Origin of the sequence: Roseitalea sp. MMSF_3546 (genome assembly GCF_030732865.1) — a bacterium.
GTDB lineage: Bacteria > Pseudomonadota > Alphaproteobacteria > Rhizobiales > Rhizobiaceae > Roseitalea.
Window position 1 is genome coordinate 1 of sequence record NZ_JASHKB010000024.1, and the last position, 53,918, is coordinate 53,918.

The window sequence follows — 53,918 nt, forward strand, 5'->3', positions numbered from 1 at the left end:
ATGGAAGAACGCCTGCGCTTTGCCATCCGCGAGGGCGGCCGCACCGTCGGCGCCGGCATCGTGGCGAAGATCATCGAGTGAACCGGCCGCAACGCCAGAAGACGTCATTTTGGGGCCTGACCCCGAAATCAAGCAATCAAGGTCCTTTCCATCGCCGGATTCCGGGCGAAGCCGCGGAATGAGGGAAGGGACGCAACAAGGTTGAAGCCATGAACGGCCAGAACATTCGCATCCGCCTGAAGGCGTTCGATCATCGCGTGTTGGATGCGTCCACCCGCGAGATCGTCTCGACGGCCAAGCGCACCGGCGCGGGCGTTCGCGGCCCGGTGCCGCTGCCCACGCGCATCGAGAAATTCACCGTGAACCGCTCGCCGCATATCGACAAGAAGAGCCGCGAACAGTTCGAGATGCGCACGCACAAGCGTCTTCTGGATATCGTCGATCCGACGCCGCAGACCGTCGATGCGCTGATGAAGCTCGATCTCGCCGCGGGCGTGGATGTGGAAATCAAGTTGTAGGGGAGTGGGTCGTGGTTCGTCGGTCGTCGGTCGAAAGGATCGAGCGCCGGCCGGACGAACCAGAGTTACGAACAACGACCGACGACCGACTCATAAGGAACGAACCGATGCGTTCAGGAGTGATAGCACAGAAGCTGGGGATGACCCGCGTCTACACGGACGAGGGGGTCAATCTGCCGGTGACGGTCCTGCGGCTGGAGAACTGCCAGGTGGTGGCGCAGCGCACCGCCGACACGCACGGCTATGATGCCGTTCAGCTCGGCGTGGGTTTCGCCAAGCCCAAGAACGTCTCCAAGGCCATGCGCGGCCATTTCGCCAGGGCCAATGTCGAGCCCAAGCGCAAGCTGGCCGAGTTCCGCGTCTCCGCCGACAACATGCTCGATGTCGGCGCCGAACTGGTCGCCAGCCATTTCGTGCCCGGCCAGAAGGTCGACGTGACCGGCACAAGCCAGGGCAAGGGCTTTGCCGGCGTCATGAAGCGTCACAATTTCGGCGGCGGGCGCGCCACGCACGGCAACTCGGTCTCGCACCGCTCGCACGGTTCGACCGGCCAGTGCCAGGACCCCGGCAAGGTGTTCAAGGGCAAGAAGATGGCCGGACACATGGGCGCCACCCGCGTGACCACCCAGAACCTCGAGATCGTCTCGACCGACGAGGCGCGCGGCCTGATCCTGGTCAAGGGCGCGGTGCCCGGCTCCAAGGGCGCCTGGATCCTGGTGCGCGACGCGGTCAAGCAGCCGCTTCCGTCGGAGGCACCGACCCCCGCCGCGCTGCGCCAGGCCGAAACGGCGGCCGAAGCGCCCGCAACCGAAGGAGCGCAGTGATGGAACAGGCGGTCAAGACGCTCGCCGGCGAACAGGCCGGCACGATCGAATTGCCCGAGACCGTGTTCGGCCTCGAGCCGCGCGCCGATATCCTGCAGCGCATGGTCCGCTATCAGCTCGCCCGGCGCCAGGCCGGGACGCACAAGACCAAGGGCCGTTCGGAAATCGCCAAGACCGGCGCCAAGATGTATCGCCAGAAGGGCACCGGCCGCGCGCGCCATCACTCGGCCGCGGCACCGCAGTTCCGCGGCGGCGGCAAGGCGCACGGTCCGAAGTCGCGCGACCACGCCATCGACCTGCCCAAGAAGGTGCGCGCCCTGGCGCTGCGCCACGCCCTGTCCGCCAAGGCCAGGGCGGGCGGGCTGATCGTGGTCGACGAGCTCGCATCGGCCGACGCCAGGACCAAGACCCTGGCCGGACAGTTCGCCGGGCTCGGGCTTTCGAATGCGCTGGTGATCGGCGGGCCGGAACTCGATGACGGCTTCCGCAAGGCCGCCGCCAACATCGCCAATGTCGACGTGCTGCCGGTCGCCGGCATCAACGTCTATGACATCTTGCGCCGCAACACGCTGGTCCTGTCGCGGGACGCCGTCGAGGCCCTCAAGGAGCGTTTAAAATGACCGATCTTCGCCACTACGACGTGATCGTCGCTCCGGTGATCACCGAGAAATCGACGCTTCTGTCGGACGCCAACCAGGTCGTTTTCAACGTTGCGCGCGATGCCACCAAGCCCGAGATCAAGGCGGCGGTCGAAGCGCTGTTCAAGGTCAAGGTCGAGGCGGTCAACACGCTCAACCGCAAGGGCAAGGTGAAGCGCTTTCGCGGCGTCAGGGGCCGCCAGTCCGATGTCAAGAAGGCGATCGTCACGCTGGCCGAAGGCCAGTCCGTCGACATCGCAACGGGCCTTTAGGCCGGTCCGGGAGAGTTCGAAATGCCATTGAAGACCTTCAAGCCCACGTCCCCCGGTCAGCGCCAACTGGTCATCGTCGACCGTTCGGCGCTGCACAAGGGCGCCCCGGTCAAGGCCCTCACCGAGGGGCTGAACAAGTCGGGCGGGCGCAACAATGCCGGCCGCATGACCGCCCGCCATATCGGCGGCGGTCACAAGCGCGCCTATCGCAGGATCGACTTCAAGCGCCGCAAGCACGATGTGCCGGCGACCGTCGAGCGGCTCGAATACGACCCCAACCGGTCGGCCTTCATCGCGCTCATCCGCTATCAGGATGGCGAGCTGAGCTACATCATCGCGCCGCAGCGCCTGCAGGCGGGCGACACGGTCGTCGCCGGCGCGCGCGTTGACGTCAAGCCGGGCAATGCGATGCCCCTGGGCGCGATGCCGGTGGGCACGATCGTCCACAATGTCGAGCTCAAGCCGGGCAAGGGCGCCCAGATGGCGCGCGCCGCCGGCGCCTATGCCCAGCTTGTCGGCCGCGACCAGGGCATGGCGATCATCCGGCTCAATTCGGGCGAGCAGCGCCTTGTCCAGCAGGGCTGCTTCGCCACCGTCGGCGCGGTCTCCAATGCCGATCACGCCAACACCAATCTTGGCAAGGCCGGCCGCAAGCGCTGGCTCGGCCGTCGTCCGCATGTGCGCGGCGTCGTCATGAACCCGGTCGATCACCCCCATGGCGGCGGCGAGGGCAAGTCCTCGGGCGGCCGCCATCCGGTGACGCCGTGGGGCAAGCCGACCAAGGGCAAGCGCACCCGGTCCAACAAGCAGACCGACAAATTGATCATGCGCTCGCGCCACCAGCGCAAGAAGTAAAGGTTAGCACCATGGCCCGTTCAGTCTGGAAAGGTCCGTTCGTCGACGGCTATCTGCTCAAGAAGGCCGAGAAGGCCCGCGAGAGCGGCCGCAACGACGTCATCAAGATCTGGTCGCGTCGCTCGACGATCATGCCGCAATTCGTCGGCCTGACCTTCGGCGTCTACAACGGCCAGAAGCACATCCCCGTATCGGTGTCCGAGGACATGGTCGGTCACAAGTTCGGCGAGTTCGCGCCCACACGCACCTATTTCGGCCATGGCGCGGACAAGAAGGCGAGAAGGAAGTAGCCATGGGCAAGCCAAAGGCAGAACGCCGGCTGGCGGACAACGAGGCACGCGCCGTCACGCGCATGATCCGCGTCAGCCCGCAGAAACTCAACCTGGTCGCCCAGATGATCCGGGGCAAGAAGGTCGAGGCGGCGCTGGCCGATCTCGAATTCTCGCGCAAGCGCATCGCCGGCCCCGTCAGGAAGACCCTGGAATCGGCCATCGCCAATGCCGAGAACAATCATGACCTGGACGTCGACGCGCTGATCGTGTCGGAAGCCTATGTCGGCAAGTCGATCGTCATGAAGCGCTTTCACGCCCGTGGCCGCGGTCGCGCCAGCCGGATCCTGAAGCCGTTCGCGCATCTGACGATCGTCGTGCGCGAGGTCGAAGAACAAGAGGAGGCCGCGTAATGGGCCAGAAGATCAATCCGGTCGGCTTTCGCCTCGGCATCAACCGCACCTGGGATTCGCGCTGGTATGCCAATACGGGCGAGTACGGCCAGCTGCTGCATGAAGACCTCAAGATGCGCAAGTTCCTCGAAAAGGAACTCAAGCAGGCCGCCGTTTCCAAGATCGTCATCGAGCGTCCGCACAAGAAGTGCCGGGTGACGATCCACTCGGCGCGGCCGGGCATCATCATCGGCAAGAAGGGCGCCGACATCGAGAAGCTGCGCCGCAAGCTGACGCAGTTCACCGATGCCGAGACGGTGCTCAACATCGTCGAGGTGCGCAAGCCCGAGATCGACGCCAACCTCGTTGCCCAGTCGATCGCCCAGCAGCTCGAGCGTCGCGTTGCCTTCCGCCGCGCCATGAAGCGCGCCGTCCAGTCGGCCATGCGCCTTGGCGCCCAGGGCATCCGCATCACCTGCGGCGGCCGCCTGGGCGGTGCCGAAATCGCGCGCACCGAATGGTATCGCGAGGGCCGGGTGCCGCTGCACACGCTGCGCGCCGATATCGACTACGGCACGGCCGAGGCCGAGACCGCCTATGGCATCATCGGCATCAAGGTGTGGATCTTCAAGGGCGAGATCCTCGAGCATGATCCGATGGCGTCCGAAAAGCGCGCTACCGAGCAGGACGGTCCCGGCAGCGGCCCGCGCCGCCGCGAGAACGCCTGATCGGGCCCGATGGAGTAGACGACCATGTTGCAACCCAAACGGACCAAGTTCCGCAAGCAGTTCAAGGGCAAGATCCGCGGGATCGCCAAGGGCGGCACCGAGCTCAATTTCGGTGCCTATGGCCTCAAGGCGCTCGAGCCCAACCGCGTCAATGCCCGCGAGATCGAGGCCGCGCGCCGCGCCATCACGCGCCACATGAAGCGTGCCGGTCGCGTCTGGATCCGCGTCTTCCCGGACGTGCCGGTGACCTCCAAGCCCACCGAAGTGCGCATGGGCAAGGGCAAGGGCTCGGTCGATTACTGGGCCGCGCGCGTCAAGCCGGGCCGGGTGATGTTCGAGATCGACGGCGTGCCCGAGACCGTGGCCCGCGAGGCGCTGCGCCTGGGCGCGGCCAAGCTGTCGGTCAAGACGCGCTTCATTCAGCGCATTGCCGAATAGGAGTTGATGCGATGAAAGCCGCAGATGTAAGGGCGATGACGGCCGACGAACTGGCCGACAAGCTGGCCGAACTCAAGCGCGAGCAGTTCAACCTGCGCTTCCAGTCGGCGACGGGACAACTGGAAAATTCAGCGCGCGTGCGTCAGGTGCGCCGCGACATTGCGCGCATCAAGACGATCGCCGCCGAACGGGCGCGCAGCACGCAGGCGCAGGGACAATAGGACATGCCGAAACGAATTTTGCAGGGTGTCGTGGTCAGCGACAAGAACGACAAGACCGTGGTGGTCGACGTCGAGCGCCGCTTCTCGCACCCGCTGATGAAGAAGACGGTGCGCCGCACCAAGAAGTATCAGGCCCATGACGAGGCCAACCGGTTCAAGGTGGGCGATCGCGTGCGCATCATCGAATGCGCGCCGGTCTCGCGCAAGAAGCGATGGACGGTGGTGACCGAGGCGGCGGACGCCGAGTAAGGGCCGCCGGGGCCAGTGGACGACAAGGGCGCCTTGGCGTCGGGTGAAGAACATAAAGGGCATCGTGTCATGATTCAGATGCAGACAAATCTCGATATCGCCGACAATTCCGGCGCCCGCCGCGTGCAGTGCATCAAGGTGCTGGGCGGCTCCAAGCGCAAATACGCCTCGGTCGGCGACGTCATCGTGGTCTCGGTCAAGGAGGCCATTCCGCGCGGCCGCGTCAAGAAGGGCGACGTCATGAAGGCCGTTGTCGTGCGCACCGCCCAGGACATCCGCCGGCCCGACGGCAGCGTGATCCGTTTCGACGGCAACGCCGCCGTACTGGTCAACAACAACCGCGAGCCTGTCGGCACCCGCATCTTCGGCCCCGTGCCGCGCGAACTGCGTGGTCGGCAGCACATGAAGATCATCTCGCTGGCACCGGAAGTGCTCTGAGGATTGAACGCTATGCAGAAGATCAAGAAGGGCGACGAGGTCGTCGTGCTCGCCGGCAAGGACAAGGGCCGGACGGGTTCGGTCATCCAGGTCATGCCGACCAAGGGCAAGGCGCTCGTCTCGGGCATCAACATGGTGCGCCGCCACCAGCGCCAGACGCCCTCGCGCGAGGCCGGCATCATCGCCAAGGAAGCGCCGATCGAGCTTTCGAACCTGGCGGTCGCCGACCCCAAGGACGGCAAGCCGACCCGCGTCGGGTTTCGTCTCGAAGATGGAAAGAAAGTGCGCTTTGCCAAGCGCTCCGGAGAACTGATCGATGGCTGAGACAGCTTATGTGCCGCGGCTGAAGGCCCAGTATCGCGACGCGATCCGCGCACGGATGCGCGAACGCTTCGACTACAAGAACGTCATGGAGATCCCCACGGTCGACAAGATCGTGGTGAACATGGGCGTGGGCGATGCGACGACCGATTCCAAGCGGCCCACCAATGCCGCCCAGGATGTCACGCTGATCACCGGTCAGCGCGCCGTCATCACGCGCGCGCGCAACTCCATTGCCGGCTTCAAGGTGCGCGAGGGCATGCCGCTGGGCGCCAAGGTCACGCTGCGCGGCAATGTGATGTACGAGTTCATGGACAGGCTGATCAACATCGCGCTGCCGCGCGTGCGCGACTTCCGCGGCCTGAACCCGAAAAGCTTCGACGGCCGCGGCAATTTCGCCATGGGCCTGAAGGAGCACATCGTCTTCCCCGAGATCAACTACGACGATGTCGATCAAGTCCGGGGCATGGACATCATCGTCTGCACGAGTGCCAAGACGGACGAGGAGGCGCGCGAACTGCTCACCGCGTTCAACTTCCCGTTCCGCCAGGTTCACTAACGACAGGCGTAGAAAGGAAAGCCACATGGCAAAAGTCAGCGCAGTCGAAAAGAACAAGCACCGGCGCAAGCTGGTCGACCGGTACGCCAGCAAGCGCGCCGAGCTCAAGGCGGTGGTCATGGACCGCTCGCGCCCGATCGAGGAGCGGTTCCGCGCCACGCTCAAGCTCAGCGAATTGCCGCGCAACTCCTCGAAGGTGCGCATCCGCAATCGCTGCGAGGTGTCCGGTCGTCCGCGCGGCTATTATCGCAAGCTGCGCATGTCGCGCATCGCGCTGCGTGAACTCGGCTCGCTCGGCAAGGTGCCGGGCGTTGTCAAGTCTAGCTGGTAAGGGGAGGCGCTCATGTCGGTTTCCGATCCCGTCGGCGATATGCTGACCCGCATCCGCAACGGCTTGCACCGCCACAAGAATTCGATCTCCACGCCGGCCTCCAAGCTGCGCGCGCGCATTCTCGACGTGCTGCAGTCCGAGGGCTATATCCGCGGCTACAGCCAGGTCGAATACGGCTCGGGCAAGTCCGAGTTCGAGATCGAGTTGAAGTATTTCGAGGGCGATCCGGTGATCCGGACCATCGAGCGGGTCTCCAAGCCCGGGCGACGGGTCTATGTCGGCGCCAAGTCGATCGAGCACGTCGCCAACGGGCTGGGCATCGCCATCCTGTCGACGCCGCAGGGCGTGATGGCCGACCACGAGGCGCGCGAGAAGAATGTCGGCGGGGAGTATCTGTGCCGCGTCTTCTGACCGGGTGCGCTCCTTAACGCAGCATTGAACACGAACGGATAACACCATGTCTCGTATCGGAAAAAAGCCGGTTGCCGTACCCGACGGCGTGACCGCCTCGGTCGACGGACAGACCATCAGGGCCAAGGGTCCCAAGGGCGAGTTGAGCTATGTCGTCAATGACGAGGTGCTGGTCGCCATGGACGATGACGGCATCACCGTGACGCCGCGCGACAACTCCAAGGACGCGCGCGCCAAATGGGGCATGTCGCGCACCATGATCGCCAACATCGTCAATGGCGTCAAAGACGGCTTCGAGCGGAAGCTCGAGATCAGCGGCGTCGGCTATCGCGCGGCCATGCAGGGCAGCAAGCTGCAACTGGCGCTGGGCTACAGCCACGACGTGATCTACGAACTGCCCGAGGGCATTACGGCGGCGACGCCAAAGCCGACGGAGATCGTGCTGACCGGCATCGACAAGCAGCGCCTGGGTCAGGCCGCCGCCGAGATCCGCAAGTTCCGCCCGCCCGAACCCTACAAGGGCAAGGGCGTGAAATATGCCGAAGAGACGATCGTCCGCAAGGAAGGCAAGAAGAAGTAAGGAATCCGACGATGGCTGCTTCCAAAAAGGCCCTGACCAAGCGTGCCCAGCGCGTGCGCCGGCAGATCAGGCGCGTCGCCAATGGCCGGCCGCGCCTTTCCGTCTTCCGGTCGTCCAGGCACATCTATGCCCAGGTGATCGACGACACCGCCGGCCGCACCGTTGCCGCCGCCTCGACGCTCGACGCCGATCTGCGTGGTTCGCTGAAGACCGGCGCGGACACCGACGCGGCCGCCGCCGTCGGCAAGCTGGTGGCCGAACGCGCCACCCAGGCCGGTGTGAAGGACGTCGTCTTCGACCGCGGCGCCTATATCTTCCATGGCCGCGTCAAGGCGCTGGCCGAGGCCGCGCGCGAGGGCGGACTGAACTTCTGAGCCGGCCGGCGACGGCCGTCCGGACGAACCCCTGAACACCAACCGCCAGGAACCGGAAAAGACCAAAGGACAAGGACATGGCACAGCAACCCCAGGAGCGCGGCGGCCGCGGACGTGACCGCAGACCGCGCGAGCGCGACGAGGCCGACAGCGAATTCGTCGACAAGCTGGTCCACATCAACCGCGTCGCCAAGGTCGTCAAGGGCGGCCGGCGGTTCGGCTTTGCCGCGCTCGTCGTCGTCGGCGACCAGAAGGGCCGCGTCGGCTTCGGCCACGGCAAGGCGCGCGAGGTGCCCGAAGCGATCCGCAAGGCGACCGAGAGCGCCAAGCGCGACATGATCTTCGTGCCGCTGCGCTCGGGCCGGACGCTGCACCACGATGTCGAAGGGCGCCACGGCGCGGGCAAGGTGATCCTGCGCGCCGCGCCGGCCGGTACCGGCATCATCGCCGGCGGCCCGATGCGCGCCGTCTTCGAGACCGTGGGCATGCAGGATGTCGTCGCCAAGTCGCTGGGGACCTCCAATCCCTACAACATGGTGCGCGCCACCTTCGACGCGCTCAAGCGTCAGATGCATCCCAAGGACATCGCCGCCCAGCGCGGCCTGAAGCATTCCACGCTGCAGGCGCGGCGCCGCGAACTGATCGGCGCCGAGGAGTGATCGCCATGGCCGACAAGAAAACCGTGACCGTCGAGCAGATCGGCTCGCCGATCCGCCGCCCGGCCGACCAGCGCCAGACGCTGATCGGTCTGGGACTGAACAAGATGCACCGCCGCCGCACGCTGGAGGATACGCCCGCCGTGCGCGGCATGATCCGCAAGGTGCGCCATCTGGTGCGCGTCGTCGAAGACACCGGCACGTCGGGAGACGCCAAATGAAACTGAACGAACTGCGCGACAATGAAGGCGCGCGCAAGGACCGCGTGCGCGTCGGCCGCGGCATCGGCTCGGGCAAGGGCAAGACCGCCGGCCGTGGCGTGAAGGGGCAGAAATCGCGTTCGGGCGTCGCCATCAAGGGTTTTGAGGGCGGCCAGATGCCGATCTATCGGCGCCTGCCCAAGCGCGGCTTCACCAATCCCTTCGCCAGGGACTACAACATCGTCTCGATCGCCCGGCTCGAACAGGCCGTCGCGGCGGGCCGGCTGGACGCCTCACGGCCCGTCACCGCCGAAACGCTCGTTGAGGCCGGCGTGCTGCGCCGCGTCAAGGACGGCGTGCGCGTGCTCGCCGATGGCGAGGCGAAGACCGGCTTCACGCTTGAAGTCGCCGGCGCCTCGAAGAGCGCGATCGACAAGATCGAAAAGGCCGGCGGTTCGGTGACCGTGCTGGCACAGGAAACGCCGGCAAAGGGCGCCTGACCACACGACCAATTGAGGCTGCGCGTCACAAGGGCGGCCTCAGTTATCCCTTGCGCCGCTTCCGGCCAGGGCCTATCTCGCTGGCAATCCTCGCGCTTGGCGGCGCATGCGCCGGCGCTCAAGCGTCGCATGACGGAGACTGCCCATGGCATCGGCTGCAGAACAGCTAGCTGCGAATCTCAACTTCGGCGCTTTCGCCAAGGCCACCGAACTCAAGAAGCGCATCTGGTTCACGCTCACTGCGCTGCTCGTCTACCGGCTTGGGACCTATATCCCCATTCCCGGCCTGAACATGGATGCCTATGCCCAGGCCTTCGCCAACCAGGCCGGCGGCATACTGGGCATGTTCAACATGTTCACCGGCGGCGCCGTCGAGCGCATGGCGATCTTCGCGCTGGGCATCATGCCCTATATTTCGGCAGCCATTGCCGTCCAGCTCATGACCTCGGTGATCCCCACGCTCGAGCAGCTCAAGAAGGAGGGCGAGCAGGGCCGCAAGGTCATCAACCAGTATACGCGCTATCTGACCGTGCTTCTGGCGACGCTGCAGGCCTACGGCATCGCCGTCGGCCTTGAGAGCGGCGCCAATATCGTGGCCGATCCGGGCTGGTTCTTCCGCCTGTCGACGGTCGTCACGCTGGTCGGCGGCACCATGTTCCTGCTCTGGCTGGGCGAACAGATCACCGCGCGCGGCGTCGGCAATGGCGTTTCGCTGATCATCTTCGCCGGCATCGTGGCCGGCCTTCCGGGCGCCATTGCCGGCACGCTCGAACTGGGCCGCACAGGCGCGCTGTCGGCCACGCTGATCGTCGCGGTGATCGTGCTCGCCATCGCCGTCATCGCGCTGATCGTCTTCGTCGAACGGGCCCAGCGGCGGCTTCTGATCCAGTATCCCAAGCGCCAGGTCGGCAACCGCATGTTCCAGGGCGACACCTCGCACCTGCCGCTCAAGCTCAACACGGCCGGCGTGATTCCGCCGATCTTCGCCTCCTCGCTGCTGCTGCTGCCGGCCACGCTCGCCGGGTTTTCGGACACGACGACCCTGCCCGAATGGGCGACCGCGGTTCTGGCGGCGCTCGGCCACGGCCAGCCGCTCTACATGATCTTTTATGCCGCGATGATTGCCTTCTTCGCGTTCTTCTACACGGCGATCGTCTTCAACCCGCAGGACACCGCCGACAATCTGAAGAACCATTCGGGCTTCATTCCCGGCATCCGGCCCGGCCAGCGCACGGCCGAATACATCGACTACGTGCTCACCCGGATCACCGTTGTCGGCGCGATCTACCTGGTGCTGGTCTGCCTGTTACCCGAATTTCTCATAGCGGCCACCGGCGTGCCGTTCTATCTGGGCGGAACGTCGCTGCTGATCGTGGTCAGCGTGACGCTCGATACGGTGGCGCAGGTGCAGGGACATCTCATCGCCCACCAGTATGAAGGCTTGATCAAGAAGTCCAAGCTGCGTGGGGGGAAAAAGCGCCGATGAGATTGATCCTTCTCGGCCCGCCGGGAGCGGGCAAGGGAACACAGGCCCGACGGCTTGTCGAACGCCACAACATTCCGCAATTGTCGACCGGCGACATGCTGCGCGCCGCGGTCGCCTCGGGCAGCGAGATCGGCCAGCGGGCCAAGTCGGTGATGGACGCTGGCGAACTGGTCTCCGACGAGATCGTCAACGCCATCGTCGCCGAACGCATCGACGAGGCCGACTGCCGGGACGGTTTCATCCTCGACGGCTACCCGCGCACACTGGCGCAGGCCGATGCGATCGAAAGGACGATGGCCGAAAAGGGCATCGCGCTCGACGCGGTGATCGAACTGACCGTCGACGACAAGGCGCTGGTCGGCCGCATCGTCAAGCGCGCCGAGGACGCAAGGGCGGCCGGCGAGCCGGTGCGCAAGGACGACAATCCCGAGGTGTTCGACGAGCGCCTGCGCGAGTACTACAAGAAGACCGCGCCGCTGCTTGGCTATTACTACGCAAAGGGCAAGCTCAGGCAGGTCGACGGCATGGCCTCGATCGAGGCTGTGACCGAGCAGATCGAGGATATCCTGCGGACCCTGTGAACGGGTCCGGCAGGGCAAAAACATCGGGCAGGGGAGTTGACATTGCCGGCCGATTCCCCCAAATGCACGGCGATCATGCCAGCGTATTGACGAGGTCGGCTGCGGCGTACCGCTCCGGTCCCTTTACTTTGCGCATGGTATTGCAGGACATCCCGGAAATCCGGAAAAGCAGGTAGGCCCGCTGTGCGGGCAAGCAAGGAGAAGCCGCGTGGCTCGTATCGCTGGCGTCAACATTCCTTCGGGCAAGCGCGTTGTCATCGCGTTGCAATACATCCACGGGATCGGCTCGAATTTCGCCCACAAGATCGTCGAACAGAACAACATCGATGCCTCGCGCCGGGTCAACGAACTCAGCGATGCCGAAGTGATGGCGATCCGCGAGACGATCGACCGCGAGTACCGTGTCGAGGGCGATCTGCGGCGCGAGACCTCGATGAACGTCAAGCGCCTGATGGACCTTGGCTGCTATCGCGGCCTGCGCCATCGCCGCTCGCTGCCGGTGCGCGGGCAGCGCACCCACACCAATGCCCGCACCCGCAAGGGGCCGGCCAAGGCGATTGCAGGCAAGAAGAAGTAATTGCGTCGGTCGTTGTTCGTCGGTCGTGGGTCGCAGTGGTGTTATCGACCGACAACCGACGACCGACGACCGACTTTCCAGGTGTAGCCGCTGGCACTACGGCGGTGCTGAGATCGAAGGACAGACAATGGCAAGAGAAGCCACCCGCGTTCGCCGCCGCGAGCGCAAGAACATCACGTCGGGCATCGCGCATGTGAACTCGACGTTCAACAACACCATGATCACCATCACCGACGCGCAGGGCAATGCGATTGCCTGGTCGTCGGCCGGCATGCAGGGCTTCAAGGGCTCGCGCAAGTCGACGCCCTTCGCCGCCCAGGTCGCCGCGGAGGATTGCGCGCGCAAGGCGCAGGAGCATGGCATGAAGTCGCTCGAGGTCGAGGTCTGCGGGCCCGGTTCGGGCCGCGAATCGGCGTTGCGCGCGCTGCAGGCCGCCGGCTTCACCATCACATCGATCCGCGACGTCACGCCGATCCCGCACAACGGGTGCCGGCCGCGCAAGCGCCGCCGCGTGTGATCGTTTCCGGGCGCCACGCGCCCGTTCGGGCAGCGCCAATCCTCCGCTGCCTGACACAAAGCCGTTGCCACGAATGGATGGTGGCAGGCTAGCTGAAGGAAGATGCCGTGATACAGAAGAACTGGCAGGAGCTGATCAAGCCCAACAAGGTCGAATTCAAGGGGTCCGGCAGCAAGATCGCGCTCGTCGTCGAACCGCTCGAGCGCGGCTTTGGCCTGACCCTTGGCAATGCGCTGCGCCGCGTATTGCTGTCCTCGCTGCGCGGTGCGGCCGTCACCGCCGTGCAGATCGACGGCGTGCTGCACGAATTCTCCTCCATCCCCGGCGTGCGCGAGGATGTCACCGACATCGTGCTCAACATCAAGGAGATCGCCATCCGCATGGAGGGCGATGGTCCCAAGCGCATGGTCGTGCGCAAGCAGGGCCCGGGCGCGGTGACGGCCGGCGACATCCAGACCGTCGGCGATGTCGAGGTGCTCAACCCCGACCACGTCCTGTGCACGCTCGACGACGGCGCCGAGATCCGCATGGAGTTCACCGTCGACGCCGGCAAGGGCTATGTCGCCGCCGACCGCAATCGCGCCGAGGATGCGCCGATCGGTCTCATTCCGGTCGACAGCCTTTATTCGCCCGTGCGCAAGGTCTCCTACAAGGTCGAGAATACCCGCGAGGGCCAGGTGCTCGACTATGACAAGCTGACCATGAATGTCGAGACCGACGGCACGCTGTCCGGTGAGGATGCGGTCGCCTATGCCGCGCGCATCCTGCAGGACCAGCTCGGCGTCTTCGTCAATTTCGAGGAACCCGAGCGCGAGGCGGCCGAGGAGCAGGTGCAGGAACTGGCCTTCAACCCGGCGCTGCTGAAAAAGGTCGACGAACTCGAGCTCTCCGTGCGTTCGGCCAACTGCCTGAAGAACGACAACATCGTCTATATCGGCGATCTGATCCAGAAGACCGAGGGCGAGATGCTGCGCACGCCGAATTTCGGCCGCAAGTCGCTCAACGAGATCAAGGAAGTCCTCGCTTCCATGGGCCTGCACCTGGGCATGGAAGTGCCCGCCTGGCCGCCGGAGAACATCGAGGATCTCGCCAAGCGCTACGAAGACCATTATTGAGGCCCGCAAGGGTCACCACGCAAGGAGAAGGCTCATGCGCCACCGCAAGCAAGGCCGCAAGCTGAACCGTACATCGAGCCACCGCAAGGCGATGTTCGCCAACATGGCCGCTTCGCTCATAGAGCATGAGCAGATCGTCACCACGCTCCCCAAGGCCAAGGAGTTGCGCCCGATCGTCGAAAAGCTGGTCACGCTGGGCAAGCGCGGCGACCTGCACGCCCGCCGCCAGGTCATCGCGCAGATCCAGGACGAAGCGCAGACACGCAAGCTGTTCGACACGCTCGCCACGCGCTATGCGGACCGCAATGGCGGCTATACGCGCATCATGAGGGCCGGCTTCCGCCATGGCGATTCCGCGCCCATGGCCGTCATCGAATTCGTCGAGCGCGATGTCGATGCGCGCGGTGCCGCCGACCGGGCGCGCGTGGAGGCCGAGGAGGTCGCCGAGGAAGAACAGGCGGCGTAGACGTCAAGCCATAAACCGATGGCAGCGCCCGCACCAAAAAGGGCGTGCCACATCAGTCGACTGGGCTGGGCCTCGCCGGACGCGGCGTGGCCCTTCTTTTTTGCGACGCGGCCATCGTCGGTCCCGTCCGGTGCGACCGCGCCCTGCGCCGCGAAGATGCCGCCGCCTTCGCGGCCCGCCGCGATCGGCCATATCGCCATGCCAGGACCGTGCGCTTGCCGAGCCGGGCGCCGATCCCCATTTCAGCCGCGATTGTGGTACCACCATCGCACCGCGACTCAACCATGGACACGAAGATGACACAGGCGGCTCCATGACACGGCTTCTCCGATCGCTTTCGGCAATCTTCATCGTGCTTTCGATCGCGCTGGTCGCGGCGGCCGCGCAGGAAGCGGGCGGATTGCGCAGTCTGCTGGAGGACTTGCGCGGGGGCATCGGTGGCGGCGAGCCCGCGCCGGCGCTCAGGGCGCCATCGCCCGACACCTCGGCCCCGCCGCGGGCCACGGCGCGTCGCGTGCCGTTCAGCGACAGCGAGATACAGCTTTCCTACGCCCCGCTGGTCGAGCGGACCGGGCCGTCGGTCGTCAACGTCTATGCGGCGCGGCTGGTCGAACGGCGCTCGCCCTTTGCCGGCGATCCGTTCTTCGAGCAGTTCTTCGGCGACCAGTTCCGCGGCCCGCCGCGCGTGCAGTCTTCGCTGGGCTCCGGTGTCATCGTCGATGAAGGCGGGCTCATTGTCACCAACAACCATGTCATCGCAGGCGCCGACGAGATCCGCGTCGTGCTCGCCGACGGTCGCGAATTCGAAAGCCGGGTGATCCTGCGCGACGAGCGGTCCGACCTGGCCGTCCTGCGGATCGATGGAGGCGAGGATTTCACGGCTCTGCCATTCGGGGATTCCGACGATTTGAAGACCGGTGACCTGGTGCTGGCCATCGGCAATCCCTTCGGCGTCGGCCAGACGATAACCTCGGGCATCGTCTCGGCCCAGGCGCGCACCCGCGTCGGCGTTTCCGATTTCGGCTTCTTCATCCAGACCGATGCAGCCATCAATCCGGGCAATTCAGGCGGCGCCCTGATCGACATGCACGGCCGGCTGGTCGGCATCAACACCGCGATCTTCTCGCGCTCGGGCGGCTCCAACGGGATCGGCTTCGCCATCCCCTCCAACATGGTCCAGGCGGTCGTCGCCCAGGCCCGTGGCGGTTCGGACGCCTTCGAGCGACCCTATATCGGCGCGCGCTTCCAGCCCGTCACCCCGCAGATAGCCGACAGCCTCGGGCTTGACCGGCCGGTCGGCGCGCTGATCGCCGACATCGACCCCGAAGGTCCGGCCGCAAGGGCCGGGCTGCGCGCCGGCGATGTCGTGCTGGCGATCAATGGCGCCTTGATCGAGCATCCCGACGCGCTCGGCTACCGGCTGGCGACCATCGGGCCGGGCAACACGGTCACCCTGCGCCTGTTGTCGCGCGGGCGCGAACGCGAGGTCGAGGTCGCGCTGATCCGCCCGCCCGAGGGCAGGGCACCCGAGCGCACCTTGATCTCCGGACGCTCGCCCTTTGCCGGCGCCACCGTCGCCAATCTGTCGCCGCGACTGGCCCAGCGTCTCGATCTGCGCATCGAGCGCACCGGCGAGGGCGTGGTGATCACCGATATCGAGCGCGGCGCGCCGGCCATGCGGGCCGGGCTGCGCCCCGGCGATGTGATCGTCGCCATCAATGGCACGCGGATCGCCGATGTCGGCGACATGATTTCGGTGACCGATAGCGACCGCCGCTCCTGGCGCTACACGATCAACCGTTACGGTCGGGTGATCAACCAGTTCCTGCGGTTCTGATGGCCGGCCTGTTCGACGCCATCGCGGCACGGACCGACAACCGCCCGCTCGCCGACCGGTTGCGGCCCACGCGGCTGGCCGACATCGTCGGACAGGACCATCTGACCGGCCCCGACGGCGCCGTCACCCGCATGCTGGCATCGGGTTCGATCGGCAGCCTGATCCTGTGGGGTCCGCCGGGTACCGGCAAGACCACGCTGGCCCGGCTCGTGGCCGCCGAGGCGGGCCAGCATTTCGAGCAGCTCTCGGCGATCTTTTCGGGCGTCGCCGACCTCAAGAAGGTGTTCGGGGCCGCCCGCACGCGCCGGCGCGACGGCGTCAACACCATATTGTTCGTCGACGAGATCCACCGCTTCAACCGTGCCCAGCAGGACAGCTTCCTGCCGGTGATGGAAGATGGCACGATCACGCTGATCGGTGCGACCACAGAAAACCCGTCCTTCGAGCTCAATGCGGCGCTCTTGTCGCGCGCCCGCGTGCTGGTCCTGCACCGGCTCGACGATGCCGCGCTTGCCGGCCTGCTCGCGCGCGCCGAGGACATGATGGGCGCGCCGCTGCCGGTCGATGGCGATGCCCGTGCCCTGCTGGTCGGCATGGCCGATGGCGACGGCCGCGCCGTTCTCAGCCTGGCCGAGGAGGTCTGGCGGGTCGCCCGGCCGGACGATGTGTTCGACGAACAGACCCTGCGCGCGGTGCTGCAGCGGCGCGCGCCGGTCTATGACAAGAGCCAGGACGGCCACTACAATCTGATCTCGGCGCTGCACAAGGCGGTGCGCGGCTCCGATCCCGATGCGGCGCTCTATTATCTGGCCCGCATGCTCGATGCCGGCGAGGACCCGCTCTATCTCGGCCGGCGGCTGGTGCGCATGGCATCCGAGGACATCGGCCTGGCCGACCCGCAGGCGCTGACGGTCGCGCTCGCGGCCAAGGACGCCTTCGATTATCTGGGCTCGCCCGAGGGCGAACTGGCACTCGCCCAGGCCTGCGTCTATCTGGCCAGCGCGCCCAAATCGAACGCGGTCTATTCGGCCATGAAGGGCGCGATGCGCGCGGCCAGGGAGCACGGCTCGCTGCTGCCGCCCAAGCATATCCTCAACGCGCCGACGAAGCTGATGGGCGCCGAAGGCTACGGCAAGGGCTACCAGTACGATCACGACCAGCCCGACGCCTTTTCCGGCCAGGACTACTTTCCGCCCGAACTCGGCCGCCAGCACTTTTACGAGCCGGTCGAGCGCGGCTTCGAGCGCGAGATCGCAAGGCGGCTTGACTACTGGGCGCGGCTGCGCGCCGAGCGCGCGGGCAAGAAGGATTGATGGTGCAAGGCGCCCCCTTGACGAGGGTCAAGGCGAAGCCGGCGCGCCGCGCTACTGTCCTGCGCAGACACGATCAAGCGGGAGCCGAGCATGCACATCGCCATCATCTATGCGACGGTGGAAGGCCAGACACGGACCATCGCCACGCACATCGAGGCCTATCTGGCCGACAGCGGCCACAGCACCCAGGTGATCGACGCCACCCATCCCCCCGACGCCTTCGCCATCGACGCCATCGACGGCGTGATTTGCCTTGGCCCGGTGCATATCGGCACGTTTCCCGCGCCGCTGCGCCGCTTCGTGCGCACGCACATGCGCGAACTGATGGCCCGGCCGGGCGCCTTCATATCGGTGTCGCTCACCGCTGCCGGAGGCGATGCCGAGGAGATGGCCGAACTGGCCGAGATCGCCACCGCCTTCAGCGAGGAGACCGGTTGGTGGCCGGTCGCCGTTCATCACGCGGCCGGCGCGCTCAAATACACCGAGTACGACTATTTTCGCCGCTGGATGATGAGGCGCATCGCCGACAAGCACCATGCCTCCACCGACACCAAGCACGATCACGAGTTCACCGACTGGGGAGAGCTGGATCTGTTCATCGACGGTTTCCTGCGCGACCTGCCGGCCGTGGCCGGCAAGATCTGACGGCGGCGCTTGCGCGCTGGCGGCGAAGCGACAGCGACATCGGCGCTTTTCGGCGGCGCGGCGATCGCGTAGACGACCGCGATGATGATCAATCTTGTCTGGGTCGCGCTTGGCGGCGCGGCGGGCGCGAGCCTGCGATATCTGGTCTATCTTGGCATGGGGCGCATTGCCGGCGGCGGCTATCCCTGGGCGACGATGACCGTCAACGTCGTCGGCTCGCTGCTGATGGGCGTGCTTGTGGGCTGGCTGATGCGGCGGGGCGGCAGCGGCGAGCATCTGCGGCTGCTTCTGGGCGTCGGCCTTCTGGGCGGGTTCACCACTTTTTCGTCCTTTTCGCTCGATTTCGCGCTGTTGTGGCAGCGCGGCGACACCGGAACGGCGCTCGGCTATGCGCTGGTTTCCGTGGCCGCCTGCATCGCCGCGCTGTTCGCCGGCATGGTACTGGTGCGGGGGGCGTGATCATGGCCGGCGTCGAGCAGAAGACAGTCGATCGAGACGAGGCGGGCATGCGGGTCGACCGCTGGTTCAAGGCCCGCTATCCGGGCCTTGGCTTCGGCGCGCTGCAGAAGCTGCTGCGCACCGGCCAGGTGCGGGTCGACGGCAAGCGCGTCAAGGCCGACAGCCGGCTCGCGCCCGGCCAGGTGGTGCGCGTGCCGCCGCAGGCGACCGGTGCCGATGCGGGGCCGGTGACGCCGGCGACGATCCGCAATGCGTCCGACGCCGAGGCGCTGCGCCGCATGATCCTGCTTGAGGACGACAAGCTGTTCGTCTTCAACAAGCCCGCCGGCCTTGCCGTGCAGGGCGGATCGGGCGTTGCCCGCCATGTCGACGGCATGCTGGAAGCGCTGCGCAACAAGAAGGGCGAAAAGCCCCGGCTCGTCCACCGGCTCGACCGCGACACCTCCGGCGTGCTGGTCGTCGCGCGCACGCGCGGTGCCGCGCAGAAGCTGACGGCCGCCTTCCGCGCCCGCGACACTGAGAAGATCTACTGGGCGCTTGTCAAGGGTACGCCCAAAATGCCCGAAGGGCGCATCTCGACCTGGCTGGTGCGCGAGGCGACGCCCGATGGCGACCGCATGCGCGTGGTCGCGCACGGCACGGCGGGCGCCGACCACGCCATCACGCGCTACCGGCTGATCGAGACGGCCGGACAGCGCCTGTCCTGGCTCGAATTCGAGCCCGAAACCGGCCGCACGCACCAGTTGCGGGTCCATGCGCTGCATATGGGCTGCCCGATCATCGGCGATCCGAAATATTTCGAGGACGATCCCAACTGGGATTTCCCCGGCGGCATGCAGAACAGGCTGCATCTGCATGCGCGGCGTCTGCGCATTCCGCACCCCGATCGCGGTGTCATCAACGTCACCGCGCCGCTGCCGCCGCACATGGTGCAAAGCTGGAACCTGCTCGGCCTCGACGAGGCCGAGGGCGCACAAGGATAGGGCCACAGCGCTCCAGCTCCACCTCTCACGCCTTCCCCCCGCAAAGGCACGGCAGGGGAAGAGGGAGCGTCGCATCGGGCCACCCCGACCAGGCCCTCATCCTCAGGTGCGAGCGCAGCGAGCCCCAAAGGACGAACGCTTTGTCGACACCGTGTCGCGCCGAGGGCCGAGCGCTCTACAGCGCGCCCTGCAGCCGCTTGATGATCTGCCGGCGTTCGCCATCGCTGTCGGCCGTGTTCAGCCGCTTGGTCAGCGCGACGATGAAGGCGGCATAGTCGTTGTTCCAGTCGGTCAGGAGTTCGTCGCGCGGAATGCGTTCGGCGACGCGCCCCTTGGAGCGCGCATCGCCGGCGACTAGGTCGAAGCTCTCGTCAAATTGCGGCAGATGGATGATGTCCGCGTTGATGCCGCGCGCGGCCAGCTTCTCGGCCAGTTCCGTGCGCGCCTCGTCGTCGCCATGGTTCAGGAACACCCCGCCCGCGACGGGCCCGCGCTCGACCAGCCAATCGACCAGTTCGCTCTGGTCGGCATGGGCCGAATAATTGCCCAGCCGCCGGACCTCCGCATTGACCACATACTCCTTGCCGTGAATGCGCACCATGTCGGCGCCCGATGTGATGACATGGCCCAGCGTGCCCGGCGCCTGGTAGCCCACGAACAAGATGGTGGAATTGCGGCGCCAGATATTGTTCTTGATGTGATGCTGGATGCGCCCGGCATCGGCCATGCCCGAGGCCGAGATGATCACCGCGCCGCCCTTTATGCGATTGATGGATTTGGATTCCTCGACGCTCTCGACCAGCCGGAACTGCGGGTCACGGAACAATCTGCCATTGTCGATGTCGACATCGGAGAGGGTGTCGGCGTGCTTGATGAAGACCTCGGTGACGTTCTTGGCGAGCGGCGAATCGAGAAACACCGTTGCGTTCGGCATGGCGCCCTCGGCCAGCAGCACGCCGATGTCGTGCAGCAGCTCCTGGCTGCGCTCGACGGCAAAGGCGGGAATGACCACATTGCCGCCCGCCGACAGCCCGCGCACCAGTTCCCTGCGCAGCGCCTCGCGCCGCTCTTCGACCGTGTAGTCGTCGCGCTCGCGGTCGCCATAGGTCGATTCGCAGATGATGTAGTCAAATCCCTGCTCGGCGTCCGGCTCGGGATGGAACACCTTCTCCTCCGGGCCGATATCGCCCGAGAACAGCAGCCGCATGGTGTGGCCGGTCTGCCGGTCGGCGAATTTGATCTCCGCGGAGGCCGAGCCCAGAATGTGCCCCGCATTCCAGAATTTCACGTGCACGCCGGGTCCGGGCTCGAACCATTGCTCATAGCCACCCACCGGCTCGAGCAGCTTGAGCGCTTGTTCGGCGTGCGTGTCGGTATAGAGCGGTTCGACCGGTTCGAGGCCCTGGCGCTTCCGCTTGCGGTTCCAGCGCTCGTTGCTGGACATCTGGATCTTGGCCGAATCGCGCAGCATGAAGGTCAGCAGGTCGCAGGTCGGCGCGGTGGCGAAGATCGGCCCGGAAAAGCCGTGCTTGACCAGCTTGGGCAGAAGGCCCGAATGGTCGATATGCGCATGGGTCAGCACCAGAAAGGCGGCCGAGCCCGGATCGAACGGAAACGCGCCGTCATTGAGCGCGCGCACCGTCTTGTTGCCCTGAAACAGCCCGCAGTCGACCAGAAAGCGCGTCGAGCCGGTATCGACCATGGTGCACGAGCCGGTCACCGTGCCGGCCGCGCCGTAAAAGGTCAGCGTCCCCATCATGTCCCTCCGTGAACGGACCGGTTGTGTGGCAGATTTGCGCGCAAGGCGAAAGGGTGACGCTGCGTCAGCCGGTTGCCCTGGCACGGCCCTCACAATGCGGTGGTGGTGACCTCGGCGAGAAAGCGCGCGGTCTGGTCGGCATCGCACAGCGCCGTGCCAGGCGTCATGACGGCCGAGGCCGCCGCCGCCGTGCCTTGCGCGAGCGCTGCCTCGAGATCGGCGCCCCTCGCCATCGCGAGCGTCATCGCCGCCACGAAGCTGTCGCCGGCGCCCACCGCGCTGATCGGATCGAGCACCGGCCGGGCCGTCATGAAGCGCGCGCCGGCCGACACGCCCACCGACCCCCTCGGTCCCATGCCCATGACGACGTTCTCGGCGACCCCGGCGGCGATCAGCGTCTGGCCGAAATCGGCGAAGTCCGCCCCGGTGTCGAGCGCCCGGCCGCTCGTCGCGATCGCCTCCTCGCGATCCATGCGCAAGGTGTGCAGGCCGGTCGGTTCTCCGGCAAGTGCGTGCAGCACCGGCCCGGACGTGTCGACGACGACATGCCCGCCCCTGGCACCGACCGTCTCGACGATCTGCGGCACCAGCTTGTGATCGGCGCCCGGCGGGAAGCTGCCCGAGATCACCACGAAGGCGTCCTGATCGAGCGTTTCGGCCAGCATCCGGTTCAGTGTCGTGGTGTCCTCGTCCCGCCAAGGCGGGCCGGGCGTGACGAAGCGGTAGAGCCGGCCGGTGGAGGTCTCGCGCGCGGTGAAGGATTGGCGCGTCTGGCCATCGACCGGTATGCGGCGCATGTCCACGCCATCGGTCTCGAGCATGGAGGCGAGCATGTCGCCCGTGGCCCCGGCCAGCGCGATCAGTGCGCATGCGGTGCCGCCGAGCTTGCCCACCGCACGCGCCACATTGACGCCGCCACCGCCCGGGTCGAACTGCGGCGGCCCGCAGCGCAGCTTGCTGTCGGCGATCACCTCGTCAACCTCCGTGGCGATGTCGACTGCGGGATTGAGCGTGATGGTGAGAATGGTGCGTTGCGACATGCGGTCCCGGCGCTATGTGATGACTATCGTTTCGGCGGCAGGCGGTCCGTGTTAGCGGGTCGATCCGTTCTAACAGCTCGGCATGGCGGCGCAATTGCCGGCGTCGGGCAAAGCCGGCCGCAATCGTGAACCCGAAAGGAGCCCTCATGCCCTGGATCTATCTTGCCATCGCCATCGTCGGCGAGGTGACGGCAACATCCTTTCTGAAGGCATCGGAGGGCTTCACCCGGCCTGGCCCGTCGATCGCGGTCGTCATCGGCTATTCGATCGCGTTCTATTTTCTGGCGCTGACGCTCAAGGTGATCCCGGTGGGCATCGCCTATGCCATATGGGCGGGCGCGGGCATCGTGCTGATCGCGGTGATCGGGGTGGTCCTGTTCGGCCAGAGCCTCGACCTGCCGGCCATCATCGGCATTGCCATGATCCTGGCCGGCGTGATCATCGTCAACACGCTGTCAAAATCGGTCGGCCACTGACCTCACCGGGCGAGTGCTTGGCGCAGTGCGTGCCAGCTCGCCTTGGGCGTGCGCTCGAGCGTGTCGAAGTCCACATGCACGATGCCGAAGCGCTTCTCGTAGCCCAGCGCCCATTCGTAATTGTCGAGCAGCGACCACACCGTGTAGCCCTTGACCGGCGCGCCGGCGGCCATGGCGTTCTTCAAGGCGTCGACATGGGCGTTCAGATAGGCGATGCGGGCGCTGTCGTCGACCGCGCCGCCCGCCACGACATCGGCATTGGCCATCCCGTTCTCGGTGATGTAGAGCGGCAGGTCGCCGGTGTGGCTGGCCGCGATCCATTTGATCAGCCACTGAAAGCTCGCCGGCGAAATCTCCCAGTCCATGGCGGTCTTGGGCAGCGGTCCGGGGACTTCGGCAAGTGACGGCCACAGGCTTTCGGGGTCGTGGGCGATCAGCTTGCGCGTGTAGTTGTTGATGCCCAGCCAGTCGAGGCGCTGGCCGATCAGCGCCATGTCGTCCTGCCAGCGCTCGGGCAGATGCGGGGCGAGGCCGTCAAGCGCGCGCTCCGGATAGGCCTTCTTGAACAGGCCGCCCAGGAACCACTCATTGTAGATGGCATGATAGGTGCGCGTCGCTTCGGCGCTCTGCGCACTGTCGTCGGCGGGCTCGGCCGGCTCGAAATTCAGATAGATGCCCACGCTTTGCTGGCCGTGCGCGCGCAGCACCTCGACGGCCTTTCCATGGGCGACGAGCACGTGGTGCATCGCCCGCGCCGCCGCACGGATGTCGCGCAGGCCCGGCGCATGATCGCCCAGGAAATGGCTCAGCCAGGCGATGCACCAGGGTTCGTTCATCGTGCCGGCCGCCCAGACGCGATCACCGATGCGTCCGATGACCGCCGCGGTGAAATCGGCGAAACGGTCGGTGATTTCCCGGTTGCGCCAGCCGCCGATGTCGGCGAGCGCGGCGGGCAGGTCCCAATGGTGCAGCGTCAGCATCGGCCTGATGCCGCGCGCGACCATGGCATCGACCAGCCGGTCGTAGAAATCGAGCCCCTGCGCGTTGACGTTTCGACCGTCGGGCGCAACCCGCGCCCAGGACACCGAGAAACGGTAATGGTCGAGATTGGCGCCCGCGATCAGGTCGAGATCCTCCTTGAAACGGTGATAGTGATCGCAGGCGACCGCGCCATCCTCGCCATTGCGCGTATTGCCGGGCGTGGCCGCGAAGGTGTCCCAGTGGCTCGGCCCCGCTCCGCCAAAGGACGCGCCCTCGATCTGATAGGCCGAGGTGGCGACGCCGAAGACGAAATCGTCGGCGAAATCGCCGCGGGAGAATGTCAGGGGCATTGCGGGGCTTCCTGGGGCTGGCGCGCGGGTGTCCTTAGCGCGCAGGGAACACCAGCGTATGCGCAATCGCAAGGCTTGCCGGGCACCGCAGGCAAAAAAACCCGGCGCCTCTGGCGCCGGGTCTTTCGGTCATCGCGCCCCTGGCGGGCGCGGATCGTCAGATCGAGTAGTACATGTCGAACTCGACCGGATGCGGGCTCTGCTCGAAGCGGATGTTCTCTTCGTCCTTGAGCTCCAGATAGGCCTCGATCTGGTCGTCGTCGAACACGCCGCCCGCCTTCAGGAACTCGTTGTCGGCCTCCAGCGCCGCAATCGCCTCGCGCAGCGAGCCGCACACGGTCGGAATGCCCGCCAGTTCCTCGGCCGGCAGGTCGTACAGATCCTTGTCCATGGCATCGCCCGGATGGATCTTGTTCTTGATGCCGTCGAGCCCGGCCATCAGCATGGCAGCGAAGGCCAGATAGGGGTTGGCCGTGGGATCGGGGAAGCGAACCTCCACCCGCTTGCCCTTGGGCGAGCCCGAGAACGGGATGCGGCAGGAGGCCGAGCGGTTGCGCGCCGAATAGGCGAGCAGGACCGGCGCCTCGAAGCCCGGCACCAGCCGCTTGTAGGAGTTGGTCGACGCATTGGTGAAGGCGTTGAGAGCCTTGGCGTGCTTGATGATGCCGCCGATATAGAACAGCGCCGTCTCCGACAGGCCGGCATACTCGTCCCCGGCCATCAACGGCTTGCCGTCGCCCCAGATCGACTGGTGCACATGCATGCCCGTGCCGTTGTCGCCATAGACGGGCTTGGGCATGAAGGTGGCCGACTTGCCATAGGCATGGGCGACGTTGTGCACGACGTATTTGTAAAGCTGCACCTCGTCGGCCTTGCGGGTCAGCGTGTTGAACAGCATCGACAATTCGTGCTGCGCCGCGCCCACCTCATGGTGGTGTTTTTCGGTCGCAACGCCCATCTCGCTGAGCACGGTCAGCATCTCCGAGCGGATGTCCTGGGCGCTGTCGACCGGGTTGACGGGGAAGTAGCCGCCCTTGGTGCGCGGCCGGTGACCCAGATTGCCGGTCTCGTATTCGGCGCCCGTGTTGGAGGGCAGTTCGACGCTGTCGAGAGCAAACGAGGTGTCGTACGGATCGGACGTGAAGCGCACGTCGTCGAAGATGAAGAATTCCGGTTCGGGCCCGAAATAGGCCGTGTCGCCGAAGCCGCCGGACTTGACATAGGCCTCGGCGCGCTTGGCGGTCATGCGCGGGTCGCGATTGTAGCCCTCGCCGGAGATCGGATCGAGAATGTCGCAGAAGATCGCCATGGTCGACTGGGCGTAGAAGGGATCCATATGCGCCGTGTCGACATCGGGCATCAGGTTCATGTCCGATTCGTTGATCGCCTTCCATCCGGCGATGGACGATCCGTCGAACATCACGCCGTCGGCAAAGAAGTCGTCGTCGACGACGCCGCAGTCGACTGTCACGTGCTGCATCTTGCCGCGCGGGTCCGAAAAGCGCAGATCGATGAACTTGACGTCGTTGTCCTTGATCTGCTTGAGAATGTCACTTGCACTCATTGTGGTCCCTTGTTCCTTTCAAGTGGCATGTTGGGGTTTTGGTTCGGGGCGCTCAGACGGCGTCCGCGCCCGTTTCGCCGGTGCGGATCCGCACGACTTCCTCGATCGGCGATACGAAGATCTTGCCGTCGCCGATCCGGCCGGTCTGCGCTGCACTGCGGATGGCTTCCATGGCCTGCTCGACCGCATCGTCGGACACGACGATCTCGATCTTCACCTTGGGAAGGAAGTCGACGACATATTCGGCACCGCGATAAAGCTCGGTGTGCCCCTTCTGACGGCCGAAACCCTTGGCCTCGGTGACGGTGATGCCCTGCAGGCCCACCTCTTGCAGCGCTTCTTTGACCTCATCAAGCTTGAACGGCTTGATGATCGCCTCAATCTTTTTCATCCTTGCGAAGCCTCCGACGAATGGTGTTGCCATTGCCCATGCAGATGCCATGCCAGATCAGCGTTGCCCGATTGGCCCATTGCAAGCGCCGAAAAAGCGCGCAATGGGCCTGTGATCGGCACGCGTCCGGTCAATGGCGCCTCGGAGATCGGGCATGAATGCCTGTTTTTGAGGCAAAGTGCCCGAAATGCGGGCATATCTCGACGAGCTTCCGATGGATGACCTGCCCGCACATGCGATCCTGACCAACGCCCAGATGGCCGCCGCCGATGCGGCGACGATCCGCGGCGGCCGCTGGTCCGGCTCCGCGCTCATGGACCATGCCGGAGCGGCCGTGGCCGACTGCGCCCTTGCGCGCTTTGGCGCGGCCCGACGCATGCATGTGCTGTGCGGGCCGGGCAACAATGGCGGCGACGGATATGTCGCCGCGCGCATTCTTGCCGAACGCGGCGCGTGCGTGCGCGTCCACCGGCTGGCGCCTCCCAGGCCGGACACCGACGCCGCCGGCGCGGCGCAAGGCTGGAAAGGCGAGGTGGCCGCGCTCGACGCGTTCGATCCCGCGCCGGCCGATCTCGTCATCGATGCCCTGTTCGGCGCCGGGTTTTCGGGCTCGCTGCCGCAGCCGGCGGCGGCCGCGCTGGCGCGGGCGGCCGACCGATCCTGCCCGATCCTGGCCGTGGACCTGCCTTCGGGGGTCAATGGCGATACCGGTCTTGCCGCGCAGGCCGTCAAATGCGCGGCGACGGTGACCTTCTACCGGCGCAAGCCGGCCCATCTGCTCTATCCGGGCAGGGCGCTTTGCGGCGCAATGGTGGTTGCCGATATCGGCGTGCGCGCCGGCGAGGGCACGTCCGTTTTCGCCAATGCGCCCGCGCTGTGGTCGGATCTCTTGCCGCGCCCCGCACCGACCATCCACAAATACGCCCGCGGTGCCGTGGCGGTGTGTTCTGGCCCGCGCCACGCGACCGGCGCCGCGCGGCTGTCGGCCATGGCCGCGCAGCGTTCGGGCGCCGGGGCCGTCACCATCGTCGGCGCGCCCGACGCGCTCGACATCCATGCGTGCCATGTCAGCTCGATCATGCTGCGGTCATCGACGCCGGACACGGCCACCGCCCTTGCCGCGCTGAAGGGGCTGGGCGGCATCGTGCTCGGGCCCGGCTTCGGTGATCTGGCGGCGGCGCGGGTGCTGGCAGTGTCAATCCTGCGCGATCTCGGGGCCACGGTGGTCCTGGACGCCGACGCCATCACCGCATGCGCGCAGGACCCGCGCACCCTGTTCGAGGCGGCCCACCGCGCGCCCTCGCCACCGGTGCTGACGCCGCATGCCGGCGAGTTCGCGCGCCTTTTTCCCGATCTTGCCGCCGATGACGGCCTGGGAAAGCTGCAAAGGGCCATGGCCGCCGCCCGACGCTCGGGCGCGACGGTCCTGCTCAAGGGACCCGACACGGTGATCGCGGCACCGGACGGTCGCGCCGCGATCAACGAGAACGCCACCGCCGCGCTGGCCACCGCCGGTTCGGGCGATGCCCTGGCCGGCATCATCGCCGCGCTCGTCGCCCAGGGCATGCCCACTTTCGAGGCAAGCTGCGGGGCCGCCTTCATCCATGCCGAGGCCGGGCGCAGGGCCGGCCCGCTGGCCATCGCCGAAGACATCGTGCAGGCCCTGCCGGGCGCGCTGGCCGCTGTGTAGCGCGGCATCCCTTGCCGAGCCCGCGACGCGCAACTGCCCGCTACCGGCAACGCCCGCCGGCGCCAACCGCGCCTCCGCCGGCGCGAACCCGACCGCCCGGGCGCCGTCTGCGGCGCCGGCTCCGTCAGCACGTCCGCCCGGCGCGAAGCGACCTGTCAGCCCCCGACCTTGATCTTGCGCTGGGCGGTCTTGGCCTCTTCCTTCTTGGGCATGGTCACGACGAGGATGCCCTTGTCGAATTCGGCCGAAATGGCATCGGCATCGACCCGGTCGGGAAGCGGGAAGCTGCGCTGGAAGCTGCCATAGCTGCGCTCGAAGACGTGCACATCGTCCTTTTCGCTGTCATGCTCGACCTTTTTTTCGCCCTTCAGGAACAGTGCGTTGTCGCGCACGCTCAGATCCACCTGGTCCTCGCTCATGCCGGGCAGTTCGGCCGTCAGCGTGATGGCGGCGTCGTTCTCGGCGATGTCGATCGCCGGGCGAACCACGCCCGACATGGACAGCGACGGCATGCCGCTGCGTGCGGCCGCCGTGCCGCGATCGCCGAAAAAGCCCTCGAACAGCTGGTCCATCTCCTTGCGGAACTCGTCGAACATGTTGGACGACCACAGCGTGGGAACACCCGATTTCTGCTTGTCAGCCATTGCTTACACTCCTCTGGCTTCCATCCTGCGGGAAACGATGAAAAGCGTGCCACGACCGTCCGGGCATTCATTGACGCCGGTCAAACGGGCCGGATTATGCGCGCGAAAGCCGCAGCGGGTTATTCGGCCGCCTCGATGCGCCGCACCGGCCGCCGCGCCAGCAACGCCTTGAGGAACTGGCCGGTATGGGATCGTTCGATCTCGACAATGTCCTCGGGTGTGCCCTGGCCGACGATCTCGCCGCCGCCATCGCCGCCCTCCGGACCCAGATCGATGATCCAGTCGGCGGTCTTGATGACCTCGAGATTGTGCTCGATCACCGCCACCGTGTTGCCCGCATCGACCAGTTCGTGCAGCACCTCGAGCAGCTTGGCCACGTCGTCGAAATGCAGTCCCGTGGTCGGCTCGTCGAGGATATACAGCGTGCGCCCGGTCGACCGTCGCGACAACTCCTTGGCCAGCTTGACCCGCTGCGCCTCGCCGCCCGACAGCGTGGTGGCCTGCTGGCCGACCTTGACATAGCCAAGACCGACGCGGGCGAGCGTCTGCAGCCGATCGCGCACCGCCGGCACCGCGCCGAAGAAGTCCACGCCCTCCTCGACGGTCATCTCCAGCACATCGGAAATCGACTTGCCCTTGAACTGCACTTCCAGCGTCTCGCGATTGTAGCGCTTGCCCTGGCACACCTCGCAGGTGACGTAGACATCGGGCAGGAAGTGCATCTCGATCTTGGTCACCCCGTCGCCCTGGCAGGCCTCGCAGCGCCCGCCCTTGACGTTGAACGAAAAGCGCCCGGGCGCGTAGCCGCGCGCCTTGGCCTCGGGCAACTGGGCGAACCATTCGCGGATCGGCGTGAAGGCCCCGGTATAGGTCGCCGGATTGGAGCGCGGCGTGCGCCCGATCGGCGACTGGTCGATATCGATCACCTTGTCGACATGTTCCAGACCATCGACACGTTCGTGCTCGGCCGCCAGTTCGCGCGCCCCGTTGATGCGCCGCGCGGCCGCCTTGTAGAGCGTTTCGATCAGGAAGGTCGACTTGCCGCCGCCCGAAACGCCCGTCACGCAGGCAAAGGTGCCCAGCGGCAGCGTCGCCGTCACATCCTTCAGATTGTTGCCCGATGCGCCGACCACGGTAATGCCCCGGCGTTCGAGATCGACCGGCCGCCGCGCCGGCGGCACCGGGATGGCCCGGCCGCCCGACAGATACTGCCCGGTCAGCGAGGCGGGATTGGCCATGATCTCCGCCGGTGTGCCCGATGCGACGATGCGCCCGCCGTGAATGCCCGCCGCCGGGCCGATATCGACGACATGGTCGGCGGCCAGGATTGCGTCCTCGTCATGCTCGACGACGATGACCGTGTTGCCCAGATCGCGCAGATGGCGCAGCGTGTCGAGCAGGCGCGCATTGTCGCGCTGATGCAGGCCGATCGAGGGCTCGTCGAGCACGTAGAGCACCCCGGTCAGGCCCGAGCCGATCTGCGAGGCCAGCCGGATGCGCTGGCTCTCTCCGCCCGACAGCGAGCCCGAGCCCCGCGACAGCGTCAGATAGTCGAGCCCGACATCGTTGAGAAAGCGCAGCCGGTCGCGGATCTCCTTGAGAACGCGCGCGGCGATGGCGTTGTGCTTGTCGCTGAGCCGCTCGGGCAGGGCGGCGAACCAGTCATTAGCCGCCCTGATCGACATCGCCGACACCTGCGCGATGTGCAGCCCGTCGATCTTGACCGCCAGCGCCTCGGGCCGCAAGCGCGCGCCCCGGCAAACCGAACACGGGCTCTGCGACATGTAGCGCTCGATCTCCTCGCGCATCCAGGCCGACTCGGTCTCGCGCCAGCGCCGTTCGAGATTGCCGATGACGCCCTCGAACGTCTTCCTGGCAGTGTAGCTGCGCAGTCCGTCGTCATAGGTGAAGGCGATCTCGCGCCCGCCGGTGCCGTAAAGGACGGCGTTGCGCGCCTCCGCGCTCAGATCCGCCCAGGCATCGGTCAGCTTGAAGCCATAGGCCTTGCCGAGCGCGGTCAGCGTCTGGGTGTAGTAGGGCGAGGGATTGGCCGACTTCGACCACGGCGCGATCGCACCCTTCGCCAGCGTCAGCGACGGCTCGGGCACGACCAGCGCCGGGTCGACGCCCTGCTCGGTGCCCAGCCCGTCGCAATGCGGGCACGCGCCGGAAGGGTTGTTGAAGGAAAACAGCCGCGGCTCGATCTCCGAAATGGTGAATCCCGATACCGGACAGGCGAACTTCTCCGAGAACAGGAGCCGCTCGTGCGTGTCGTTCTTCGACTTGTTGGCCGACCCGCGCGCCGTTTCGGCCTCCGGCAGCGGCCGGTCGGCGAATTCTGCCACCGCGAGCCCGTCCGAAAGCGCCAGGCACTGTTCGAGCGAATCGGCCAGGCGCGCCGCCATGTCCGCGCGCACCACGATCCGGTCGACGACGACGTCGATATCGTGCTTGAATTTCTTGTCGAGCGCCGGCACCTCGGCGATCTCGTGAAACGCACCGTCCACCTTGACCCGCTGAAAGCCCTTCTTGAGCAGCTCGGCCAGTTCCTTGCGGTATTCGCCCTTGCGTCCGCGCACGATCGGCGCGAGCAGATAAAGCCGCGTTTCTTCCTCGAGCGCCATGATCCGGTCGACCATCTGGCTGACGGTCTGGCTCTGGATCGGCAGTCCGGTCGCCGGCGAATAGGGCACGCCGATGCGCGCGAACAACAGCCGCATGTAGTCGTAAATCTCGGTGACCGTCGCCACGGTCGAGCGCGGATTGCGGCTCGTCGTCTTCTGCTCGATCGAGATGGCCGGGCTCAGCCCGTCGATCTGGTCGACATCGGGCTTCTGCATCATCTCCAGGAACTGGCGGGCATAGGCCGAAAGGCTCTCCACATAGCGCCGCTGGCCCTCCGCATAGATGGTGTCGAAGGCGAGCGAGGACTTGCCCGACCCCGAAAGCCCGGTCATCACCGTGAGCCGGTCGCGCGGCACGTCGAGGTCGACATTCTTCAGATTGTGCTCGCGCGCGCCACGCACGCTGATCGTCTTGAGTTCGGTCATCGAAAAGGAGGATCCCGGAAATCGCCGAAACGCATCGCACTATGTAGTGACGGGCGGCGGCGAGTCGAGCCGACATCATCAAAACAGTTCCGCCCATTGCGCCGGCCTTCGTCGATTGCGATCGCCTGTTGACAGCGAGGTCACGCATCTATAGAACAAATAAGGAACGAAGACAAGACCGAAAAGTCCCTGTGGACATCGCGCCCCGGCCTTCATGACCACTGCCCGGGGGCCTATGGTGTCCGAAACCGGCTTTGGAGCGATGAAATGGCAGGCAGTGTCAACAAGGTGATTTTGGTCGGCAATCTGGGCGCCGATCCCGATGTGCGGCGGCTGAATTCGGGCGATCCGGTGGTCAATCTGTCGCTGGCGACCTCCGAGCAGTGGCGCGACAAGCAAAGCGGCGAGCGGCGCGAGCGGACCGAGTGGCACCGGGTGGTCATTTTCAACGAGAACCTGGCCCGGGTGGCCGAGAACTATCTCAGGAAGGGTTCGAAAGTGTATGTCGAAGGCCAGTTGCAAACCCGCAAATGGACCGATCAGAACGGCCAGGACCGCTATATGACCGAGATCGTGCTGCAGCGCTTCCGCGGCGATCTGCAGATGCTCGACAGCCGCGGCGATGCCGAAGCCGGTCAGGGCAGCGGCCGCGGGCAGGGCGGCTATGGCAATGACAGGGTGGGGCAGGGCGCCGGCGGCATGAACACCGGTCCCGGCCAGGGCCAGTCCGGCCAGGGCGGCAGCAACGACTATGTGCGCGATCTCGACGATGAGATCCCGTTCTGACGGCCGCGCGGGACGGGACCATGACGGGACCTTGACCCCGGCCGACCCTGGCGGCGCCGAAGGCCGGTTCGATCTCAGCCTCGGCCTTGAGCGTTCCGTGACGAGATTGAACCGCTCTGCCGGAGCGGGCTTGGGTCAAGGCCAAGGGCTCTGGCGACGGGCGTATCGGGATACGGCCGAGCCGAAGGCCGCCGGGTTTGGCCCGAACCGGCCCGGCCGTTCGGGTTGGCTGCGGCACAGACCGCGCGGTGATATTCAACAGAGCCTGGTCTTCGCGGTCACGGTGCTGGGGCTGGCGCTGGCCTGGATGGCCGGCTTTTCGGGCTGACACGCCGCGTGCGCGGCAGCGCGCGCCGGCGCGCAAGAGGCGCTGACGATGGTCCGGCGACGGCACGGGGCCGCCGCCGGCACGATCGATGACCGGTCAGTTCTTCTCGACCAGCCGGTAGAAGACGAAGTCGGAGGTCGCGCCGTTGACGTAGCCGGTGACGTCCTCGTCCATCGCCACCTGATAGGAGGCCTGGAACATGATCACGAAGGGCGCTCTCTCCTGCACGCGCTGCTGCAGTTCCAGATACATCGCCTCGCGGGCCTCCGGATCGCTCTCGGTGAGCGCGGCGCGGGTCATCTCGTTGAGCGCCTCGGGCACGGCCCAGGCATTGCGCCAGGTGGTCGTCGCCGCATAGGCGTCGTCGGAATTGTCCGAATTGTACGAGAACGCCTTGGCGTTGGAGTGCGGATCCATGAAGTCCGGGCCCCAGTACAGCAGCATCGCCTCGTGGCTGCGCTCGCGGTACTTGGTGATCACCTGGCTGCCGGTGCCGGGCAGGATCTCGAAATTGATGCCCGCCTCGGCGAAGGTCGCCTGCAATGACTGCGCCATGTCGGTGAAGGGAGCCGAGTTGATCACATCCAGCGTCACCTCGATCGGCAGGTCGACACCGGCATCGGCGAGAATCTGCTCGGCCTTTTCGGGATCGTAGCTGTAGGGCGTTTCGGTGTAGGCGCCCGGGAACCCGTCCGGCCAGAACGCCTGGTGGATCTCCATCTGGCCCTTAAGGAAGCTCTCGGTCATGCCCTCATAGTCGACCAGATAGCGCGCCGCCTCCCAGACCGCTTCGGGGGTCAGCGAGTCCGTCTTCTGGTTGAACGACAGGAAGTGGACGGCGGCCTGCGGATAGGTTTCCACCTTGATGCCCTCGGCGTCGATCGAGGCGATCTGGTCGGGCGTGAGGTTGCGCGCCATGTCGACATCGCCCTGCTCGAGCAGCAATTGCTGGGTGGCGGACTCGGCGACATGGCGGATGATCACCTGCTCGACCTTCGGCCCTTCCTTGAAGTAGTCCTCATTGGCCTGCATGCGGATCAGTTCGGCCGGCCGGTAGGCGGTCAGCGCGAACGGGCCGGAGCCGGCGGTGTTGGCGTTCAGCCAGCCATTGCCCATGTCGCCGTCGACCGCATTGGCCATCACCGTTTCCTTGTCGACGATGGAGGCGGGCCTTGAGGCCAGCACGTTCATCACGAAGGCCGGCGAGAAGTCGCCGTCATAGCGGATGGTGACGGTGTTGCCCTCGCTTGTGACCATCTCCTCGACATTGTCCGGCGTCCAGCCGAGCTGGGCCAGGATGAAGGCCGGCGTCAGGTTCAGCTTGATGACGCGGGCGAGCGAGAACACGACATCCTCACCGCGCACCGGGTTGCCCGAATGGAACACGGCGTCATCGCGCAGGGTGAAGCTGATGGTCTTGTTTTCGGCGTCGATCTGCCAGTCGGTGGCCAGACCCGGCGCGAGCACGGTCGTGTCCTCGGCATCGTATTGCACCAGCCGGTCATAGGTGTTGGTGACGAGTTCGCCCGAGGTGAACTCGTAGGCCTGGGCCGGATCGATGGCGACGATGTCGTCGATGTTCTGGGCAACCACCAGCACGTTGGGCGGCGTGTCGGCGACCGCCGCCCCGGCAAAGGCCAGCGGCAGCGTGAGCGCCGTTGCCAACAGGGTCGATTTGAGCAGCTTCATGTTATCCTCCTGTGGATTGTTGGGCTGTGGTCATGACCGAAGCGGCGTCCGCCGCCGGCGCGTGATCGAGGTCGGCGCGGCCGGCCATGTGGAACACGGTCAGCGTGCCGACCCACAACAGCCGCGCGGGCCGGTCGCCGGGGTTGGACCAGGCATGGGGCCGGTTGCCGCGATAGTGCAGGCTGTCGCCGGCACGCAGCGTCATCTCCTCGCCGTCGAGCACCTGGCGGATCTCGCCATCGAGGATGTAGATGACCTCCTCGCCCTCGTGGCTGACCGTCTCCGAGCGGTGGCCCGGCGGCACGTGGACGATGAACGACGACAGCTCGTGGCCGGGCAGGTCGGCGCCGGTCTGCTCGTAGTGGATCGAGGAACCATCGAGCGAAAACAGGACGCGCTCGCCGGCGCGGCTCAGCGAGTCCGAAGCCTGCGGCATCGCCACGAAATAGTCGAGCTTGACATTGAGCGCGCTTGCGATCTGGGCGAGCGTGCCAAGGCTCGGCGTGGCATTGTCGCGCTCGATCTGGCTGAGATAGCCGACCGAGACGCCTGCCGCCTGACCCAGTGCCTGCAGCGTCATCGACAACTGGCGTCGGCGGCTGCGGACCAGCGGGCCGATCTTCAACTCATGCTTTTGCGCGCTTTGCGTGGACATCGTGCGAACCGCTACCAAAATTTTTTTGATAAAAGCAAAAAAATTTGTAAGTTCCAAGTCTATTGTCCCGGTCTGCCCGACCTTGCGGTGTCGGGCGGCCGCCTCTTCGCTGATCGGGTCGTCCGCCATGTCCTTTGAACCCGCCGCATCGCCCGATGCCGTCCGTGCCGCCTCCGGCCGCGGGGCCTTTGCGCGGCTGCGCGGGCCGGCGGGCTCGGCACTGGCGATGGTGCTCACGGTCGCGCTGACCTTTCTGGGGCTTCTGGCGATCACCTTCTTCATCGGGCGCGTCGTGCCGATCGACCCGGTTCTGGCGGTGGTCGGCGACCGGGCCAGCACCGAGGTCTACGAGCAGGTGCGCATCGAGATGGGCCTCGACCGACCGCTCGTGGTGCAGTTCTTCTCCTATGTGGGCGAGGTCTTGCGCGGCGATCTGGGCATGTCGATCTCGACAAACCGACCGGTCGCCGAGGATCTGGCGCGGGTGTTTCCCGCCACGCTCGAGATGGCCACCATCGGCATTGTCATCGGCGTCGGTCTTGGCGTGCCGCTGGGCGTGTGGGCGGCCTACCGCCAGGGAAGCTGGATCGACCAGGCGATCCGCGTCTTCGGGCTGGCCGGCTATTCGGTGCCGGCCTTCTGGCTCGGCCTTGTCGGACTGGCCGTCTTTTATGCCGGTCTGGGCTGGGCGGCGGCGCCGGGGCGGCTTTCGATCTTCTATGAGGGGCTGGTGCCGCAGGTAACGGGCCTGCTGCTGGTCGACAGCCTGATCGCCGGCGACATGGCCGTATTTCGCGATGCCGCCCATCATCTGGCCTTGCCGGCGCTGATCCTGGGTTTCTTCAGCCTTGCCTATATTGCCCGCATGACGCGGTCCTTGATGCTCGACCAGTTCGGCCAGGAATACGTCACGACCGCGCGCGTCAAGGGCGTTCCCGAATGGCGGGTCATCTGGGTCCACGCGTTCCGTCCGGTCCGCGTGCCGCTGATCACCGTCATTGGCCTGTCCTATGCGGCACTGCTGGAAGGCTCGGTGATGATCGAGACGGTCTTCTCCTGGCCCGGCATCGGCAACTATCTGACGACCGCGCTTCTGAACGCCGACATGAACGCCGTGCTGGGCGCGACGCTGGTGATCGGCGCGGTGTTCATCGTCATCAACAAGGTGTCGGACGTGCTCTACCGCATTCTCGACGCAAGGAGCCGCTGATGGCCGGCGCGATCGACTGGCTCACCGCCGATTCGCCCGCCTCGCGCCTTCAGGCCCGCGCCGTGCGCATCTGGGCGATCGGCGGCGCGCTGATGCGCAACCCGCTCGCCGCGCTCGGCATCGCCATCGTGCTTGTGCTGATCGTCACCGCCGCCTTCGCGCCCTGGATCGCGCCCTATCCGCCAATCGGCCAGGATCTGGGCAATCGGCTGCTGCCGCCCAGCGCCATGCACTGGATGGGCACGGACGAGTTGGGCCGCGACATCTTCTCGCGCGTGGTCTACGGCGCGCGCATCACGCTGCTGATCGTCATCCTGGTGGCGGTCATCGCCGCGCCGGTCGGCCTGATCGTCGGCGCGGTTTCGGGCTATTTCGGCGGCTGGATCGACCGCGTGCTGATGGGGCTGACGGACATGTTCCTGTCCATGCCAAAGCTCATTCTGGCGCTCGCCTTCGTCGCCGCGCTCGGTCCGGGCATCGAGAACGCGATCATCGCCATTGCGATCACCGCCTGGCCGCCCTATGCGCGCATCGCGCGCGCCGAAACGCTGACCTTCCGCAATTCGGAGTTCATCGACGCGGTCCGTTTGCAGGGTGCCTCGTCGGGGCGCATCATCGTTCGCCACGTGCTGCCGCTATGCGTGTCGTCGACGATCGTGCGGGTGACACTGGACATGGCGGGCATCATCCTGATCGCCGCCGGGCTTGGCTTTCTGGGCCTTGGCGCGCAGCCGCCGCTGCCCGAATGGGGCGCGATGATCTCGCGCGGGCGCAGCTTCATCCTCGACCAGTGGTGGGTGGCGACCATGCCCGGCTTCGCCATCATCGTGGTCAGCCTGGGCTTTTGTTTCCTCGGCGACGGGCTGCGCGACGTGCTCGATCCCAAGCAGGGCGGCAAGTCGTGACCGAACACCTGCTCGAACTGGAAAACCTGCGGGTGAGCTTCCCCACGCGCGACGGCCCGGCCGAGGTCGTCTCGGGCGTGTCGCTGACGCTCGGGCGCGAACGGCTCGGCATTGTCGGCGAATCGGGTTCGGGCAAGTCGCTGACCGGCCGCGCGATCCTGCGGCTCGTGCGCCCGCCCGGCAAGATGAGCGTCGAGCGGCTGGTGTTTGCCGGCCAGGACCTGATGGCGCTCGGCGAGCGCGGCATGCGGGCCATTCGCGGCGCGCGCATCTCCATGGTCATGCAGGACCCCAAATTCTCGCTCAACCCTGTGATGACCGTCGGCGAGCAGATCGCCGAGGCGCTGCGCGTGCATGGCGCGCGGCTGTCGCGCCAGGCCATGCGCCGGCGCGTGGTTTCGATGCTCGAGCAGGTGCGCATCAACGATCCCGAGCGCGTCGCCGGGTTCTATCCGCACGAGGTCTCCGGCGGCATGGGCCAGCGCATCATGATCGCCATGATGCTGATCCCCGAGCCGGACCTGCTGATCGCCGACGAGCCGACCTCGGCGCTTGACGTTTCGGTGCAGGCGCAGGTGCTCGACCTGATCGACGATCTGATCGCCAGGAACGGCATGGGCCTGATCCTGATCAGCCACGATCTCGAACTGGTGGCGCGCTATTGCGACCGGATCATCGTCATGAATGCCGGACGCATCGTTGAGGAGTGCCCCGCCGACCGGCTGGGCGAAGCCACGCACCCCTATACGCGCGGCCTGATCGACGCGGTGCCGCGCATGAACGAGACCCGCGAGGAACTGCCGGTGCTCGACCGCAGCGCATGGAGCGGCACGTGACCGCCATCGGCCTGCGCGATCTGACGATCGGCTATGGCGGCGATCCGGTCGTCCATGGCGTCACGCTCGACATCGCCGAGGGCGAGAGCTTCGCGCTGGTCGGCGAGAGCGGTTCGGGCAAGTCGACCGTGCTCAAGGCGATCGCCGGGCTCGCGCCGGACTGGTCGGGCGCCATCACCGTGCTCGGGCAGGCGCGCGGGCATCGGCCCGACCGCAACTTCGCGCGCGTCTGCCAGATGGTGTTCCAGGACCCGTATGGCTCGCTGCATCCGCGCAAGACCGTCGACGACACGCTGGCCGAGCCGCTCGCCATCCATGGCATCGGCGAACATGCCGATCGCGTGGTGGACATGCTGGCCGCCGTCGGGCTGGACCGGCGCTTCCGCTTCCGCTTTCCCCACCAGCTGTCGGGCGGCCAGCGCCAGCGCGTGGCGATCGCCCGGGCGCTGATGCTCGAGCCGAAGGTGCTGCTGCTCGACGAGCCGACCTCGGCGCTCGACGTCTCCGTGCAGGCCGAAATCCTCAACCTTCTCAAGCGGCTCAGGCGCGAGCGCAACCTGACCTATCTGATGGTCACCCACAATCTGCACGTCGTCGCCTTCATGTGCGAGCGTCTTGCCGTCATGCGCCATGGCCGGATCGTCGAGACCGCCGATGTCGACCGGCTCAGGCAGGGCACGTTCGACAACGCCTATTCGCGCGAGCTCTATGCCGCCAGCGGCGGTGCCGGCGCGCCGATCGCGGCCGCCGGCTGACCCGAAACCGGCAATCCTCGCCCATCCTTCGTCCGATTGCGGGAACGCCCGGCCATCGACCGCGTTCAGCCCGTGACGGACGACAGCGCCGTCCGGTTGAAGCCCCGACGCGAGGCCCCCATGGACGCCAATACGCGCATTCCGCTGCATTCGGGCCGGCAGATCCCGGTCCTGGGACTTGGAACCTGGATGCTCACCGAGCAGACCGCCGCGACGGTGGAAGCGGCGATCCGACCCGAGAACGCCGGCCATGGAACGATTGCGCCCGCGCCACGGTTCCCCGCTTGAGGGCCGGGCGCCGGGCTCGGTCGGGCGCCTTGCGATGTCCGATCGCCGCTTGCAACGCGGTCTTGCCCGGTTAAGGTCCGGCCCCGGCGCGGCGCTCGGGCAGCGCGGCGCATTCGCATGACGACCGCCCACCATGCCGGCACGCCGGCCGCCAAGGGAGACCCGCATGAAGGCCGAATCCGCACCGTCGCAGGACGCAACGCGCTGGTGGCAGGCCGCGACCGGCTATCAGATCTATCCGCGCAGCTTCTGCGACTCAAATGGCGACGGCGTTGGCGACATTGCAGGGATCATCTCCAAGCTCGACCATCTGCGCGATCTCGGCATCGGCTTCATCTGGCTGTCGCCGGTCTATGAAAGCCCGATGGCCGACAATGGCTATGACATCTCCGATTATCGGGCCATTGCCCCCGAATTCGGCACGCTGGCCGATTTCGACCGGCTTGTGGCCGAGGCACGCGAGCGCGGCATACGCATCGTCATGGATCTGGTGGTCAACCACAGTTCCTCGGCGCATCCCTGGTTCCGGGCCGCCAGCGCCTCGCGCCAGGCGCCCGAGCATGACTACTACATCTGGCGCGACCCGGCCGCCGATGGCGGCCCGCCCGGCCGGCACCGGGCCAGCTTCGGCGGGCCGGCCTGGCACTGGGTGCCGCAGGTCGGCCGATACTATTTCGGCCAGTTCTCGCCCGAGCAGCCCGACCTGAACTGGGACAACCCCGCCCTGCGCCGGCAGATCTACCAGATGATGAACTGGTGGCTCGACCGCGGTATCGGCGGCTTCCGCCTCGATGTGATCAGCATGATCGGCAAGGATGTCGACGCGGAGATCTACGAGGAGGGCCCCCGCCTTCACACCTACCTGCAGGAGATGCACCGCGAGGCCTTTGCCGGGCGCGACATCGTCACCGTTGGCGAGAGCTGGGCGGTCAGCCCGGAGACGGCGCTGCTTTACTGCGGCCGCGATCGCGGCGAACTCGACATGATGTTCCAGTTCGCCCATGTCGTGGCGGGCTGGCATCCCGAATTGGGCAAATGGGGCACGCCGCCGCCGTTCGACCTGCGGCGGTTCAAGCGCGTCTTCAATCAGTGGCAGGCGGTCATGGCCGAGGACGGCTGGAACTCGCTGTTCCTGTCCAACCACGATTTGCCGCGCCAGGTTTCGGTCTATGGCGATGACGGCGAGTTCCGCGTCGCCTCCGCCAAGATGCTGGCCACGGTCATGCACCTGATGAAGGGCACGCCCTTTGTCTATCAGGGCGAGGAGATCGGCATGACCAATGCGCACTTTGAGCGCATCGACCAGCTTCGCGACGTCGAGGCGCTCGGGCACTACGCCGACCAGATCGCCAATGGCGTGACCCCCGAGGAGTTCATGGCCGGCGTCAACGCCAATGGCCGCGACAACGCCAGGACGCCGATGCAGTGGACCGACGGGCCGCAGGCCGGCTTCACCACCGGCACGCCCTGGCTCGAGGTGAACCGCAACCATGGCACCGTCAATGTCGCCGCCGACCGCGCCGACCCCGACGGCATCTTCGAGCACTATCGCAGGCTGATCGCGCTCCGGCGGGACATGCCGATCGTGGTCCACGGCGCCTATCGCCCGTTCGCCGAGGACCATCGCGCCGTCTTCGCCTATGCGCGCGAACTCGACGGCCGGCGCATCGGCGTGGTGGCCAACTTCACCCGCGATCCGGTCGAATTCGACGTGCCCGAAGGCCTGGCGATGACCGGGCGGTGCCTGATCAGCAACGCAAGGGCGCGCCAGGCGCTGTCGGGCCGGCTGTCGCTTGCGCCCTTCGAGGCCTTCGCGATCCTCTCCGGCGACGGCTGAGGCAGGCCGCGGCGGCTGCCGCGCCCCGCGTCCGCCTTGCCGCTATGACGGCCGGATGGCGCCGCACCGCACGATCCGTCGGGCAGGCCCGGCCCGCGACGCTCCGCCGCCTTATTCGGTGCCCGGTGCCTTGCCGCCCTGCCAGCCGCCGTCGATGCCGATGTTCTGGCCGGTGATCATGTCGGCGGCGGGCGAAGCGAGGAAGTGGACCAGTTCGGCGACATCCTCGGGCTGGATGCGCGTTTTAAGGCACTGCTGCTCGAGCACCCAGTCTGAATATTCCCGCGCCTTGTCGCCGAAGACCCGCGCCTCGGCTTCAGACACGATGGCGCCGGGCGCCACAGCGTTCACCGTGATGCCGTGCCGGCCCAGTTCGCGCGCCAGCGAGACCGTCAGGCCGAGCATGGCGCCCTTGGAGGTGACATAGGGCACATAGCCGTCGATGATGCCCTTGAGCGTGACCGAGGTGAAATTGATCACCCGGCCCCAGCCCCTGGCCTTCATCGGCTCGGCGCAGACCGCGACCAGCGCATAGGCCGCCGAGGAGTTGACCCGGATCTGGTCTTCGTATTCGGCGAGCGTGAACCGGTCATAGGGCCGGTTGATGATCAGAGCGGCGTTGTTGATCAGGATGTCGAAACCGCCGGCCCGGTCGGCCGCCGCCGCCACGGTCGTCTGTGCGGCACCAAGATCGTTGAGGTCGCAGGGCAGGAACGCCGCGCCCAGCGCCTCGGCCCGTGCCGGCCCGTCCTCGATTTCGGGGCGCTCCAGGATCGTCACCGCCGCGCCGGCCTCGGCGAGCCGCCTGGCCTGTGCCCGGCCCAGCGAGCCCAGCCCGCCGGTCAGCAGCGCGGTCTTGCCGTCAAGCGTGGTCATTTTGCCCTCCCTTCAAAGAACATCCAGAACGTCGTCCATCGTGACCTCGTCCGCGCGCCGGTCGAGCACGATCTCGCCGCGCGCCATGGCGACGATGCGGTCGCAGCACTCGAAGACATGATGGATATTGTGGCTGATGAAGATGGCGGTGATGCCCATGTCCTTGAGCGACTGCACGAAGCCGATCACCTTCTGGGTTTCCTTGACCGCCAGATGGTTGGTCGGCTCGTCCAGGATCATCACCTTGGACTTGAAATGCATGGCCCGCGCGATCGCCACCCCCTGGCGCTGGCCCCCCGACAACTCGCCCACCAGCGCGTCCGGCGAGCGCAGATGCAGGTCGACATCGGCGAGCGCCTGCATGCTCTCCTGCGCCATCTTCCTGCCGTCCATCACGCCCACGCCGAACAGCGATGCCTTGAGCGGCTCGCGCCCGATGAACATGTTGCGCGCGATCGACATGGTCGGGACCATGGAATTGTACTGATAGATGGTCTCGATGCCCGCATCCATCGCATCGCGCGGATTGCGGAAGGTCACCGGCCGGCCTTCGTAGCGGATCGTGCCGCCATCGGCCATCTGCGTGCCCGACAGGATGTTGATCAGCGTCGACTTGCCGGCGCCATTGTCGCCGACCAGGCCGAGCGCCTCGTTGGGCTGCACGTCGAGCGACACGCCCTTGAGAGCGTGCACGCCCGAGTACCATTTGTGCAGTTCGCGAATCTCGATGATCGGCGCCATCAATCGGTCTCCACCTTCATGGCACGCGCCTTCTTGCGCAGCCAGGCATTGACGATGACGGCGAAGATGGTCAGCGAGCCGAGCGCCAGCTTGAACCAGTTGGCATCGACGCGGCTGAGCACGAGTCCGTTGTCGATCACCCGGATCAACACCGCGCCGATGATGCCGCCCAGGATCGTGCCGATGCCGCCGGTGAGCGCGGTGCCGCCGATCACCGCGGCGGCCACGGCCTGCAGTTCCAGCCCCTCGCCGATCGAGGGCAGTGGCGCCCCAAGGCGCATCACCTGGATCGTACCGGCAAAGCCGGCCAGCAGCGAGCACAGCATGAAGCAGGCGATCTTCACCCGCGATGTCGGAATGCCCATGGACTGCGCGGCAGGCAGGAAGCCGCCGGTGGCCCGGACCCAGTTGCCGAAATTGGTGTGCGACAGCAAGAGCCCGATCGCTACCGCCACGCCGACGAACCAGATGAACGACATGCGGAACATGTCGCCGGGCCCGACAAAGGCGATGAACACCTCGCGCGGCATCGCGTCCGGCGGGATGATCGGCGGAAAGCCGCCGGATATGACGACGGTCAGCGATCGCGCCACGAACAGCATGCCGAGCGTGGTGATGAAGCTCGGTATCGCAAAGCGCACCGTGATCAGCCCGTTGATCAGGCCGACCGTGAGCGCGGTCGCAAGGCCCGCCGGGAAGGCGAGGGCGAAGGGCACGCCGTCGGCGAGCAGCACGCCCATCACCATGGGCGTGAGTGCGAAGACCGAGCCGACCGAAAGGTCGAACTCGCCGCAGATCATGAGCAGCGTCACGCCGATGGCCACGAGCGCCATTTCCGGCATCAGGCCCAGAATGCCCTGAAGGTTCTGCGCGCTCAGGAACACGCCGTCCGACTGGACCTGGAAGACGACCGCGAGCACGATCAGAAAGGCGATGCCCGCCAGTTCGGGCTTTTCCATGTAGATCTTCAAGAGGCGTCGCATGGCGGGCGTCCTGTGGGAGTCGTCGGCGGGTCGCGACGCCAGCCGCGGCCCGCCGGTGGGAGGAAACGTTCAGCGCACGCCTTGTGCGGCGAGTTCCTTGAGGGCGGGCACGTCCTCCTGCAGCACCAGCCCCTGGCCGGTGTCGACATCGGCCGGCGACAGGTCGACCGTATGGGCGAGATAGGCCTGCATGACGGGGATGAAGCCCTGCATGTAGGGCTGCTGGTCGACCTGCACCTGAATGTAGCCGGCCTCCATCTGGGTGAGCACTTCGGAGACGATGTCGAAACCGCCCATCAGCACCTCGCCGGGCTCGACGCCGCGGTCGGCGAGAACCTGGGCCACATAGGCGTGCCAAAGGCCGGTGTCGAAATAGACCGTCGTGTCGGGATTGGCGTTCAGATAGGCGCCGACGCGCTCGGCGACCACGGCGCCGTCCGTGCCGGTGTCGAGCCGGACGATCTCGACCTCGCGGTCGGGATTGTCGGCCTTGAACGCCTCCAGATAGTCCATCACGCCCTGGCCGCGCTGCTCGGACCAGTTCTGTCCCGGCGCGGAGATGCCGACCACCGCCTTGATCGGACCTTCCTCGGGGAAGAACTCGGCCATCTTCCTGGCGAGCGAATAGCCGGCCGGAATGAAGCCCTGGCCGACAAAGGCGGCGCGCGCATTGCCTTCGGCGCCCTCGGTGTCGTCGACATTGGCGGCGATCACGATCACGCCGGCGTCGACCGCCTGCTGGATGATCGGGTCGAAGGCGGTGTTGTCGACGATCGAGGTGATCAGCGCTTCGGGATTGGCCGCCAGCGCCGTGATCATGTTGGCCGCCTGCTGGTCGATGGCGCCCTCGGTCTGGGTGAAGATCATCTGGCAATTGGCCTCGATCTTCGAGCAGGCATCGTCAAAGCCCTTCTTGACCGCCTGCCAGAACGGGTTGGAGGCGCTCGAATGGTGGGTGAAGACGATGTCCATCGGCTCGTCCTGGGCCATGGCCGTCGTCGACATCAGCGCGGCGCAGACCGCCGTGATTGCTGCGAGTTTCTTCATGGGTGTCTCCTCACCTTGGATGGTTGTCACAGATCCGCTTGTTGTGTGACCCGACGCGTTGCGGAAAACTGGCGGTCGAGTTCGGGGGATAGCGCCATGCCGAGCCCGGGGCCGGGCGGCACGGTGATCATGCCGTCCTTGACCTCGGGCAGGGCGGTGACCAGGTCGCGGTACCAGGTGCGGTAGAAGGCGCGCACGCTCTCCTGGACCAGCGCGTTCGGCAGGTTCAGCGACAGATGCGTCGAGGCGCCCAGCACCACCGGGCCGGTGCAGTCATGCGGGGCGACCGGCAGATGCCAGGCCTCGGCCATGGCGCCGATCTTGCGCGCCTCGGACAGCCCGCCGCACCAGGACAGATCGAGCATCACCACGCCGGCGACATCGGTCTCAAGCAGGTCGCGGAAGGCCCAGCGGCTGGCCAGCGTCTCCGATGCGCAGATCGGCGCCGGGCTCGCCTGCGCATAGCGCTTCAGGCTGGCAAGGCTGTCCATGCGGATCGGATCCTCGTGCCAGAACGTGCCATAGGGCCCAAGCGCGCGCGCGATCTGCATGGCCGGCAGGAGCTGCCACATGGAATGGAACTCGACCATGATGTCCATCGTGTCGCCGACCGCCGCGCGGATCTTCTCGAACGGTTCGAGCGCGCGCTTGAGATCGTCGGGGGCGATGTACTGGCCGCGCGTCTTTTCGGCGGCCATGTCGAATGGCCAGATCTTCATGGCCGTGATGCCCTCTTCGAGCAGCGAGTGGGCAAGCTCGTCGGCGCGGGTCAGAAAGCCGTTCAGATCGTCATAGGTCTCGCTGGCGCCGATGCCGTAATTGGCCGAGGTCTGGCCCGATGCGTTCTTGATGTATTCGGTCCCCGCGCAGGTGTTGTAGGTGCGGATCTCGCTGCGGCTGAACCCGCCGAGCAGCTGCGCGACGGGCTGGCCGGTCGCCTTGCCGAACAGATCCCAAAGGGCGATGTCGAAGGCCGAATTGCCGCGCGTTTCCGCCCCGGTCGACCGGAAGCCGAGATAGCCGACGAGCTCGCCGGCGAGCCGGTCGATTTCCAGCGGATCGCGCCCGATCACGCGCGGGGCCAGGTATTCGTGCACATAGGCTTCCACCGTGCCGGCGATGAAGAACGTCTCGCCCAGCCCGACCAGCCCTTCGTCGGTGTGCACCTGGACCCACACGATGTTGGGCCGTTCGGCGATCCGGATCGTCTCGATGGCGGTGATCTTCACGGCGCCCCTCACGCAATGCCGGCGGCGACCAGCGCGCGCACGCTGACGTCGAAATGCTCGCCCATCAGTTCGGCGGCGGCGGCCGGATCGCCGACCATGATGGCCTCGCCGAGCGCGATGTGCAGATCGATCATGGCGAGCTGTTCCTGCGCGGTGGTGCGCGAGCGCCAGCCGATCGGCCAGGTCTGCCGCGTCACGCCCTCGAAGGCCCCTACGATCATGGCAAAGACCGGATTTTTGGCCGCCTTGGCGATCTCGATGTGAAAACCCAGGTCATGCTCCATGACCTGTTCGGGCGTCTCGAAGGCGGGGCGCATCGCGCGGGCGAGTTCGACGATCCGTGCGCCTTGTGCCTCGGTGCGGTGCAGCGCGGCGAGCACGGCCGTGCGCGTCTCGATGGTCCGGCGCACATCGTAGATCTGATGGACCGAAATCTGGTCGGTGTGCACGCCATGTTCGATCAGCGCCGACATGGAGCCATGGTCGAGCCGGGCGACCGTGGCGCGTTTGCCCGCGCTCAGGTCGATCAGCCGCATCGCCGCAAGCGAGCGCAGCGCCTCGCGCACCACGGTGCGCGACACCCCCAGATTGTCCGAAAAGAACGCTTCGCTGGGCAGCCGGTCGCCGGGGCCGAGCGCGTTGGCGCGGATATGGGCGGTGATCGCGCCCACGGTGTCGCTGACGCGGCTCCGGCCTTCGCTCGCGCCGCTGCGCTGTATGTCTTGCATGGCTTCCAGACGAATTCACCAAACCTGTACGACAGGTTATGCATGGACTGTTGCCGATTGCAAGCATCTTCTCGGACAGCAGGCGCAACGCGGGATCGGGGCTTCGGCCGGCGCCGGGCGCCGTTTGGTTCTCATTGCGGTGAAGTGTCAGCCGTATGGGACGCACGGGTCGATGGTTCCGGGGCGCCATCGGCGCAGCGGGTCGCGCCACTTGGGTGCGCTGGGTCGACGACACGCGGGGCGGGGCTTTGGCGAGGACACCTTGCGCCTTGCGCCTTGCCACAGTCGCCAAGCGGCATCGGCAAAGATCGTTGCGTGCGAGACCGCTGCAGCAGACGGTCGCTGAACGGCGAATGGCGTTCGCACTTTTGTTCCGGGATGGCGGAGGGGGAGGGATTCGAACCCCCGGAGGCCGCAAAGCCTCAACGGTTTTCAAGACCGCCGCATTCGACCACTCTGCCACCCCTCCGCGGGCCTTCACGAACCGCGCCGGACCCGTCCAGGGGCTTGTGCCACAAGGCGCCCGGTGCCGCAATCGTCCACGGACCGTGATCCGCACCGGCTGCGCGCGCGTAGCGCGGCCAGACATTTTAAACAGGACGGTGCGGGCAGGACAGTGCAGGCAGGCAAGCGAAAACGGGACGGTGCCGCCCGGATGCCCATGGCAGGACCGGCGATCGAGCCCGTAAGGCGGAAACCGATCCTCGTTGCGCTGGCGATGGGCGTTGCTGCAATGGTCGCGCCGGCGACCGCCGCGCCGATGACGGGCGCCGAGATACGCCAGGCCGTGACCGGCAACCGGATCTATCTGGCAACGCCCTTCGGCGGCGAGTTTCCGCTGCACTTCAAGCCCAATGGCGAGGTCACCGGAGACGGCACCGCGCTTGGCCTGGGCCGGTTTGCGGCGCCTCGGGAAACCGGCCGCTGGTTCATCGAGGCCGACCGGCTGTGCCACCAGTTTCCGACCTGGAACGGGGGACGGGTGAGCTGCTTCACGCTCGAACGCACCGGCGAAAGCACGCTGATCTGGCGCCGGACCGATGGCCGGTCGGGCCGGGCACGGATCGACGGCTGACGCCCGGCTGCGCGAACTTCACGAAGTTTAACAGTGTGATAAGCGACCTGATCTAGGCTGACACGAATCGGGTCGGTGTCGGCTTGGCACATCGGTTCGGTTTGTTGTAAGCGATTTTGACAATGACCCGCCGCGTGATTCCACCGATTTTCGCAAGGTCGACCGCTTTCGCCGGCATCTGTGCGGTGTTGTCGGGCTGTGGAACCATTGCCGGAACGACGCCATCGGTCGCCCTGACCGAGGGCTCGCAGACCGTGGTGGCCGCGCGTACCGATCGGCTTTCGCTGTCCAATCTTCCGTTTTTCACGCGCAACGCGCCGACATCGGGCGAAGAGAGCTTTTCGTCGGCATCGCTTGGCGTGGCGGCGAGCCCGCGCGTCGCTTCCGGCCTTGCCATCCCGCGCGGCGGCGGCTTCGAGAGCGTCGGCAAGCCCTATACGGTGAAGGGCCGGACCTACCGGCCGACCGCCAATCCCGAAAAGGTCCAGTATGGCCGCGCCTCCTGGTATGGCGAGGCCTTCCACGGCCGCAAGACGGCCAATGGCGAGATCTACGACATGAACCACCTCACGGCGGCGCACAAGACGATGCCGCTGCCGAGCTATGCGCGGGTGACCAATGTCAGGAACGGCAAGTCGGTCGTCGTGCGTGTCAACGATCGCGGCCCGTTCTCCAACAACCGCGTCATCGACCTGTCCAAGCGCGCCGCCTTTCTGCTCGACTACATCAACCAGGGCACGGCCGAGGTGAAGGTCGAATATCTCGGCCGGGCACCGCTGCACGGCCAGGACGACGAGTTCCTGCTGGCCTCCTATCGCGGCGCGCCGATCGCGCCGGGATCGACCATCGCCGCGCCCCGGGTTCTGATGGCCGCCAATGCCCAGCCGTCGCCGGAACGCTTCGGCGACACCCAGCGCGCCGACACCGGAAAGCTGCCGCGGCCCGTGCCGCGCCCGGATCTGGGCACGGGCCCCCTCGCGCTGGCCGCCTATGCCGACTGGCGCATCGCCGCCGCCTTCGAGCCCGCGGAGGTGTTCTCGGCCTTCGATTCCGATGACGGCTGGAAGCAGGCCTCCCGCTGACCGTCACGATATCGCCACGCCTCGAACGCGGCGTGCGCGACGAAGGACTGGCCGCGCCGACACCGTCATTGCGCCCGCGCGGGATCGTTCGTAAGCTTGCGCCCGACCAGTTCCGGGATTGACGATCATGAGCGATTCACTCGCATTGCGTCCCGCGCCGGCGGCCTTCCGGCCACTGGCGCACGCGTTCGGCCCGATGGCCACCGCCGCGCTGGCGGTGCTCGTGGCCATTTTCGCGGTGTCGCCCGCCGCCCGCGCACAGGGTTTCGAGACCAGCGCCGAGCAGGCCATCCTGCTGGACGCGAACACCAATTCGGTGCTTTTTTCCAAGAATGCGGATGCGCCGGTCCCGCCCGCGTCGCTTGCCAAGCTGATGACAATGGAAGTGGTCTTCAACGCGCTCAGCGAGGGCCGGCTGTCGCTCGACGACACCTTCCTGGTGAGCGAGAACGCCTGGCGCACCGGCGGGGCGGCGTCGGGCGGCTCGACCATGTTCGCCGAGGTCGGTTCGGAGATCCGGCTCGAGGATCTCATCCAGGGCGTCATCGTCCAGTCGGCCAATGACGGTTGCATCATCATCGCCGAAGGCATTGCCGGGTCGGAGGCGGGGTTTGCCCGCATCATGAACGCGCGCGCCGAGGAGATCGGGCTGCGCGATTCGGTGTTTTACAATTCCACGGGCCTGCCGCATACGGACCAGCAGGTGACCATGCGCGACCTGGTCCGGCTTGCCCTTCACATTCAGCGCACCTATCCGGACTATTACGGGTACTACTCCCAGCAGGCGTTCACCTGGAACGGCATCACCCAGCGCAATCGCAATCCGCTGCTCGACATGGACATCGGCGCCGACGGCATGAAGACCGGCTTCACCGAGGAATCCGGCTATGCCATCGTCGGCTCGGTGGCCGATGACGGCCGCCGGCTTGTGGTGGCGATGAGCGGGCTCGCCTCGGAGCGCCAGCGCGCCGAGGAAGCCCGCAAGATCCTCAACTGGGGCACGCGCGGCTTCGAGGCGCTGTCGCTGTTCTCGGCCGGCGATCCGATCGGCGCGGTACGCCTTTACGGCGGCGAACGGGCGAGCGTGCCGGTCTCGGTGCGCGAGGACGTCGTGCTGCTCGTCCCGCTCGCCAGCCAGCAGGCGCTGCGCGCCGAGATCGCCTTTGACGGCCCGGTGCCCGCGCCGGTCGGCCGCGACGAGCGCATCGCCACGCTGCGCATCTATGTCGGCAACCAGCTCTCGCAGGAAACCCCGCTCTATACCGACGAGGCCGTCGAAGTGGGCCCGCTGCACAGGCAGGCGATCGATGCGCTCGGCGAACTGGTCCTGGGATGGATCTGAGACCGGACGGCCTTGCCATGGTCTCGCCGCCCCGGTCCGCCGCCGAGCGGCAGGCCGAGGGCGGCGGTCTGTTCATCACGTTCGAGGGCGGGGAGGGCGTCGGCAAGTCGACACAGATCGGCCGGCTGGCCAGGCGGCTGCGCGAGCAGGGCCTTGCGGTGACGGTCTCGCGCGAGCCCGGCGGCACGCCCGGCGCCGAGGCGATCCGCCACATCCTGCTCGATGAGGCGGCGCTTGAGAGCTTCGGCCCGGCGCTCGAGGCGATCCTGTTCGCCGCCGCTCGCAGCGATCATGTCGAGCAGGTCATCGAGCCGGCACTGGCGCGCGGCGAGATCGTCATCGTCGACCGGTTCATGGATTCCACGCGCGTGTATCAGGGCATGAGCGGCGAACTCGATTCGGGCTTCATGGCCGCGCTCGAGCGCGTTGCCGTCGGCGGCACCGTGCCGGACCTGACGATCGTGCTCGATCTCGACCCGGAAATCGGTCTTGCCCGCGCCGCCGCACGCCGCGCCGGCGACACGCCCGAGGATCGCTTCGAACGCGAAGATGTCGACGTTCATCGCGCGCGGCGCGCCGCGTTCCGCGCCATCGTCGATGCCGAGCCCGAGCGATGCCGCCTGATCAATGCCAATGGCACGCCCGCCACGGTGGCCCGCCGCGTCTGGGCCGAGGTCGAACCGCTCGTCGCCGGTGACGAGGACGAGGACGATCTCGCCGGAGCCGAAGGCGACCGGGCCGCGGCGCCGGGCCGGGCGCTGCGACCGAACGACCGGCAATGAGCGTCACGCCGGAGGACGGGCAGGGGCCCGCCGCCCACGACGCGCTCGAAGGGGTGCCGCCGCCGCGCGCCTCCACGCGCCTTGTCGGCCATGACGGTGCAATCGCCGAACTGATGGCGATCGCGCGCAAGGGGCATCATGCGCTGATCCTCGAGGGCGAGCACGGCATCGGCAAGGCGACCGCCGCCTTTCACCTGGCCGGCGCGCTCCTGTCGGGCGAGCCGCTCGACGGCGACGTTCTGCCCGAACCGCGCCCCGAAACGCCCGCCTGGCGGCAGATCGTCCAGGGCGCCCACCCCAATCTGATGCACCTCACGCGCCCGGCCAACGACCGTGGCGGCGGCTTCCGGACGGTGATCACCGTCGATGAGGTGCGCCGCGTCGGCCGCTTCCTGGCGATGACCGCCAGCGTCGACGCACCGCGCATCGTCATCGTCGATCCGGTCGGCGACATGCAGCGCTCGGCGGCCAATGCGCTCTTGAAGATGCTCGAAGAACCACCTGAAAATACGCGATTTTTGCTCATCGCACATGGCGCGAGCGGCGTCCTGCCGACGATCCGTTCACGCTGCCAGCGCGTGCGCTTCGCCCCGCTGGGCGGTGACGATGTCCTTGCGGTGATCGCGCATGTGGCGCCCGGCACCGTTGCGGCCGGGGAACGCCCGGCGCTGGCCGAACTCTCCGGCGGCAGCCCGCGCAGGGCAATCGTGATGGCCCTTTACGGCGGCAACGAGCTCCATGCCAACCTCAAGCAACTGCTCGATGCGCCCGCTTTCGATACGCCATTGGCGCACCGGCTGGCCGATGTCGCCGGCACGCGCGGCCAGGACATGCACAACGCGCTGCTGCGCGAATTCATCGAACTGCAACTGCAGCAGCGGGCGCGCCAGGCGGCCCGAAGCGGCCAGGACGACAGGGCACGGCGCATCGCCGGCTTCCAGGCCGAACTGGCCGAACGCCATCGCATGGCCGAGGGCTTCGGCCTCGACCGCAGGCAGGAATTCCTGATTTCGGCGGCGCGCACGCACGCCCTTCTTCATGGCCCCGGCGCAAGCTGAGTTTTCCGCCGCCTTTCGGTTTGAAATGCAACGCAAATGGGATAGAGCAGCCGCGATCCTCACACCGCGGACAAAAGGGCCCATGGGCGACACGTTCTACATCACCACGCCGATCTTCTATCCCAATGGCGTGCCGCATATCGGCCATGCCTACACGGCGATCGCCACCGACGTGCTGGCCCGGTTCCAGCGGGTCGACGGCAAGGATGTGTTCTTCCTGACCGGCACGGACGAGCACGGCCAGAAGATGCAGCGCGCCGCCGAGGAGCGCGGCATAACGCCGATGGCGCTGGCCGACGAGAATTCGGCGGTGTTCCGGTCGATGGTCGAGACCCTGGGCTGCTCCAACGACGATTTCATCCGCACGACCGAGCCGCGCCATGCCGCTGCCTGCCAGGAACTGTGGCGCCGCATGCAGGCCAATGGCGACATCTATCTCGATACCTATGGCGGCTGGTACTCGGTGCGCCAGGAAGCCTATTTCGACGAGAGCGAGACCGAGGTCGGCGATGATGGCGTGCGCCGCGAGCCGCTCGGCTCGGAAGTCGAGTGGGTCGAGGAAGAGAGCTACTATTTCCGCCTGTCGGCTTACGGCGACAAGCTTCTGAAGCACTACGAGGACAATCCCGGCTTCATCGCGCCCAATGAGCGGCGCAACGAGGTGATCTCCTTCGTCAGGTCCGGCCTCAAGGATCTGTCGATCTCGCGCACCACCTTCGACTGGGGCATTCCGGTGCCCGGCGACGACGCCCACGTGATGTATGTGTGGGTCGACGCCCTGACCAATTACATCACCGCTGCCGGCTTTCCGGACACCGGCGCCGACACATGGCGCTTTTGGCCGGCGACGCACATCATCGGCAAGGACATCATCCGCTTTCACGCGGTCTACTGGCCCGCCTTCCTGATGTCGGCGGGCGTTGCGCTGCCCGAACGGGTGTTCGCGCACGGCTTCTTGAACAATCGCGGCGAGAAGATGTCGAAGTCGGTCGGCAATGTGATCGACCCGTTCGAACTGGTCGACCGCTACGGGCTCGATCAGGTGCGCTATTTCTTCATGCGCGAGGTGCCGTTCGGCAATGACGGCAGCTACAGCCACGACGCCATCGTTGCGCGCACCAATGCCGATCTCGCCAACGGGCTTGGCAATCTCGCCCAGCGCTCGCTGTCGATGATCGCAAAGAACTGCGACGGCAAGGTGCCCGACCATGGCGAGCTGACCGACGACGATGAAGCGCTGATCGGCGCGGCGCTGCCGGCGCTGGATGCGGCGCGTGCGGCGATGGCCGAGCAGGCGATCCACAGGGCGCTCGAGGCGATCTTCGCCGTGGTCGCCCAGGCCGACCGCTATATCGACGCCCAGGCGCCCTGGGTGCTGCGCAAGACCGATCCCGACCGCATGGCAACGGTCCTCTACACGATGGCCGAGACGGTGCGGCGCATCGCCATCCTGACCCAGCCCTTCATGCCGGATGCCTCGGCGAGATTGCTCGATCTGGTCGCCGTGCCCGAAGACCGGCGCGGCTTCGCCGACATCGCAACGCGGCTTGTGCCCGCAACGCCGCTGCCGGCGCCGCAAGGCGTGTTTCCGCGTTATGTGGAGGCGGAAAGTGGCGGGCAGGGGGCCTGATGCCCATCCTCGTCGACAGCCACTGCCATCTCGATTTCCCCGATTTCGAGCCCGAGCTCGACGCCGTGATCGCGCGCGCGCGGGCGGCCGGCCTCGTGCGCATGGTGACGATCTCGACCCGCGTGCACCAGTTTTCCCGCCGGGTGCTGCCCATCGCCGAGGCCCATGACGACGTGTTCTGTTCGGTCGGCACGCATCCGCACCATGCCCACACCGAGCTGGACGTTTCGGCCGACGATCTCGTCCGGCTGTCGGAGCACCCCTGCGTCGTTGCGATCGGCGAGGCCGGGCTCGACTACCACTATGACAATTCGCCGCGCGCGGCGCAGGCCGAGGGCTTCCGCCGCCATATCGCCGC

General features: G+C 66.6%; 64 protein-coding genes, 1 tRNA gene and 1 pseudogene (1 of these 66 running past the window's edge). 50 read left to right on the forward strand and 16 right to left on the reverse strand.

Going from position 1 to position 53,918, the window contains the following annotated elements; genetic code table 11:
* The 33 genes from RBB34_RS15925 to RBB34_RS16085 form a co-directional block, all read left to right on the forward strand.
* The coding region (locus tag RBB34_RS15925) for a hypothetical protein (protein WP_306120292.1) at window positions 1–81 on the forward strand (81 nt) is incomplete at its 5' end.
* A 128-nt stretch (window positions 82–209) separates the two neighbouring features.
* On the forward strand, window positions 210–518 hold the full coding sequence (rpsJ, locus tag RBB34_RS15930) for a 30S ribosomal protein S10 (RefSeq protein ID WP_026481640.1): 309 nt from the start codon (window positions 210–212) through the stop codon (window positions 516–518).
* 107 nt (window positions 519–625) lie between these two features.
* Window positions 626–1,342, forward strand: a complete 717-nt coding sequence (gene rplC, locus RBB34_RS15935) for a 50S ribosomal protein L3 (protein ID WP_306120232.1) — start codon at window positions 626–628, stop codon at window positions 1,340–1,342.
* Window positions 1,342–1,962 (forward strand): 50S ribosomal protein L4, encoded by a 621-nt coding sequence (rplD, locus tag RBB34_RS15940; RefSeq protein WP_306120233.1) that lies wholly within the window; start codon window positions 1,342–1,344, stop codon window positions 1,960–1,962. Before rplC ends, rplD begins: the two co-directional genes overlap by 1 nt.
* Window positions 1,959–2,252: a 50S ribosomal protein L23 gene (locus RBB34_RS15945; RefSeq protein WP_306120234.1), complete on the forward strand. Its 294-nt coding sequence runs from the start codon at window positions 1,959–1,961 to the stop codon at window positions 2,250–2,252. The genes rplD and RBB34_RS15945 overlap by 4 nt, the downstream gene beginning before the upstream one ends.
* Window positions 2,253–2,273: 21 nt before the next feature.
* Window positions 2,274–3,107: a 50S ribosomal protein L2 gene (rplB, locus tag RBB34_RS15950; RefSeq protein WP_306120235.1), complete on the forward strand. Its 834-nt coding sequence runs from the start codon at window positions 2,274–2,276 to the stop codon at window positions 3,105–3,107.
* 11 nt (window positions 3,108–3,118) lie between these two features.
* Window positions 3,119–3,397 (forward strand): 30S ribosomal protein S19, encoded by a 279-nt coding sequence (gene rpsS, locus RBB34_RS15955; protein WP_131616285.1) that lies wholly within the window; start codon window positions 3,119–3,121, stop codon window positions 3,395–3,397.
* A gap of 2 nt (window positions 3,398–3,399) precedes the next feature.
* Entirely contained in the window at window positions 3,400–3,789 is a 390-nt protein-coding gene (rplV, locus tag RBB34_RS15960) for a 50S ribosomal protein L22 (protein WP_306120236.1), read from the forward strand.
* Window positions 3,789–4,496, forward strand: a complete 708-nt coding sequence (gene rpsC, locus RBB34_RS15965; protein WP_306120237.1) for a 30S ribosomal protein S3 — start codon at window positions 3,789–3,791, stop codon at window positions 4,494–4,496. Before rplV ends, rpsC begins: the two co-directional genes overlap by 1 nt.
* A gap of 24 nt (window positions 4,497–4,520) precedes the next feature.
* Complete coding sequence (gene rplP, locus RBB34_RS15970) at window positions 4,521–4,934, forward strand: 50S ribosomal protein L16 (RefSeq protein WP_306120238.1); 414 nt, start codon at window positions 4,521–4,523, stop codon at window positions 4,932–4,934.
* Window positions 4,935–4,945: 11 nt separating this feature from the next.
* Window positions 4,946–5,155 (forward strand): 50S ribosomal protein L29, encoded by a 210-nt coding sequence (gene rpmC, locus RBB34_RS15975; protein ID WP_306120239.1) that lies wholly within the window; start codon window positions 4,946–4,948, stop codon window positions 5,153–5,155.
* Window positions 5,156–5,158: 3 nt separating this feature from the next.
* Window positions 5,159–5,404 (forward strand): 30S ribosomal protein S17, encoded by a 246-nt coding sequence (rpsQ, locus tag RBB34_RS15980; protein ID WP_306120240.1) that lies wholly within the window; start codon window positions 5,159–5,161, stop codon window positions 5,402–5,404.
* A 69-nt stretch (window positions 5,405–5,473) separates the two neighbouring features.
* The gene (rplN, locus tag RBB34_RS15985; RefSeq protein ID WP_306120293.1) at window positions 5,474–5,842 is read left to right on the forward strand and encodes a 50S ribosomal protein L14; all 369 of its coding nucleotides are present in this window, start codon (window positions 5,474–5,476) and stop codon (window positions 5,840–5,842) included.
* Window positions 5,843–5,854: 12 nt separating this feature from the next.
* Window positions 5,855–6,166, forward strand: coding sequence for a 50S ribosomal protein L24 (gene rplX / locus RBB34_RS15990; RefSeq protein WP_306120241.1), 312 nt, complete (start codon window positions 5,855–5,857; stop codon window positions 6,164–6,166).
* Window positions 6,159–6,722 carry a 50S ribosomal protein L5 gene (rplE, locus tag RBB34_RS15995; RefSeq protein ID WP_306120242.1) on the forward strand — a complete coding sequence of 188 codons (564 nt, stop codon included), beginning with the start codon at window positions 6,159–6,161 and terminating at the stop codon, window positions 6,720–6,722. The genes rplX and rplE overlap by 8 nt, the downstream gene beginning before the upstream one ends.
* Window positions 6,723–6,747: 25 nt before the next feature.
* Window positions 6,748–7,053, forward strand: coding sequence for a 30S ribosomal protein S14 (rpsN, locus tag RBB34_RS16000; RefSeq protein WP_306120243.1), 306 nt, complete (start codon window positions 6,748–6,750; stop codon window positions 7,051–7,053).
* A gap of 12 nt (window positions 7,054–7,065) precedes the next feature.
* A complete protein-coding gene (rpsH, locus tag RBB34_RS16005; protein ID WP_306120244.1) occupies window positions 7,066–7,464 on the forward strand; it encodes a 30S ribosomal protein S8 in 399 nt (132 codons plus the stop codon).
* A 46-nt stretch (window positions 7,465–7,510) separates the two neighbouring features.
* Complete coding sequence (gene rplF / locus RBB34_RS16010) at window positions 7,511–8,044, forward strand: 50S ribosomal protein L6 (RefSeq protein ID WP_306120245.1); 534 nt, start codon at window positions 7,511–7,513, stop codon at window positions 8,042–8,044.
* Between the two features lie 11 nt (window positions 8,045–8,055).
* Window positions 8,056–8,418 (forward strand): 50S ribosomal protein L18, encoded by a 363-nt coding sequence (rplR, locus tag RBB34_RS16015; protein ID WP_306120246.1) that lies wholly within the window; start codon window positions 8,056–8,058, stop codon window positions 8,416–8,418.
* Window positions 8,419–8,495: 77 nt separating this feature from the next.
* The gene (gene rpsE, locus RBB34_RS16020; RefSeq protein ID WP_306120247.1) at window positions 8,496–9,077 is read left to right on the forward strand and encodes a 30S ribosomal protein S5; all 582 of its coding nucleotides are present in this window, start codon (window positions 8,496–8,498) and stop codon (window positions 9,075–9,077) included.
* A gap of 5 nt (window positions 9,078–9,082) precedes the next feature.
* Window positions 9,083–9,295, forward strand: a complete 213-nt coding sequence (rpmD, locus tag RBB34_RS16025; protein ID WP_306120248.1) for a 50S ribosomal protein L30 — start codon at window positions 9,083–9,085, stop codon at window positions 9,293–9,295.
* A complete protein-coding gene (rplO, locus tag RBB34_RS16030; RefSeq protein ID WP_306120249.1) occupies window positions 9,292–9,774 on the forward strand; it encodes a 50S ribosomal protein L15 in 483 nt (160 codons plus the stop codon). Before rpmD ends, rplO begins: the two co-directional genes overlap by 4 nt.
* A gap of 145 nt (window positions 9,775–9,919) precedes the next feature.
* On the forward strand, window positions 9,920–11,260 hold the full coding sequence (secY, locus tag RBB34_RS16035) for a preprotein translocase subunit SecY (protein ID WP_306120250.1): 1,341 nt from the start codon (window positions 9,920–9,922) through the stop codon (window positions 11,258–11,260).
* Window positions 11,257–11,841 carry an adenylate kinase gene (locus RBB34_RS16040; protein ID WP_306120251.1) on the forward strand — a complete coding sequence of 195 codons (585 nt, stop codon included), beginning with the start codon at window positions 11,257–11,259 and terminating at the stop codon, window positions 11,839–11,841. Before secY ends, RBB34_RS16040 begins: the two co-directional genes overlap by 4 nt.
* Before the next feature lie 208 nt (window positions 11,842–12,049).
* Window positions 12,050–12,418: a 30S ribosomal protein S13 gene (rpsM, locus tag RBB34_RS16045; protein WP_306120252.1), complete on the forward strand. Its 369-nt coding sequence runs from the start codon at window positions 12,050–12,052 to the stop codon at window positions 12,416–12,418.
* A gap of 127 nt (window positions 12,419–12,545) precedes the next feature.
* Window positions 12,546–12,935, forward strand: coding sequence for a 30S ribosomal protein S11 (gene rpsK / locus RBB34_RS16050; RefSeq protein WP_306120253.1), 390 nt, complete (start codon window positions 12,546–12,548; stop codon window positions 12,933–12,935).
* 107 nt (window positions 12,936–13,042) lie between these two features.
* A complete protein-coding gene (locus RBB34_RS16055) occupies window positions 13,043–14,050 on the forward strand; it encodes a DNA-directed RNA polymerase subunit alpha (protein ID WP_306120254.1) in 1,008 nt (335 codons plus the stop codon).
* A 34-nt stretch (window positions 14,051–14,084) separates the two neighbouring features.
* Window positions 14,085–14,516 (forward strand): 50S ribosomal protein L17, encoded by a 432-nt coding sequence (gene rplQ / locus RBB34_RS16060; protein ID WP_306120255.1) that lies wholly within the window; start codon window positions 14,085–14,087, stop codon window positions 14,514–14,516.
* A gap of 313 nt (window positions 14,517–14,829) precedes the next feature.
* The gene (locus tag RBB34_RS16065) at window positions 14,830–16,353 is read left to right on the forward strand and encodes a DegQ family serine endoprotease (RefSeq protein ID WP_306120256.1); all 1,524 of its coding nucleotides are present in this window, start codon (window positions 14,830–14,832) and stop codon (window positions 16,351–16,353) included.
* Window positions 16,353–17,666: a replication-associated recombination protein A gene (locus RBB34_RS16070; protein WP_306120257.1), complete on the forward strand. Its 1,314-nt coding sequence runs from the start codon at window positions 16,353–16,355 to the stop codon at window positions 17,664–17,666. The genes RBB34_RS16065 and RBB34_RS16070 overlap by 1 nt, the downstream gene beginning before the upstream one ends.
* A 90-nt stretch (window positions 17,667–17,756) precedes the next feature.
* Window positions 17,757–18,311 (forward strand): flavodoxin domain-containing protein, encoded by a 555-nt coding sequence (locus tag RBB34_RS16075; protein WP_306120258.1) that lies wholly within the window; start codon window positions 17,757–17,759, stop codon window positions 18,309–18,311.
* Window positions 18,312–18,395: 84 nt separating this feature from the next.
* Window positions 18,396–18,770, forward strand: a complete 375-nt coding sequence (crcB, locus tag RBB34_RS16080; RefSeq protein WP_306120259.1) for a fluoride efflux transporter CrcB — start codon at window positions 18,396–18,398, stop codon at window positions 18,768–18,770.
* A 2-nt stretch (window positions 18,771–18,772) separates the two neighbouring features.
* Entirely contained in the window at window positions 18,773–19,753 is a 981-nt protein-coding gene (locus RBB34_RS16085; RefSeq protein WP_306120260.1) for an RluA family pseudouridine synthase, read from the forward strand.
* A 175-nt stretch (window positions 19,754–19,928) separates the two neighbouring features.
* Here RBB34_RS16085 and RBB34_RS16090 read toward each other — a convergent pair whose 3' ends face one another.
* Both RBB34_RS16090 and RBB34_RS16095 read right to left on the reverse strand, forming a co-directional pair.
* A complete protein-coding gene (locus tag RBB34_RS16090; RefSeq protein ID WP_306120261.1) occupies window positions 19,929–21,512 on the reverse strand; it encodes an MBL fold metallo-hydrolase in 1,584 nt (527 codons plus the stop codon).
* Window positions 21,513–21,601: 89 nt separating this feature from the next.
* On the reverse strand, window positions 21,602–22,552 hold the full coding sequence (locus RBB34_RS16095; RefSeq protein WP_306120262.1) for a hexose kinase: 951 nt from the start codon (window positions 22,550–22,552) through the stop codon (window positions 21,602–21,604).
* Window positions 22,553–22,698: 146 nt separating this feature from the next.
* Between RBB34_RS16095 and RBB34_RS16100 the strand changes: the two genes are divergently transcribed.
* Window positions 22,699–23,028, forward strand: a complete 330-nt coding sequence (locus RBB34_RS16100; protein WP_306120263.1) for an SMR family transporter — start codon at window positions 22,699–22,701, stop codon at window positions 23,026–23,028.
* Between the two features lie 2 nt (window positions 23,029–23,030).
* On the opposite strand, the gene RBB34_RS16105 is transcribed toward RBB34_RS16100, so the two are convergent.
* The 3 genes from RBB34_RS16105 to RBB34_RS16115 all read right to left on the reverse strand — a co-directional run bounded on the left by RBB34_RS16105 (window position 23,031) and on the right by RBB34_RS16115 (window position 26,314).
* Window positions 23,031–24,359 carry a GH1 family beta-glucosidase gene (locus RBB34_RS16105; RefSeq protein ID WP_306120264.1) on the reverse strand — a complete coding sequence of 443 codons (1,329 nt, stop codon included), beginning with the start codon at window positions 24,357–24,359 and terminating at the stop codon, window positions 23,031–23,033.
* A 157-nt stretch (window positions 24,360–24,516) separates the two neighbouring features.
* Complete coding sequence (glnA, locus tag RBB34_RS16110) at window positions 24,517–25,923, reverse strand: type I glutamate--ammonia ligase (RefSeq protein ID WP_306120265.1); 1,407 nt, start codon at window positions 25,921–25,923, stop codon at window positions 24,517–24,519.
* Between the two features lie 52 nt (window positions 25,924–25,975).
* Entirely contained in the window at window positions 25,976–26,314 is a 339-nt protein-coding gene (locus RBB34_RS16115; protein ID WP_306120266.1) for a P-II family nitrogen regulator, read from the reverse strand.
* Between the two features lie 214 nt (window positions 26,315–26,528).
* Here RBB34_RS16115 and RBB34_RS16120 point away from each other — a divergent pair, with 214 nt between their 5' ends.
* Window positions 26,529–28,004, forward strand: a complete 1,476-nt coding sequence (locus RBB34_RS16120; RefSeq protein ID WP_306120267.1) for an NAD(P)H-hydrate dehydratase — start codon at window positions 26,529–26,531, stop codon at window positions 28,002–28,004.
* A gap of 155 nt (window positions 28,005–28,159) precedes the next feature.
* Here the strand turns inward: RBB34_RS16120 and RBB34_RS16125 are convergent, their stop codons facing one another.
* A complete protein-coding gene (locus tag RBB34_RS16125) occupies window positions 28,160–28,648 on the reverse strand; it encodes an Hsp20/alpha crystallin family protein (RefSeq protein ID WP_306120268.1) in 489 nt (162 codons plus the stop codon).
* A gap of 119 nt (window positions 28,649–28,767) precedes the next feature.
* Window positions 28,768–31,698 (reverse strand): excinuclease ABC subunit UvrA, encoded by a 2,931-nt coding sequence (gene uvrA / locus RBB34_RS16130; RefSeq protein ID WP_306120269.1) that lies wholly within the window; start codon window positions 31,696–31,698, stop codon window positions 28,768–28,770.
* Window positions 31,699–31,965: 267 nt separating this feature from the next.
* On the opposite strand from uvrA, the gene ssb reads away from it, so the two are divergent.
* Both ssb and RBB34_RS16140 read left to right on the forward strand, forming a co-directional pair.
* Window positions 31,966–32,484 carry a single-stranded DNA-binding protein gene (ssb, locus tag RBB34_RS16135; protein ID WP_306120270.1) on the forward strand — a complete coding sequence of 173 codons (519 nt, stop codon included), beginning with the start codon at window positions 31,966–31,968 and terminating at the stop codon, window positions 32,482–32,484.
* 31 nt (window positions 32,485–32,515) lie between these two features.
* The gene (locus tag RBB34_RS16140) at window positions 32,516–32,812 is read left to right on the forward strand and encodes a hypothetical protein (protein ID WP_306120271.1); all 297 of its coding nucleotides are present in this window, start codon (window positions 32,516–32,518) and stop codon (window positions 32,810–32,812) included.
* 96 nt (window positions 32,813–32,908) lie between these two features.
* On the opposite strand, the gene RBB34_RS16145 is transcribed toward RBB34_RS16140, so the two are convergent.
* Window positions 32,909–34,501, reverse strand: a complete 1,593-nt coding sequence (locus RBB34_RS16145) for an ABC transporter substrate-binding protein (RefSeq protein WP_306120272.1) — start codon at window positions 34,499–34,501, stop codon at window positions 32,909–32,911.
* Between the two features lies 1 nt (window position 34,502).
* Complete coding sequence (locus tag RBB34_RS16150) at window positions 34,503–35,156, reverse strand: cupin domain-containing protein (RefSeq protein WP_306120273.1); 654 nt, start codon at window positions 35,154–35,156, stop codon at window positions 34,503–34,505.
* Between the two features lie 226 nt (window positions 35,157–35,382).
* Between RBB34_RS16150 and RBB34_RS16155 the strand changes: the two genes are divergently transcribed.
* From RBB34_RS16155 to RBB34_RS16180, 6 genes are all read left to right on the forward strand, one after another.
* Window positions 35,383–36,366: an ABC transporter permease gene (locus tag RBB34_RS16155; protein ID WP_306120294.1), complete on the forward strand. Its 984-nt coding sequence runs from the start codon at window positions 35,383–35,385 to the stop codon at window positions 36,364–36,366.
* A complete protein-coding gene (locus tag RBB34_RS16160; protein ID WP_306120274.1) occupies window positions 36,366–37,271 on the forward strand; it encodes an ABC transporter permease in 906 nt (301 codons plus the stop codon). The genes RBB34_RS16155 and RBB34_RS16160 overlap by 1 nt, the downstream gene beginning before the upstream one ends.
* Window positions 37,268–38,107 (forward strand): ABC transporter ATP-binding protein, encoded by an 840-nt coding sequence (locus RBB34_RS16165; protein ID WP_306120275.1) that lies wholly within the window; start codon window positions 37,268–37,270, stop codon window positions 38,105–38,107. The genes RBB34_RS16160 and RBB34_RS16165 overlap by 4 nt, the downstream gene beginning before the upstream one ends.
* Window positions 38,104–38,862 (forward strand): ABC transporter ATP-binding protein, encoded by a 759-nt coding sequence (locus tag RBB34_RS16170; protein ID WP_306120276.1) that lies wholly within the window; start codon window positions 38,104–38,106, stop codon window positions 38,860–38,862. Before RBB34_RS16165 ends, RBB34_RS16170 begins: the two co-directional genes overlap by 4 nt.
* 120 nt (window positions 38,863–38,982) lie before the next feature.
* The gene (locus RBB34_RS16175) at window positions 38,983–39,150 is read left to right on the forward strand and encodes a hypothetical protein (protein ID WP_306120277.1); all 168 of its coding nucleotides are present in this window, start codon (window positions 38,983–38,985) and stop codon (window positions 39,148–39,150) included.
* Between the two features lie 166 nt (window positions 39,151–39,316).
* The gene (locus tag RBB34_RS16180) at window positions 39,317–40,987 is read left to right on the forward strand and encodes an alpha-glucosidase (protein ID WP_306120278.1); all 1,671 of its coding nucleotides are present in this window, start codon (window positions 39,317–39,319) and stop codon (window positions 40,985–40,987) included.
* 111 nt (window positions 40,988–41,098) lie between these two features.
* Here the strand turns inward: RBB34_RS16180 and RBB34_RS16185 are convergent, their stop codons facing one another.
* The 7 genes from RBB34_RS16185 to RBB34_RS16215 form a co-directional block, all read right to left on the reverse strand.
* Complete coding sequence (locus RBB34_RS16185) at window positions 41,099–41,863, reverse strand: SDR family oxidoreductase (RefSeq protein ID WP_306120279.1); 765 nt, start codon at window positions 41,861–41,863, stop codon at window positions 41,099–41,101.
* A 12-nt stretch (window positions 41,864–41,875) separates the two neighbouring features.
* Window positions 41,876–42,607 carry an ATP-binding cassette domain-containing protein gene (locus RBB34_RS16190; protein ID WP_346432547.1) on the reverse strand — a complete coding sequence of 244 codons (732 nt, stop codon included), beginning with the start codon at window positions 42,605–42,607 and terminating at the stop codon, window positions 41,876–41,878.
* Window positions 42,604–43,587 (reverse strand): ABC transporter permease, encoded by a 984-nt coding sequence (locus RBB34_RS16195; RefSeq protein ID WP_306120281.1) that lies wholly within the window; start codon window positions 43,585–43,587, stop codon window positions 42,604–42,606. Before RBB34_RS16195 ends, RBB34_RS16190 begins: the two co-directional genes overlap by 4 nt.
* Window positions 43,588–43,656: 69 nt before the next feature.
* On the reverse strand, window positions 43,657–44,634 hold the full coding sequence (locus RBB34_RS16200; protein ID WP_306120282.1) for a sugar ABC transporter substrate-binding protein: 978 nt from the start codon (window positions 44,632–44,634) through the stop codon (window positions 43,657–43,659).
* Between the two features lie 26 nt (window positions 44,635–44,660).
* Window positions 44,661–45,863, reverse strand: a complete 1,203-nt coding sequence (locus RBB34_RS16205) for a mandelate racemase/muconate lactonizing enzyme family protein (protein ID WP_306120283.1) — start codon at window positions 45,861–45,863, stop codon at window positions 44,661–44,663.
* 8 nt (window positions 45,864–45,871) lie between these two features.
* A complete protein-coding gene (locus tag RBB34_RS16210) occupies window positions 45,872–46,591 on the reverse strand; it encodes a FadR/GntR family transcriptional regulator (RefSeq protein ID WP_306120284.1) in 720 nt (239 codons plus the stop codon).
* Window positions 46,592–46,970: 379 nt separating this feature from the next.
* A tRNA-Ser gene (locus RBB34_RS16215) sits at window positions 46,971–47,060 on the reverse strand.
* A gap of 192 nt (window positions 47,061–47,252) precedes the next feature.
* Here RBB34_RS16215 and RBB34_RS16220 point away from each other — a divergent pair.
* The 7 genes and pseudogenes from RBB34_RS16220 to RBB34_RS16250 form a co-directional block, all read left to right on the forward strand.
* Complete coding sequence (locus tag RBB34_RS16220; protein WP_306120285.1) at window positions 47,253–47,666, forward strand: hypothetical protein; 414 nt, start codon at window positions 47,253–47,255, stop codon at window positions 47,664–47,666.
* Between the two features lie 329 nt (window positions 47,667–47,995).
* Window positions 47,996–48,484, forward strand: a pseudogene (locus tag RBB34_RS16225) (septal ring lytic transglycosylase RlpA family protein); the annotation flags it as partial.
* A 460-nt stretch (window positions 48,485–48,944) separates the two neighbouring features.
* Window positions 48,945–50,090, forward strand: a complete 1,146-nt coding sequence (locus RBB34_RS16230; protein ID WP_306120295.1) for a D-alanyl-D-alanine carboxypeptidase family protein — start codon at window positions 48,945–48,947, stop codon at window positions 50,088–50,090.
* 17 nt (window positions 50,091–50,107) lie between these two features.
* Window positions 50,108–50,872 carry a dTMP kinase gene (gene tmk / locus RBB34_RS16235; RefSeq protein ID WP_306120296.1) on the forward strand — a complete coding sequence of 255 codons (765 nt, stop codon included), beginning with the start codon at window positions 50,108–50,110 and terminating at the stop codon, window positions 50,870–50,872.
* The gene (locus tag RBB34_RS16240; protein WP_306120286.1) at window positions 50,869–51,930 is read left to right on the forward strand and encodes a DNA polymerase III subunit delta'; all 1,062 of its coding nucleotides are present in this window, start codon (window positions 50,869–50,871) and stop codon (window positions 51,928–51,930) included. The genes tmk and RBB34_RS16240 overlap by 4 nt, the downstream gene beginning before the upstream one ends.
* A gap of 25 nt (window positions 51,931–51,955) precedes the next feature.
* On the forward strand, window positions 51,956–53,560 hold the full coding sequence (metG, locus tag RBB34_RS16245) for a methionine--tRNA ligase (protein ID WP_306120287.1): 1,605 nt from the start codon (window positions 51,956–51,958) through the stop codon (window positions 53,558–53,560).
* A 5-nt stretch (window positions 53,561–53,565) separates the two neighbouring features.
* Window positions 53,566–53,918: the start of a TatD family hydrolase gene (locus RBB34_RS16250; protein WP_306120297.1), read on the forward strand. 439 nt of this gene lie beyond the right edge of the window; the window shows 353 of its 792 coding nt (coding positions 1–353); its start codon is at window positions 53,566–53,568; its stop codon lies off the right edge, out of view.

What these genes read in the sequence shown, in the direction of transcription:
- rpsJ (WP_026481640.1), top strand. Translation starts at nt 210, where the DNA reads ATGAACGGCCAGAACATTCGCATCCGCCTGAAGGCGTTCGATCATCGC.
- rplC (WP_306120232.1), top strand. Translation starts at nt 626, where the DNA reads ATGCGTTCAGGAGTGATAGCACAGAAGCTGGGGATGACCCGCGTCTAC.
- rplD (WP_306120233.1), top strand. Translation starts at nt 1,342, where the DNA reads ATGGAACAGGCGGTCAAGACGCTCGCCGGCGAACAGGCCGGCACGATC.
- RBB34_RS15945 (WP_306120234.1), top strand. Translation starts at nt 1,959, where the DNA reads ATGACCGATCTTCGCCACTACGACGTGATCGTCGCTCCGGTGATCACC.
- rplB (WP_306120235.1), top strand. Translation starts at nt 2,274, where the DNA reads ATGCCATTGAAGACCTTCAAGCCCACGTCCCCCGGTCAGCGCCAACTG.
- rpsS (WP_131616285.1), top strand. Translation starts at nt 3,119, where the DNA reads ATGGCCCGTTCAGTCTGGAAAGGTCCGTTCGTCGACGGCTATCTGCTC.
- rplV (WP_306120236.1), top strand. Translation starts at nt 3,400, where the DNA reads ATGGGCAAGCCAAAGGCAGAACGCCGGCTGGCGGACAACGAGGCACGC.
- rpsC (WP_306120237.1), top strand. Translation starts at nt 3,789, where the DNA reads ATGGGCCAGAAGATCAATCCGGTCGGCTTTCGCCTCGGCATCAACCGC.
- rplP (WP_306120238.1), top strand. Translation starts at nt 4,521, where the DNA reads ATGTTGCAACCCAAACGGACCAAGTTCCGCAAGCAGTTCAAGGGCAAG.
- rpmC (WP_306120239.1), top strand. Translation starts at nt 4,946, where the DNA reads ATGAAAGCCGCAGATGTAAGGGCGATGACGGCCGACGAACTGGCCGAC.
- rpsQ (WP_306120240.1), top strand. Translation starts at nt 5,159, where the DNA reads ATGCCGAAACGAATTTTGCAGGGTGTCGTGGTCAGCGACAAGAACGAC.
- rplN (WP_306120293.1), top strand. Translation starts at nt 5,474, where the DNA reads ATGATTCAGATGCAGACAAATCTCGATATCGCCGACAATTCCGGCGCC.
- rplX (WP_306120241.1), top strand. Translation starts at nt 5,855, where the DNA reads ATGCAGAAGATCAAGAAGGGCGACGAGGTCGTCGTGCTCGCCGGCAAG.
- rplE (WP_306120242.1), top strand. Translation starts at nt 6,159, where the DNA reads ATGGCTGAGACAGCTTATGTGCCGCGGCTGAAGGCCCAGTATCGCGAC.
- rpsN (WP_306120243.1), top strand. Translation starts at nt 6,748, where the DNA reads ATGGCAAAAGTCAGCGCAGTCGAAAAGAACAAGCACCGGCGCAAGCTG.
- rpsH (WP_306120244.1), top strand. Translation starts at nt 7,066, where the DNA reads ATGTCGGTTTCCGATCCCGTCGGCGATATGCTGACCCGCATCCGCAAC.
- rplF (WP_306120245.1), top strand. Translation starts at nt 7,511, where the DNA reads ATGTCTCGTATCGGAAAAAAGCCGGTTGCCGTACCCGACGGCGTGACC.
- rplR (WP_306120246.1), top strand. Translation starts at nt 8,056, where the DNA reads ATGGCTGCTTCCAAAAAGGCCCTGACCAAGCGTGCCCAGCGCGTGCGC.
- rpsE (WP_306120247.1), top strand. Translation starts at nt 8,496, where the DNA reads ATGGCACAGCAACCCCAGGAGCGCGGCGGCCGCGGACGTGACCGCAGA.
- rpmD (WP_306120248.1), top strand. Translation starts at nt 9,083, where the DNA reads ATGGCCGACAAGAAAACCGTGACCGTCGAGCAGATCGGCTCGCCGATC.
- rplO (WP_306120249.1), top strand. Translation starts at nt 9,292, where the DNA reads ATGAAACTGAACGAACTGCGCGACAATGAAGGCGCGCGCAAGGACCGC.
- secY (WP_306120250.1), top strand. Translation starts at nt 9,920, where the DNA reads ATGGCATCGGCTGCAGAACAGCTAGCTGCGAATCTCAACTTCGGCGCT.
- RBB34_RS16040 (WP_306120251.1), top strand. Translation starts at nt 11,257, where the DNA reads ATGAGATTGATCCTTCTCGGCCCGCCGGGAGCGGGCAAGGGAACACAG.
- rpsK (WP_306120253.1), top strand. Translation starts at nt 12,546, where the DNA reads ATGGCAAGAGAAGCCACCCGCGTTCGCCGCCGCGAGCGCAAGAACATC.
- rplQ (WP_306120255.1), top strand. Translation starts at nt 14,085, where the DNA reads ATGCGCCACCGCAAGCAAGGCCGCAAGCTGAACCGTACATCGAGCCAC.
- RBB34_RS16065 (WP_306120256.1), top strand. Translation starts at nt 14,830, where the DNA reads ATGACACGGCTTCTCCGATCGCTTTCGGCAATCTTCATCGTGCTTTCG.
- RBB34_RS16070 (WP_306120257.1), top strand. Translation starts at nt 16,353, where the DNA reads ATGGCCGGCCTGTTCGACGCCATCGCGGCACGGACCGACAACCGCCCG.
- RBB34_RS16075 (WP_306120258.1), top strand. Translation starts at nt 17,757, where the DNA reads ATGCACATCGCCATCATCTATGCGACGGTGGAAGGCCAGACACGGACC.
- crcB (WP_306120259.1), top strand. Translation starts at nt 18,396, where the DNA reads ATGATCAATCTTGTCTGGGTCGCGCTTGGCGGCGCGGCGGGCGCGAGC.
- RBB34_RS16085 (WP_306120260.1), top strand. Translation starts at nt 18,773, where the DNA reads ATGGCCGGCGTCGAGCAGAAGACAGTCGATCGAGACGAGGCGGGCATG.
- RBB34_RS16090 (WP_306120261.1), bottom strand. Translation starts at nt 21,512, where the DNA reads ATGATGGGGACGCTGACCTTTTACGGCGCGGCCGGCACGGTGACCGGC.
- RBB34_RS16095 (WP_306120262.1), bottom strand. Translation starts at nt 22,552, where the DNA reads ATGTCGCAACGCACCATTCTCACCATCACGCTCAATCCCGCAGTCGAC.
- RBB34_RS16100 (WP_306120263.1), top strand. Translation starts at nt 22,699, where the DNA reads ATGCCCTGGATCTATCTTGCCATCGCCATCGTCGGCGAGGTGACGGCA.
- RBB34_RS16105 (WP_306120264.1), bottom strand. Translation starts at nt 24,359, where the DNA reads ATGCCCCTGACATTCTCCCGCGGCGATTTCGCCGACGATTTCGTCTTC.
- glnA (WP_306120265.1), bottom strand. Translation starts at nt 25,923, where the DNA reads ATGAGTGCAAGTGACATTCTCAAGCAGATCAAGGACAACGACGTCAAG.
- RBB34_RS16115 (WP_306120266.1), bottom strand. Translation starts at nt 26,314, where the DNA reads ATGAAAAAGATTGAGGCGATCATCAAGCCGTTCAAGCTTGATGAGGTC.
- RBB34_RS16120 (WP_306120267.1), top strand. Translation starts at nt 26,529, where the DNA reads ATGGATGACCTGCCCGCACATGCGATCCTGACCAACGCCCAGATGGCC.
- RBB34_RS16125 (WP_306120268.1), bottom strand. Translation starts at nt 28,648, where the DNA reads ATGGCTGACAAGCAGAAATCGGGTGTTCCCACGCTGTGGTCGTCCAAC.
- uvrA (WP_306120269.1), bottom strand. Translation starts at nt 31,698, where the DNA reads ATGACCGAACTCAAGACGATCAGCGTGCGTGGCGCGCGCGAGCACAAT.
- ssb (WP_306120270.1), top strand. Translation starts at nt 31,966, where the DNA reads ATGGCAGGCAGTGTCAACAAGGTGATTTTGGTCGGCAATCTGGGCGCC.
- RBB34_RS16145 (WP_306120272.1), bottom strand. Translation starts at nt 34,501, where the DNA reads ATGAAGCTGCTCAAATCGACCCTGTTGGCAACGGCGCTCACGCTGCCG.
- RBB34_RS16150 (WP_306120273.1), bottom strand. Translation starts at nt 35,156, where the DNA reads ATGTCCACGCAAAGCGCGCAAAAGCATGAGTTGAAGATCGGCCCGCTG.
- RBB34_RS16155 (WP_306120294.1), top strand. Translation starts at nt 35,383, where the DNA reads ATGGTGCTCACGGTCGCGCTGACCTTTCTGGGGCTTCTGGCGATCACC.
- RBB34_RS16160 (WP_306120274.1), top strand. Translation starts at nt 36,366, where the DNA reads ATGGCCGGCGCGATCGACTGGCTCACCGCCGATTCGCCCGCCTCGCGC.
- RBB34_RS16175 (WP_306120277.1), top strand. Translation starts at nt 38,983, where the DNA reads ATGGACGCCAATACGCGCATTCCGCTGCATTCGGGCCGGCAGATCCCG.
- RBB34_RS16180 (WP_306120278.1), top strand. Translation starts at nt 39,317, where the DNA reads ATGAAGGCCGAATCCGCACCGTCGCAGGACGCAACGCGCTGGTGGCAG.
- RBB34_RS16185 (WP_306120279.1), bottom strand. Translation starts at nt 41,863, where the DNA reads ATGACCACGCTTGACGGCAAGACCGCGCTGCTGACCGGCGGGCTGGGC.
- RBB34_RS16195 (WP_306120281.1), bottom strand. Translation starts at nt 43,587, where the DNA reads ATGCGACGCCTCTTGAAGATCTACATGGAAAAGCCCGAACTGGCGGGC.
- RBB34_RS16200 (WP_306120282.1), bottom strand. Translation starts at nt 44,634, where the DNA reads ATGAAGAAACTCGCAGCAATCACGGCGGTCTGCGCCGCGCTGATGTCG.
- RBB34_RS16210 (WP_306120284.1), bottom strand. Translation starts at nt 46,591, where the DNA reads ATGCAAGACATACAGCGCAGCGGCGCGAGCGAAGGCCGGAGCCGCGTC.
- RBB34_RS16220 (WP_306120285.1), top strand. Translation starts at nt 47,253, where the DNA reads ATGGCAGGACCGGCGATCGAGCCCGTAAGGCGGAAACCGATCCTCGTT.
- RBB34_RS16230 (WP_306120295.1), top strand. Translation starts at nt 48,945, where the DNA reads ATGGCCACCGCCGCGCTGGCGGTGCTCGTGGCCATTTTCGCGGTGTCG.
- tmk (WP_306120296.1), top strand. Translation starts at nt 50,108, where the DNA reads ATGGTCTCGCCGCCCCGGTCCGCCGCCGAGCGGCAGGCCGAGGGCGGC.
- RBB34_RS16240 (WP_306120286.1), top strand. Translation starts at nt 50,869, where the DNA reads ATGAGCGTCACGCCGGAGGACGGGCAGGGGCCCGCCGCCCACGACGCG.
- metG (WP_306120287.1), top strand. Translation starts at nt 51,956, where the DNA reads ATGCAACGCAAATGGGATAGAGCAGCCGCGATCCTCACACCGCGGACA.